Origin of the sequence: Aquibacillus saliphilus, from assembly GCF_020404745.1 — a bacterium.
Lineage (GTDB): Bacteria > Bacillota > Bacilli > Bacillales > Amphibacillaceae > Aquibacillus > Aquibacillus saliphilus.
The window spans coordinates 57,672-115,342 of sequence record NZ_JAIZAP010000014.1; the positions used below are offsets into that span (position 1 = coordinate 57,672).

Here is a 57,671-nt window from a genome sequence, read left to right on the forward strand (position 1 = left end):
TGGAGGGGTGGGGTTATTCTAATTTAAGAATTTAAAAATCATACGAAGAAGATAGAACAGACTAACTCTCCTAATCCTACCTCTATCATATCCCCACCAAACGCTAAATGGAGGGATTTGATGCGTTCTAACTATAAATGAAAAAGATCCCGCATTTTCATTTAAGAAGTTGCGGGATCTATGTATGAGTTAGTAATAGTTTAGTTTAATATTGGCGGGACTGTGTGGGAATCGAACCCACCGAACCTGGCACGCAGGTTCCTCAGGGTTTTGAAGACCCAGGGGGACACCAGTCACCCATCCAATCCCATTAAATACTTTAAGATAATTGCTCATATGTTTAAGACGTCTACTAGTTTATAACGAAATGTTGTCATGCGCAAGACAGAAGCATCTGGAAAAATCAGTAATAAATGATTTATTGTTTTTTCCGTCATACTAAATAGAGATTATGAAAAGAGGTGAAATAAATTGGGTAGAGATGAACACAGACATCCTAAAGGTAAGAATAAAACCAAACTGCAACAAACACCTGATTATGCAAAAGGTGCAGTCGGTGTCGATATGGAAATGGCTAAACACCCAGAAGTACAATTTGGAGTTGCAGACGAAGAAAATCGAAAACAAGAATAATATAAATGTTTGACGAAGCGATTTATCAGTAGTAGCTATTAGTGCTACTTATTGATGAATCGCTTGTTTTAATTTTATGTTTATAAACCATCATGCTTGAATCAGCAGCCAGCTAAGATTAAAGTGAAAGTATCAAGATATCATGAAGGCAGGTTAATGGTATGGAATCAACTTATTATACAATTGGTATGGCTGGACATATTGATCACGGCAAAACAACGTTAACAAAAGCACTAACGAACGTTGAAACAGATCGGTTAAAAGAAGAAATGGAACGAAATATTTCAATTGAAGTAGGTTATGCTCCTTTACATACAGAAGACGGGACGCATGTATCGATTGTCGATGTCCCAGGACACGAACGTTTTATTCGGCAAATGATTGCTGGTGTCGCCGGAATTGACTTAGTTGTACTAGTAGTTGCTGCTGATGAGGGTGTTATGCCGCAAACAGAGGAGCATTTGGAGATTCTCGAATTTCTAGGAGTTAAACGGTGTATTGTCGCAATTACCAAAGTGGATCGTGTAGATGAGGAAATGTTAGAAATCGTTACCCTTGATATTAGTGAGACACTTTCAAAGACATCGTTTGATAATTCATCCATGATTTATGTTGATAGTGTCTCGGGAAAAGGAGTCGATCAATTAAAAGAAACTATTTACCGAGAGTTGCAGTCTGTTGAGTATCGTGATCGTTACGGATCTTTTCGATTACCAATTGATCAGGTATTTACTGTTCAGGGTCAAGGGACGATTGTGAGAGGGACGGTTTATGAGGGTGTTGTTATGAGTGGAAGTCAGCTTTTTGTTCTTCCTTCAAATAAAAAAGTTAAGGCTAGAAACATTCAAGTACACCACCAGGACACTGAAGAGGCGCGAGCAGGACAACGGGCCGCGATTAACATAAGTGGAATTGAAAGAGATGAAATTAAACGGGGGGATGTACTCGTCGCCTCGGATCACTTTATTGTTACGGACACTGTTGATGTCGCTTTACGATTTGTTGGTGATCTAAGGACAGCAGTAAAACAACGTGCACCGGTAAAACTACATGTTGGAACGTCCGAAGTCATGGGCAGAATTGTCTTTTTTGACCGCAATTTGGTACTAGATACGGATGAAGAAGTGTTGTGCCAAATAAGGTTAAATAATCAGATTGTTGTCAGGCGTGGAGATCGTTTTATTTTGAGGAGGCCAACTCCAGTTGAAACAATAGGAGGGGGTTGGATAATCGATCCGAAAGGGAATAAATATCGTTTTGGTGAGGAAACGATTATAATGTTGGATAAAAAGAAAGAAGGAACGCCTGAAGACTTAGTTAAGGATGTTCTGAAAACAGATATGGTCGTTAACTTAGCTCAGATAATACAGGCGACATCACTAGACCCCGAACAAGTGCTTACACTCGTTAACAATGCAATAACAGAAAATGAAATGGTTCAACTTCCGAGTGAGAAATACGCACTTGCGTCAGAAGTAGCTAAAATTAAAGATAAAATAGTCAATCAATTATCTGATTATCATCAACAATTTCCGATGCGTCAGGGTATCGATAAAGCGGAATTGATTCAGTCGTTAAAATCTGATTTTCCTAAAAAATTGATTGAATTCACGGTTCAACAGCTTGTTGATAAGAGAATATTAAATCAGACTGGTAAGTATGTATCGGATATTCATTTTGATCCCCATCTTCCCAAACGCTGGAAAGTTCGAATGGAAGAAGTAATTACGAGGCTAAAAGAGGATGGGATTGCAGTTAAAAAGTGGGAAGATTATTTAACGAACACACCTTTCTCAAAGGATGAAGCGGTTGAATTAAGGACTTATTTACTTCAAATGAATCAGGCTTATCGATTAACGGATGACATGCTTGTACACAAACAAGCTTTTGATCATGCAATAAAACAATTGCGAAGTAAAACTGGAAAGTCGTTTGATTTAAAAGAAGCAAAGGATATTTGGGAGGTTTCACGTAAATATCTAATTCCATCGCTTGAATTACTGGATCAATTAAGCTTGACGGAAAGAATTGAGGGAGAAAGACGATGGGTCGAGGAGTAGAGACTCTAATCTGTAACTTTTAATGTTAGTCTAACTTTTTTGAATAATAGAGAGTGAAATGGAGGATGATTCTTATGAATTTTTCAGTGGCGATAGAATTTTGTATGCAGTGAAATTACGCACCAAAAGCCGCAAGTTTTGCGGAACAATTATTTACCCATTACCGAACTAGTATTACGTCGTTGGAGCTCATCCCAAGCTCTGGTGGCGCATTTGAAATCACTGTAAATGGTGAGAAGGTTTATTCTAAATTAGAGACAAGAAAATATCCGCTAGTTGAGGATATTATAGAGAAAATAGACAAACAAGCTTAATAATAGCAAAATATCGCTTAGGGAATTTCCTAATGGGGTCACCTGTAAGGTGCAAAACAGTAATTGGTAAGTTGAATCTCGCATAATTTCATTAATTTCACCATTAAATTCACAGTAAAAAGTGGCTTGGAGAAAAATTCAAGCCACTTTTCTTTCTGATTTCTGTTGTTAAACTAAAGTCCGTACTTTAATAAACCTGTAAAATGTTAAATTTAGAAAGAGCAATAGCAATTTCAGCCTAAATACGATTGTCCTTCCTGATCAGTTAGGTACGTCTTTTGAGACAACAAGAAAAGCTATAACCCTCTATTTTATGCTGTAAAGGTTAGGAAGACCGAAATAATTGCAAAACAAAGTAATCCCCACATTACAACTATTTTACCTATGTCACTTTTAAAATATAAGTAAACCAACCCCACATAAATAAATGTAGCTATAGAAAAAAATACGATGCCAGATAGTAACTTTTCGCTTGTGTAATTACCGAAGACAAAATGTAAAATCAGTATAGGATACGATATGATAGCAATCAGATAGTGCAGTTTTTTTATTTCCACCTAATTCCTCCCTGTAAAGGTTGTTGTTATTATCTACGATTAAAATAGGTTAAAGATACAAACAATATAGTTATTCTTACTCAACTAAAGGCAAATTACTCGAACTTAACTTTTTTAATTGAAATTCGCTCAAATACTCTGGACATACAAAACGTTCTTTTGTAAATAATGAGATTGTTTAATAAAGAAGGAGGGCTTGTAATGCAACAAGAAAAAAACGTTAAAAGGAATGTGGATTCTATTATGAAACCAGAATTCGCAGGAACTAATGCACGAAAAGTAAAAAAAGAAATTCAAAAAGATGTCAGCGAAGGACAAGGTGCAATGACTTCCCGAGAGGCAGGCGGAATGCAAGATTAAAAAACCACCCTGAGTGGTTTTTATTTTTTGATTCAATTGCAATTTGTGCTTAAGTACAGACAAAATAGAACCGCCTTTTAAAGCTAGTTCAATAAGGGTTTCTTTTTAAAGCCCAATTTTTTGCTTTTTCAACTAATTGATTAACAAACTCTTGTTTCTCAGATTGATACTTATGATGATCATCAGGAAACTGTTTTGCTAATTTTGTTTTTAAGTCCCCATACCTTTTTGCATCCTCAGGATGTTTAATTAAAAAGTCTTTAAAATCCAAGTGTGTTTTTATACTTTCATTACCTACTTGAAAGATATGTACATGATGGGTTCTATTTTCCTTCCCCTTTGGAAAGTACCTTCTTCCTATAATTCCATTCTCACCTTGTGGTTGATACCCATATTCACCTAATACTTGATTATATAAATCAACTTTTTCAATATCTTTAACAACAATCAAAATATCTATTATAGGTTTTGCGTAACCTATTGCTGGTATAGACGTACTTCCAATGTGAAAAATATCAACCAATTGTTCATTAAATATTTTTTTAAGTATTTCTTCTTCCCGACTATACGTTTTATCCCATTCTTCAGTCCAAGGAAGTATTTTGGTCTTTCTCATCGCGTTTATCCCCTTAGTTATTTAATTTTAATAATTCATTTCGGTTAATTCTCTGATTGAAGTAATCCGTTGTTTTAGCACACTGTTAGGTTTACAACGCCCAATATAAACGGTGAAATAATGAGTATTATAGAAGTGAAAATAAGTGTAAGGGAAACATTCTTCGACAATTTCTTTTTACCGTTTCCTTTATACCAACCGGAGAATTGTAATTTGTTTCTATATAATATAAAAAGTAAAACTAGTATTGCTAGTGCACCGAACCACGAATAAGATTCAGTTGTTTCATTGATTGTATAAATATTTCCTATAATAGCCCAACCTAAGCCGCCAAGAAGCCCAAAGATAATAATTATACGAAGCAATTCTAATAATGTTCGCATTCTTTTACACACCGCCCTTAACTGATTTATTGCACTTCTGAATTGAACGCATTAGGAATTTTCTTGAGTGGTTTTAATTAATTATGGATGGAGTGATTGGTATTTGTTGCTGTAGATTGGACTTAACATAAAGTGTTTTCCTTCTCTACTATCCAGATTTTGCATAGTAAAACCACTATTACCTATTTCTAAACGAACAGCATTTAGTGTGTTTATTTTTTGGTCTAATTCAACTGTAAATGTAACTTTCATTTCATTCATATCATCGGTCATATTAGACATTTCCATTTGTTGCACTTGATATTGTGAGCTGTTAATTGTGATTGTCATGGTGTCCATATCTAAATCGGATTGATCACCTGTGAAGGTTCCCGAATTAGTTATATTTGAGTTATCTTTGTTGTACGGGAATGAGAAAAAGTGATCTACTTTCCCTAATCTTAATTGCCAGTCAAAAGAAATCCAATTTGCTTCGAAATACCAAGGCATGTTCAATTCCACTGTTTCCCCAAAGCTATCTTTGTTTCGGAAAGGAAAATGTCCAATATCGGTAATTTGATAGGATGAATCATTTATCTCAATAGTTTTATTTACTGAATAGGTTTCAAATTTCAAAAAGTGATGATAACCGAATACCAATAAGATAGAGACGATAACTGCAAGACACACCAGTAAAGTCTTCTTTAACATCGTTAGCCTCCTTTTTTTTGAGGAAGTACTATGTTATCTAAGTCTAACACAAATATTAATCCGATTATCATGGAAACACCGAGTTTCATTGTTTGGTGTTACTAGCTCTAACACTTATAATAGAGGTGTATTTGTAGGGAGGTAAGATTATGAAGCATTTATTGAGGGAATTACCGCCAGTTCACGAATTGCAAAAAAGCGACCGATTTACTGATTTAGTTGAAAAATCATTGATTAATGAGTCTCAAGTGACTAAGGTCATTCAAGGGGAGCTGGACGATTTAAGGGACAAGTTGTTAGCTTGCAACCTTCCCATTGAAAATGGCAGCAAACAAACTTTCATCGAATACATATGGAATAACACCGAAGAGAAGGTGCGGAAATTCCAACAAGACCGACTCGTACGTGTGATTAATGCTACAGGTACGGTATTACATACAAACTTAGGACGGGCAAGATTGAGTGAACAGGCAATTAGTCATGTGGCAAGTGTTGCTGGTAGTTACTCTAATCTTGAGTATCGGATTTCTGAAGGAAAACGTGGGTCTAGACATGATATTCTGGAAGATTTATTGACGGAAATTACTGGTGCTGAGGCTGCGATGGTTGTCAACAACAATGCAGCTGCTGTTTATTTAGTATTACGCGCGCTCGCAAAAGACAAAGAAGTAATTGTTTCTCGTGGGCAACTTGTTGAAATTGGTGGCTCATTTCGTGTTTCTTCAATCATGGAGGAAAGCGATGCACAGCTGGTAGAGGTGGGCACGACTAACAAAACACACTTGTATGATTACCAAAATGCAATCTCTGACAATACAAGTATGATTCTCAAAGTACATACAAGTAATTTTAAAACAATAGGATTTACTGAATCAGTTTCAACTGATGATCTAGTGAATTTAAAAAATCAACACCCCGAACTTATTTTTTATGAGGATTTGGGAAGTGGTTCTTTGTATGATTTTAAAGAGAGTGGTATCGGTGATGAGCCAGTAGTTAGAGATGTAATCAAATCTGGTGTTGACCTAGTATCGTTTAGTGGGGATAAATTACTTGGTGGACCACAAGCAGGTATTATTGTTGGGAAAAAAGAGTATATTCAAAGTTTGAAAAAACATCAATTAGCAAGAGTGCTTCGTGTTGATAAAATGACGTTTGCCGGACTAGAGAAAACTTTACGTGCTTATCTATCTGAACAGGCTGCTGTTGATGAACTTCCAACAGTTCGAGACATTTTAAAGACTGAAGAACACATACTAGAGCAAGTGAACCTATTTAGTAGTCAGATGGGAGAGCTTAGCGAACCATATAATTTGGAGATAATAAAAGGCAGTTCACAAATTGGTGGAGGTACGATGCCTGGAGTTGAGCTTCCAACTTATCTAATTGCTGTTAAGCATAAAAATAGTTCAACAGAAGAACTAGCTAAAAACCTTAGAAATGGTAAGCCGTCAGTCGTTACAAGAATTAAGGATGATAAAGTATTACTGGATTTTCGAACAATAACAGAACAGGAAATGCCAGAACTACTAGAGAGATTCGGCAGTCTTGTTCGATGTTAGTTTATAAAATAGGAGGAATAGATATGACAAATAGAATTACGGTTTATTCAGACTTTTTATGACCCTTTTGCTTTATCGGGAAGATCCCGCTTGACCAGTTGGCCAAGGAGCATAATGTAGAAGTGGAATGGAAGGCATTTGAGCTAAAACCAGAGGGAGTGGAAACACCATCTCACCCGCCAGAGTATTATGAACAAGCCAAAGCGAATGTTAAACAAATGTCAGAGCATTATGGTGTGGAGATGAAGTGGAATGATAGGAGTAAGCATTCCCGTCACGCTTTAGAGGGTGCGAAATTCGCTGATGAACAAGGACTTGCCAATGAGTATCATGACGCTGTATTTAAAGCACACTTTCAACAAGAAAAGACAATCAATGAAATTGATACACTAGTGGAAATTGCAGAAAGTGTTGGTCTTGAACCCACTCGTTTTAAAGAGGCTCTAGAAACACGTGAGTATGAGCAACAAGTAATAAATGAAACAGAAGAAGCACACCAAATGGGTATAACTGGTATTCCTTGCTTTGTTTCTGGAACAAAAGGGGTTATGGGTGCTCAAACCTACGAGACACTTTTACAATTACTAGAGGAAGCATAAATACTGTAACCTTTATGACATTTTTAGGGCTTTCAACGAACTCAAAGATAGGACTTTACGTGGAGTAGTGGGCTTAATCGGATTGGCTTTCTGATGAAACAACGGCTTCAGTCTTTCATGACCAGTCAATGCCCACAGATGCTTCACGTCAAGTTCTTAAACACTTATCTTGTCTTGATGCATGATTCAAAGAGAAAAGGTGTATTACATTAGCAATATACTGTAGATAACTGCTAAATAGTTGAATAAGTCATTAAACCTTTTCTAAAAAGATTTGAACCTCTTTCGGGGATATTAAAATTATAACCTGTTTATCTTTAGACAATTGTTCAAGCCTATTTAAAATTTTTGGTCTTTTAGTTTTTGAATAATCCCATACCCATTTAAAAAAATCTAACTCAAATCTTTCCTCGCAACCTTCTCCCATATCTGGTCTTGTTTTATTTCTATACTTCATTATTCTTTTGAAAGCACGGTAGACGCAAATTACTCTGTGAATATCAAGAAAAACTATTGTATCAGCTGCATTTAGTCTTATGTCCATTGTCCCGCCATAGTTTCCATCAATAATCCATTTTTCTTTTTTCACTAAGTCATTTTGGACCTTTCTTTGTTCATCTTTTGGAATCCCTACCCAGTTAGGTTTCCAAAATAAAGCATCTAGATGGTAAGTATTTATTTTAAGCTTTTCTCCTAATTGTCTTGCAAGTGTGGATTTTCCTGAACCTCCTGAACCAATAAGTACAACCTTTTTCATAAATCTCCCTTATTAAACAATCCTACTTCATAGTTGAACAAGAAGTGCAATTCCTTATTCAAGGTAAGCTATCCGTCAGTCTAAGTGAAATTTTCACAAACTTGCTCATTATAAATATTAATTGGGTATTGGTTCTTTTTTAATAAATTATTAATTATTTGCTTTAATACCTGTGGTTCCCGTAAGTCTTCATTCTCAAATTTTACAAGGTCACTTACCTTAATCCACTTACTGTCAGTAATTTCATCTTCTTCGAGATTTATAGAACCTCCAGTAACCTTACCAATAAAATGAAATAGAATAACTTGATTGTTTGTACTACTGATAAAATTATATACACCAGTAGACCCACACAGTTTTACGTCCAATCCTGTTTCCTCTTTTACTTCCCTATGAGCTGAATAGAGAATGTCCTCACCATATTCAATACGTCCACTCGGAAAATTCCACTTTTCAATAGCAGTAGGTTTATTCTCCTTTATAATCAAGACTTCATCTTCATTAAAGATTGATACGCTTGCTACTAAAATAATTCCATCTTGATACATCCTTTTCTCCTCAATTCTTTTTGAAAATCACCTTTATCACTAGTTGAATAAATCCGTCACTTTAACGCACTCCGTTAGCGAAATATTGTTACCAATTAAAAACTACCATTAAACTAATTGAAACGAGAAAAACAACAAAAAAGAAAGGGAGGTAATATGATTTTTCTTCTTGTGGTTTATGTTTTCTTTCATAACTATTCCAACCAATAAATAGACCTAAAAACATTCCTATAATGCCTGAACGTAAGATTGAAACTATGTATTCCATTATAGGTTTATATGTAGTTTGATAAACACCATCGCCTACCTGTGTAACATCTTTATAATTAACCAACAAAATAGAGATTGCCAATCCAAAAACTAATCCATATATACTTGATTTTCTTAATCTTTTTTCCATAAACTGCTCTCCCTTTTCAAAATTTATCATTGTGCTTAGTACAATATCGGTCACTTTGACGAACACCTATTAGCTAGTTTTACTTAAAAAGTGGATACAACATTACCATCAGCATTAACTCCACGAAAAACAAAATTTCTAATCTCAGAATGTAGTATTGAGGTATAATGTGCCGTAACCCCGTCTTTAACATCCATCTCTACAAATAAAGTTGATTGCTCTTTTACTTCTTTTAATGATAAATCTTTCCCCTCTAAATTTGCTTCATTACTAACAATAACTTTCACAATGTCTTCATCAAGAACTTCTACCGCAAAGAGTGCATCGTAAACTTTATCTTTCTGCTGACTAGCCAACCAAGTAGTTTTCATCTTTTCATCTGCTGTTTCAGCAGCTAGACCATTTACCGAGGTAGAACGATATAGAAACCAAAAATTATTTTCTATAAGTTTGACATATTTATTTAGACCTGTATCCCAAACAACAACCTTTTTGTTTTTGAATTCCTTTTCGAAGACTACTTTTCCATTTTCATTTGGTAATGTATGTCTAATTGCAGAATACTCTGTCCAAGAATATCCTCCTAAGAAGGAAGGACCGAAATAAACTATTATCAATAGTAATACTAAGATAGTAAAATAGCGTTTCTTAAAAATACTTTTCCCCCTCATTCTGTATTCGCCTCCAAAATGCAAATGTAAGTTTAAGTGTAATCGTTCACAATATCTGTATTTATTTTAACATAACTATTAATAATAACTTGTAAAATAAGACAGGAATTAAATGATTTCAATGTATTGGTAAATTCATTATATCAATAAAAGATAACAATCAATTTACATTGCATTTTTAAAAGTTTGTGATAGGTAACGGAATCCGTTAGTAAATTTGCTCATTCTTTCTTTTAGATTCAGCTTTAATGGAAATTTTGAAGGATTCACTTTATTTATGTTGAATTCTTAAAAGTAGGCGGATATAAGGACTACCTATGATAAAAGAATAGAAGGAGCATGCAATTATGAAACCTAAAGTACTTATTACTGAGCAATTACCTAGTGAAATAATTGATTTTATTGGCGAACATTGTAACTACTCCCTGTGGGAACACGATGAAAAAATCCCGAGAGATGAACTGCTAAAAAGAATTGAGGATGTAGATGGCTTACTAACATCTAAAGATTCGGTTGATGAAGAATTACTTGCGAGAGGGAAAAATTTAAAAATTGTCTGTGATGTTGCTGTTGGTTACGATAACTTTGATATAGAAGCAATTAAGAAGCACGGAATTCTAGCAACACATACACCATTTGTCTTAGATGAAACTGTTGCAGACTTAGTGTTTGGGCTTGTACTCTCTACTGGTAGGAGACTAACTGAGCTTGATCATAATGTGAAAAATGGAAAGTGGGATAAGCCTGTTGGAGAGGACTGGTTTGGTACCGATGTGCACGGGGCTACGATGGGTATTATCGGAATGGGGAGAATAGGCGAGAAAGTAGCTAGAAGAGCAACTCTTGGTTTTAATATGAATGTTCTTTATTACAACAGGACACAAAAACCTGAAGTGGAAAAAAAGTTGAATGTTACGTATTCAAGTTTGGAAAATTTGTTAGCGAAATCTGATTATGTCGTTGTATTGACACCACATACAGATCAAACACACCAGTTAATTGGTGAAAGAGAATTCAATCTAATGAAGGAAAAAGCCTTCTTTATAAACTGCTCTCGTGGTCAAGTAATTAATGAACAGGCTTTAATTAATGCTTTGCACGATAACCAAATTGCCGGCGCTGGACTTGATGTCTTTGAGCAGGAACCTATTAATAAAGATAATCCCTTACTGGGAATGAATAATGTCGTAACACTACCTCACATTGGATCTGCGACAATGAAAACTAGATTTGATATGAAGATGTCAGCCGCTAAGAGTCTAGTAGCAGGTGTAACAGGAGAAACGCCAATGTCGATAATTAAAGAACTGGGTAATTAAGATTAATTTTATCAAGTATTAAATAAATATCATTTTCAGACAACCCATTCTTTTAATTTAGAATGGGTTTGTTAAATTTTCTATTGGAAAATTATATAGATTTACTATATTCTATTAAAGAGTTGTTCTATTTTTGTTGAGAAAATTGTTTTTATAAAAGATACTATTATTTGGTGTCATATCAATACATAAATTTGGATTTATTTTTCTAAGTGAGGTGGAACTATGGATTTTATGATTGAATCAATGCAGTTACCTGTAGATAATCTAGTGGGCATATTACTATACGCTATCATCTTTATGATAGTAGCAGGAATTATTCCAGTATTAGCACTTACATTCATCCCTAACCGATTACCATACACGCTGAAGAGTGCGATTGTAGGAACTATTGTAATTATTAGTCTACTATTATGGTGGAATATGATAGTAACGTAAAATGTTAACGGACGGTATTCAATTTAATGATAAAAAAAACAAAAGCAAAGGCTCTTAACTAGAACCTTTGCTTTTTCAAACTAAAGTATTCACTTTCTATTACAGTTACAAAGACTTTTATTTAATAATATGGTACATTGTGATAAATCCATTTTCAGGAGGCTTTTGATGCGGTTTAATTTCTTGCAAAGCAGAAAGAAAAAAAACAAAAATAAACCTGCAAATATAATAGAGGTAACCAATTATAATCAGCATGCATTCCAAGAACTTTATGATAATCATCCTGATGCCGTTTTTCGGATGGATACAAAAGGACAATTACTTAATTACAATAACTCTGTCAAAAGCATCTTTGGCTATTGTGATAAGGACTTAGTGCAGGACTTTACGATAAATTTTGCCGAAGAATTTCAGTCAAAGAGAAAAGAGTCTTTCGAACAAGCCTTAAAAGGAAAGGCACAAAATTATCAAGCAATTATTTTTGATAAAAATGGACAACCAGTTGATGTTGATATTACTTATGTCCCAAGTATTAATAAAGAAATGCAAGTGACAGCCGTGTACGGAATTACAAAGGATATCACAGCGCATGCTGACGTTCAAAAAGAGCTAACCAAAGTAAGAACTAACCTCGAAATAGCACAACAAATTGCCAAAATTGGAAGCTGGGACTATGATTTTTTCACTAAACAAGTGTATTGGTCTGATCAAACTTTTCATCTTTTCGGTATTGAGAAGAAAGAAAATTTTGTACCTAGATATCAAGATGTATTTTCCTTCATGCATCCTGATGATCATAGCAGGTTTCAAAAGATATTTGATCATGCTATTAACAATGTAATAGGATATGAAATTGAGTATCGCATTATACGGAATGGGACAATAGTGCACGTCTACGATCGGGCTGAAGTGATTGTTGATGAAGATCAAAAGCCAGTGCGCATTGTTGGAACACTTCAAGATATCACAAGAATAAAGGATATAGAGCAGAAATTGGTGGATAGTGAACAAAGATTTAAAAATATTTATGATAACTTGGAAGCAGGGATTTGGTCTTTTGATGTGGTGAATCAAACATTTAATTTAGTATCTCCTGGTGTTCAAGTTGTAACTGGATATACAACTGAAATGTTTAAAGACGTAACTTCCTATGCTGCCATAATCCATGAAGAAGACGTTACAAAATATTTGCAACCGCAACACAAGTTAGCAAATGGTGAATCATTATATCATCAATATCGAATCAATCACAAAGAAGGACATGTTGTTTGGGTACAAGATCAAACAATTCCGGTTTTGGATTCTGATGGCAAACTTATTCGATTAGATGGCATTATAACCAACATTACCGAATATAAAGAATCCGAGGAAACAATTAAACACTTGGCTTATCATGATTACTTAACGGATTTGCCAAATCGAAGACTCTTCGATCAAACAGTTGATACTCTTATTGAAGTATCTTCACATTCACCTAATGATCAGAGATTTTCTATTATGTATTTAGATTTAGATCGTTTTAAAACGATTAACGATACGTTAGGTCATGAAATTGCGGATAAATTTTTAAAACAATTTGGAATTCGAGTGAAAACCATACTTAAAGAGAACTCATTACTAGCTAGGGTAGGTGGCGACGAATTTGCCATAGTTGTATCAAATTTTGACGTTGATGACTATCCTGTAGAATTGGCTAAGAACCTAATCACTAGTTTAAAGGATCCTTTTATTATAGATGGTTATGAGCTCTATATTACTACCAGTATAGGTATTAGTAATTATCCAAGTGATGCGAATACTAGGGAAAAATTGATAAAAAATGCAGATGCAGCATTATACCGTGCTAAAGATAGTGGGAAAAATAATTACCAGATATATTCCTCTTCATTAGACATTGAATCGTATAAATTATACACAATCGAACGTGATCTTCGGAAATCTATAGTAAATGATGAATTACGCATTTATTTCCAGCCAAAAGTAGACCCAATTACTGAAAAAATAGTTAGCGCTGAAGCCTTGATTCGATGGGAACATCCAATTTGGGGATTAATTTCACCAGTAGAATTTATTCCAGTTGCAGAGGAAACAGGATTTATTTTAGAAATTGGAGACTTTGTGCTTGGTCAAGTATGCACTTTCATAAATCAGTGGAAACAAAAATCATTACCTATTGTTCCAATCTCTATAAATGTTTCAGCTCAACGATTTCTGAAAAACGACTTGATGGAAACTGTAACGAATACGCTTGATAATTCAAACGTTGATCCAAGTTTATTAGAAATTGAGATCACCGAGAGTACACTAATTCAAAATGATAAATCGGTCCGTGTAGTTATCCAATCTTTAAAAGAAAAAGGGATTAAAATAGCGTTGGATGATTTTGGTACAGGATATTCATCATTAACTTACTTAAAGGAATATCCAATCGACACAATTAAGATTGATCGAAGCTTTATTCATAATATCAATAAGAACCGCAGTGATGAAACTATTGTCAAGTCGATTATTTATTTAGCTGAAGGGCTAGATAAAAAAGTAGTCGCTGAGGGAGTAGAGACGCTTGAACAGCTTGAGTTTCTCAAACTACAACACTGTCATGAGATACAAGGCTATCTGTTTAGTAAACCAGTCCCTGAATCCGACTTTCAACTGTTATTGGAAAAAGGGTACTTAAAACCCTGTGAGAGCTTGAGCTTCGATAAACCTGTTCGTTCTTTGAAAGATGAATCAATTGATTTACCTTATCCAATTAGTACTACCATGTCTCTAGCTACAATAAGGGGCAGAACAATGAAATTAGGAAAAACCGAAGTATTAATAGAGAAGATAGACCATCAAGGTTTTATATTTTTGTCGACGATACATTTACCTGTGCGTAAAGATATTATTTTGAAATTCGAAACCAAAATTTTGAACCAAGATATCACAATGTTAGGCTATATTGTCTGGCAACAAGAGAAAGATGATTTATACCAATACGGAATTTCTTGTATTACCGATGAAACTGCACAAGTAAATCTAAAACACTTGCTAAATGAGTATAAAGTTAAACTAACAAATAACTTGAATTTACCTGATGATAATTTTGTCAAAGAGAATAAATTAGCTTATCTGTTGAATAAAAAGGTTCTGGAATAAAACGGGACAGATTAAAATTTATAAAAAAACAGCCTAAATTATTAAGAATGACTGCTTTTCCATTTAATTATTGAAATGGAAAAGCAGTTTTTTGTGGTCTAGGAAACATAAAATGGACCACGATAGAATTACTTCGAAATGGTTTTGCGACGAGTAACCGCAGGATCAGCTACCCCGACGGAGGTCTTAAGACAAGCCTTATCACGGGATAGAACACCTCGACGTGGCTTGTCTTACTTTTGTTAAAATTAAAACACAGGTATTCGGGCTCTAATATGATACAATTAATAATCTATAATTCTAGAAAAATATGGTGATAACTTATGAGATTAATATTAGCTGAGAAACCATCTGTTGCAAAGAACATTGCAGATGCTTTGAAAATCAAAAACAAAAAAGATGGTTATTATGAAGGAAATAATTACTTAATCACTTGGGCTTTTGGCCACTTACTTCAACTGTACGATGCTAAGGATTACGATAGTGGAATGGCTAGGTGGAAGATGGATAATTTTCCGTTTATTCCATCAAAGTTCAAATACAAAGTAAAAAGTAACCCAAGAACAAAAGGACAGGCTGACAGTGGCGCGTCTAAGCAGTTAAAAACGATCCAGTCTTTGATGAAAAGAAATGATGTAGATATGATTATTTCCGCGTGTGACTATGATCGCGAAGGACAATTAATTGGGGATAGTGTGATAAATCACCAAAAAACTGACAAGCCTGTTTATCGGTTGTTACTTAACGAATGGACAGAAGCTGAAGTACTGCAAGGAATAGAAAAGATGAAACCAAATAGTGACATGCAACCGCTACAAGATGCAGGAATTAGCAGGCAATGGGCTGACTGGGTGATTGGAATTAATTTAACCTCCGTTGCAACGTTAAAGTATCAAAAAGGTAAGGGTAAAGCACTTAATATTGGTAGAGTATTACTACCAACTTTAAAAATCATTTATGATCGTGATAAAGAAATTGAGCAGTTTAAACCGGACAATTATTATAAGCTAACAGCAACGTTTCAAACAAAAGACGGACAAGACTATCAAGGCTCATATATTGAAAATGATAAGGAAAAATTCGATAAAAAAGAAGTGCTAGAAGAAGTATCGAAAAAAATAGAAAATAAAAATGCTATTGTCCTCGATAAACAAGTAGAACGGAAAAAGGATTTTGCCCCGTTTTTATTTAATCTTTCCAATTTGCAAGGCTTCATTACGAGCAAGTATAAGGGATGGACATCTGATAAGGTGTTAAAAGTAGCGCAGTCTCTTTATGAGAAAAAGTTTATAACGTATCCAAGAACATCTAGTACCGCCTTAGATGAGAGCCTGGTTGGGAAAACTGCCAATGTGTTAAAGACACTTGTTGAAGATCTCCCGTATAAAGATGAAATTAAATTTACGAAAACAAGGCGTGTATTTAATAATGCAAAAGTGGAGAGCCATAGTGCAATTATCCCTACATATCTAAAGCCAAAGCGGTTAACTACCGATGAGGGGATTGTTTATAATGTGGTTAAAAACCGGTTCATTGCACAATTTATGCCTATTGCAGAATATGAGGAAACAAAACTTACTACCAAAATTGAAGAAGCGCCAATAACGGGCGTGTTTATATCAAAAGGTAAGGTCCAACTTGTAGAAGGATGGAAAAAGGTAGAAAGAATACAATCAAAGGATACCTTGTTGCCATACATACAGGTCGATGACAAGGTTAATTTACTCGATTATGACATTTCCTCTCATGTGACTAAGCCGCCGAAGCGCCATACAGAGAAGACATTGTTGCGTGTAATGGAAACTTGCGGCAAAGGGTATAAAGAAGAGGACGTAGAAGAAGTTTTAACTGGATTTAGTATCGGTACCCCTGCTACAAGAGCAGATACGATGAAAAAACTAAAAGATGTGGGCTATATTACAACAGAATCCAAAAACTTGTTGTGTACTGAATTAGGCAAGAAACTCGTGGATTCATTTCCAATTAAGGATTTATTTGACTTGGAATTCACTGGGCGTCTTGAAAAATCATTAGCCGATATCGAAAAACAACAGGTAAATAAAGACGATTTTCTTAACATAGTATTTACCTTCACAACGGAATCTGTTGAGAAGATAAAGAGTGAAAAAGATGTCACAATTAATCAACTACCATCAAATCAGGGTTCTAGTTCCAAAGAGGTATTAGGTAAGTGCCCTGCATGTGGCAATAATATTATTGAAGGTACAAAGGGATTTGGTTGTAGTAATTGGAGGCAAGGATGTAAATTTGTTGTCTGGAAAAATGATTTTTTCTTAGCAGCAATGAAGAAAAAAGTAACAAAAACAATGGTTAAAGCTCTCTTGAAAGATGAAGTAGCCTTTGTAAAAGGATTAATAAGTAAAAAAGGCAATAAGTTCGATGCTTACTTAAGGTATGAAAAAAATAAGGAAAACGATTTTTATAGCTGGAAAATGGAGTTTAAAAAGTAACAATATAAAGTGAGGAGTATGCTCTTACATACTCTTCACTTTATAAAATGATTAATTTTCACTAGGGTCATACTCATCATTGGTTAAACGATCGACAGTTGTTTGTTCATCTTTCTTCATGTCATCTTCTGTAGCGTTTTCTCCAGGAAGAATCCTCTGGATCGATACCGGGTGCGACCGTTTTATCATAGTGATTATTTTATCGATGAAAATACTCTTGATTTTGTATTCTGTTCACTCGTTTTGTACAATGTAAAATGTTAACTATTCACTGATGATTGCCTAGTGTATAGCTTAATTTTGTTTATAAGTGTGGATTTGTCATTTACAAATAACAAATAGAAAACAATGATAAACTTGAAAAATATGGAGGTATGACAATGTTTGATTCAATAAAGAAAATGGTGAATAAAGCAGGAATTGGTAAGCCAAATATTATGAAAAAGTATATTGATACATTTAAGAAAAATAAATTAGACAGTGATGAGGAGTTATTGGTGTATGCTGCTCCGCTTGCTAAACCGACTGAGCTTTTATTTATTACGGACAAGCGCGTCTTTTATTATAAAATGGGCACCAAAGATACGAGTATGGACCGCATGGTCGACTATAAAGACATTCAATCTTGTGAAATTTCAACAGAAGATAATCATGCTAGTATCATGATTGACACGACATCTACCACGATCACAATGAACAGAGTAGCCATTGATGTTGCGGAAAATGTAAAACAAACCGTTGATAATAAGTTGAATGAACAATAACGAATCAGATTCCTGCGAGTCTCAACAAAAGTTATATTGTTTCTAAAAATAGTATGATAATATAATATTCAAACATAGCAATGAATTCATCGAAAACGGTGAAGAAGTAATACCACGTGGTTAAAGCTCCTAATAAAAAAGGATAACCAAGCTATTTTGTTGTTAATGGCTACAACTTGTAGCGGTCTATCCTTTTAGAGGGCTAGTAATTATATTTGGGAAACGGGTGAAGTGCTTTGGTTTTCAAGAAAAATGTATTAATTGTTTTATTATTTATTACTATTTCCTATATGTTGGTTTTCTTATGGAAACATGATAGCGGTTTCACTAATTCCCTTGAAGGTATTATCTATTTTATTCTCCCACTTTTAAGCATCATTTCATTGCATCAATCGTGGTATCGTAGTAAAGATAACGTTAAATTAACTTTACTATCTAAGCAACAAGAACAGGAATTAGCGATTAGTGAACAAAGGTATCGTTCGTTGTTTCAATATCATACAGACGCTGTTTTTTCTTTGGGTTTAGACGGGAATATTATTGATGCCAATACTAAATTTTTATCTATGACAGAACTTAATGAAACAAAACTAAGGGATTTCAAGTTTTCAACTGTTATTCCACCTATGTCAATGGCGAAAGTATTAAGAAATTTTATTGCAGCTAAAAAGGGGAAATCACAGTACTATGAAATAGCTATTAAGGATTGGAATGGAAATCATAAATATTTAAGTGTTACCTACATACCAATTTTTGCAGAAGACAAAGTTAATGGCGTATTTGGTATAGCGAAAGATTTAACGCAGTTAAAAGAAACAGAGAAAAAAATTAATCATTTAGCATATCATGATCCATTAACTGGTTTACCGAATCGAAGATATTTTGAAAGTTTATTAGATCAAGCTATCGCTGAGGCAGAAGTTAATAACAAGATGCTGGCAGTTTTATTTCTTGATTTAGATCATTTTAAGATTATTAATGATACTTTAGGTCATTCAACTGGTGATGATTTACTCGTTGCTGTTGGACAACGATTAAGTCAATCGTTAGCAAATGACCATATTACAGCAAGACATGGTGGAGATGAATTTATACTGCTCTTAAAAAGCATTGATCACATCGAGCAAGTGATAAACAATGCTGAAAAGGTTTTGGGGAATTTACAACAGCCATTTTTAATTAATAATCATCGTGTTTCAGTTACTCCTAGTATCGGAATTTCTATTTATCCAGAGGATGCAAATAATAGTCAAACGTTAATGAAGCATGCAGATAAGGCGATGTATCGAGTAAAGTATCAAGGAAAGAATCACTATAGCATTTACAAACCATTGAGTGATGGTAAAGCCCTTAGAAAAGTAGCCATTAGCAAGGATATTCACACCGTTTTAGAAGACAATCAGCTAGAAGTACACTACCAGCCACAAATATGCACGACTACAGGTCTAATTTACGGAGTAGAAGCATTAGTGCGCTGGAATCATCCTGGACTTGGATTGATTTCACCTGCTGAATTCATCCCATTAGCGGAAGCAACCGGAGTCATATTTGCTCTTAATGACTGGGTCTTAGATAAAGCTTGTGCCGACCTAAAAAAATGGCATGAACAAGGTTATTTTATCTATATGGCCGTTAATGTATCACCACAGCAATTTTACTCGGAAGAAAGTTTGTCAGAAAAAGTCAACAAGACTCTAGATAAATATCAGGTGAGTTCAAATTACTTGGTAATTGAAATTACCGAGGCTATTGCGATTAACAATATGGATATAGCTATTAACAAATTAATTGAATTACAGGGGTTAGGAGTTCAAATTGCATTAGACGATTTTGGAACTGGTTACTCATCACTATCTTACTTAACCCAATTACCTATTGACACGATCAAGATCGCTCGGGAGGTTATTGATGATATTGGCAGCCGCTCAGCAAGTAAAGCCATACTGTCAGCAGTTGTGACTATGGCTAATGATTTAAACCTTAAGATTGTGCTTGAAGGCGTGGAAAAAGAAGAACAACTTAGGCAATTAATGCATTTTAGAAGTCACTATATGCAAGGGTATTACTTTAGTCGTCCCATCCCTAAATCGGAAATGGATCTACTACTAGATGAATGGAGTGGATCACGACTGTTAAAAGTACTTGCGCTTTAGTCAATTTCATAATATTGATTTTTTGTAATTCTCATCCGGGGATGAGAATTACTGCACAAGGTAATTATGAAATTGATTCACGTAAATAAAACTAGCATTCTATAAAAAGATAGAATGCTAGCATGTTCTGATGTTCTAATTAAAATTTAGTTTAACTAACTTACCTATTCCAAAGCATCCTGCACACCAAGGTTGTCAAGGAGTGTTTTAAGCTCCTCTGTCGCACGATCGGTAGCTTTGAAATATTCTTCTAAACTACAATCTTGAAGATGACGATATCTTTCAATTATTTCATCTAGTGGTTGCCTTTCATCAGATGTTGTATTTAAATAATATGGAGCTATTGCAGTGCACAAAACGGTGAAGGCTCCTTTATCTTTTTCAATAAAGTCCGCTGAAATAACGCCGGCCATTCCACCTTGTTTCTTAATATTTAGTGCCCTTCTTGCCGTAATCTCTAATTTAATAGCTATTTGTTGACCTAACAAGTAATCATCTCCCGATTAGTAAAATTAAAATAAATCAATATCTATCTCAATTTGAGGTTAGTAAACCCTTACCTGAACTAAGATTCACTTTATAGTTTACAAGAAGTTTCGTCTAACATCAAAATTTGTTTGAAGGAAAATAAGACACAGATGTCTAAATAGATGTATAGAGCTAATTTGCTTTGTTGCACAAAAACTATAGACTACGACGTAACTTTGGTTAGGATTTGCTTCCATTCTAATTGAATCGAGTGCCATACCATCGCTTCGTCAGAATACTTCGCTTTCCGTGGGCACGACCTAAAGCCTCAGAATCAAAGAACGATTCTTCCGGGGTCTTCGGCTCGTGGGACTGCGATTACTCGTCCCATCGAAAACCTTTCGCTGTTCCCACAGGACCAGAGATACTTCGAAAGCACCTGATCGCACGAAGAAAATCGATCTTAATTTTCGAGGAGTCTACGTATTATGCCTACGCTGGAAATTGGTGTTCTGATTAATGAGTACTCTATATGCCGTGAAATCAACGTTTCGCGGGTCTTCCTACTTGAACAGAAAGCTATTCTAAGCGAAGGAAATACACGAAGACTCCTGCGGGAGGAAAGGCATAGGTGAGACCCCGCAGCACGAAGCGCGAGGAGGCTCAACAGCCACCCGCGGAAAGCGAGTGTATTTCCGCAGCGACGATTTAGCACTCACCTTAGAAAGAATATGAAAGCAAATCCACATAGCAGATACGTCGCAGTTTCTATCGAATGCGAAGATTTAAAGTAAACAAAGAGAGTCTTAAAAAGAAAGCGCAAACATCATTAATCGTTTAACAAAAGGAGTACATAACATGGAATTAACATCGATTTCGGAGATAGCAGATAAGGTTAAAAAAAATATTCAGAAAGTAATCGTTGGAAAAGAAGAGACCGTGGACCAGTTACTAGTTGCATTAATTGCTTCAGGACATGTGTTACTAGAAGACGTTCCAGGTACCGGAAAAACTTTATTAGCTAAGTCACTAGCACAATCACTAGATTGCTCGTTCAAGAGAATTCAATTCACTCCAGATTTATTACCAACTGATATCACGGGGATAAATTTTTATAACCAGAAACAAGGAGAATTTGAATTCAGGCAAGGCCCAGTATTTGCTAATATTTTATTAGCTGATGAGATTAATCGGGCGACACCAAGAACACAATCTAGTTTACTAGAAAGTATGGAGGAGAGACAAACAACCATTGATGGAGATACGTATCGCTTAAGTAGACCCTTTATTGTTATTGCAACTCAAAATCCGGTAGAAAGTCAAGGGACTTTTCCTTTACCAGAAGCCCAACTGGACCGGTTTTTGTTGAAGGTGAGTCTAGGATATCCTTCTAAAACAGAGGGGATAGAAATTTTAAAACGGTTTAAGGAAAATAATCCTTTTGATCACATCCAAGCAGTAGTTAGTAGCAAGGATATTGTGGATGCTCAACAACTGTATTCCAGTGTTCATGTAAGCGAGGATTTGATTTCTTATTTAATCGATATTGTTGAAAAGACACGAGTACATCCAGAAATTGAGTTAGGAGTTAGTCCGCGTGGAAGCCAAGCACTGTTAAAAGCAATTCAGGTGTATGCAGTCTTGAAGGGAAGAGAATATGTCGTTCCGGACGATATAAAGGCAATGATTAAACCAGTAATGGGACACCGAATTGTACTTACTCCAACAATTGGAAGAAAATCTAATCAAGTTGAGAAGATATTAGATCAACTGATAGAAGAAATCCCTGTACCTACTGAAAACATGTTAGTAAGGGAATTTAGAAAATGAGTCTAGGATGGTTTATCACTCTACTTGTTTTATTCGTGTTGATTCAATCTTTTATTTATCAAAAATGGGGATTAACTAACATTCAATACACTCGCTCTTTTAGTGAACGAACTGTCTTTGAAGGAGAGCAAGTGGAAATGATTGATCAAATTACTAATATGAAAATACTCCCAGTCCCTTGGGTGCGCTTGGATTCTAAAATCAACCGACACTTACTGTTTCCACATCGAATTGAATCGCATGGTGAAGAAGAAAATGAACTTTTTCACCATACATTATTTAGTTTGATTCCTTATCAAAAAGTGACAAGACGGCACAAAGTAATTTGTGGAAAACGTGGTTACTATCGACTAAATACAGTTTCGATATCTACAGGAGATGCATTTGGATTTGGAGAGAATTTTCAACTTGTTCCAGCATTGACTGATATTACGGTATATCCGGCGTTTATTCCTATTGATCAAGTTCCCTTGCCCTCACATAGTTGGTTAGGAGAGATTGTGGTAAGAAGGTGGATAATTGAAGACCCATTTGTTCATGCAGGAGTCAGGGAATTTAGCCAGGGTGATTCAATCAACAGTATCAACTGGAAAGTGACAGCTCGGACTAATCATTTACAAGTGAACAAAAAGGATTATACTGCAGACCATCATTTAATGATCTATCTAAATTTCGATGAAACAGAGGACATATGGCTTCCGATTGAAGATGAAAAGCTTTTTGAACGTGGATTGTCCTATGCTGCTTCTATTTGTCAATATGCAATTTCACAAGGGATTAGCACTGGATTTGGCTGTAATTCCTATCTAGTGGAGCCATTTGGGGGGACCGAGAAAATTAAAGATTCGGTTAGAATCAATCCGAAAAGCAATGCATCTCAACTTACATTAATCCTGGATACGATGGCCAAATTAAAAATGGCAAGAAGTAGAAATTTTAACTATTTTTTAAAGGAAGATATCGATATGAAAATGGAAAACACCGATATTCTTTTAATCACTACTATTATGACGGAACAAATGCAAATCAATATTAGACAATTAGAAATGCTAGGTAATTCAGTAGAGATTTTATGGCTACAAAAAAATCAGTCTACTTATACAACATCAGGTGAACAAAATGTTATTTGATGTAAAAGCCGTGTTTGTAAAATGGATACAGGTCATGATTGAGTTCCTTGTTATTTTTCCGTTTGTTCTTACTATCTCTGTCTATACAATTCCTACTAATCTGCTATCGTATTGGTTGATAAGTTTAGTTGTTGTCCTATTAGTTAGCATTATTTTTCGTTTAATTTTCAAGAATAAAAAGCGCTGGTTTTATATTAGTATTCTAGTCTTATTTAGCTTCGTCCTACCAGTATTATTTGGTAGTGGACAGCTTTCTGTTGTAATTGTTTACATAGTAGCCTTTGTTTTTGGCTACCGGGGAATCGTGTATGCCGAGCAGCCAGGGGAAGATTTCACTGCACCTTCAGTCCTTTGGGCATATGGAATGCCAAGTTACTTTGTTAGTTACTTTGTTTATTTGTATATAGACTCGTTAACAGCATACTCTGAACTTATTTCATGGACTGGAGTAACGTTTGTGATATTAACTCTATTTATATCCAATCGCCAAAAGTTGTTGGATGCAACCTTATCTGTCCAAAAGAAACCTAAACTTAGTCGATCTATTCAAAATCATAATCGATTATTTATTCTTATCACGACTTTGCTCGTTCTAATTGTTGCAAATTTCACAACAATACAAACAGTATTGTATAATCTTATTTCCAAAACAATTCAATTCATTATTTGGTTCTTCTCGTTGTTCGGTACAGAACAATCAATTGAAAAAGAACAAGCTCCTTCAAACGATATGTATTTTTTACCAAATGAAGGCTCGGATCCATCTCTTTTTGCAATTTGGTTAGAAAGAATTTTTTTGACTGTTATGTTTATTTTTATAGCAGCGACAATTCTATTCTTAATCGTCAAATTCTATAAAAAATTTCACAGTAGACTGAAGATAATTTTTTCTTGGTTTGTTCAATTTTTAAATCAGATATTTGGAATAAGTAACCACAAAGAGACAAGTGAAGAGTATATTGATGAAAAGGAAGTAGTCTTTGACCTTAATGATTGGCGAGTTCGTACGAGAGATTGGACTAAAGAGCATGTAATTAATCGGTTTAAACGAAAACGGAACTGGGAGAACCTTACTAACAGTGAAAAAGTGAGGTATCTCTACCATCAATTTGTGTCAGAACAGGTGAAGAACGGTTTTGTGTTCCATTCCTATCAAACGCCTCATGAGACTTTAGAGAAAATAAAAGAACAAAATCAACTATCAACTGATTTGCTCACAAAATTAGAAGAATCCTATCAAGAAGCAAGATATGGAGATGAACAAATTAGTGATAAGACGATTAAATTATTGTCTAGTTTAATTGATCGAAAATAACTACTAATTTCTATACTATTATTCACCTAGAATGGAAATGATATATACCACCGTAATTTTAATGGATAAAAGAGCTTATGTCTGTGATATTCCAAAGGTTTGACACGTGGCAAGGCTAATCATTGTGACCGCAATGAGGCCTTGTCTTACTGTTGTCGAAGTGACCAAGGTGACTTTTAATCTTCAATTTCTTATGGTGAAAAAGGTGGTAATAATGAGTTCTGTCAAACTTAGGCTTAGTTTTTTATTTTTTGTTGGACTATTTTTATTGTTATTGTTCGCAAATTCAACTATTGAAAATCCATCCGCTAACACTACATTAGATCAAAAAGAACTCAGTAAGCAACTGGACCAACTACTAATGAATGAGCCTGACTTACAAGGAGCATTAGCTGGAGTGAGTGTTCGCTCCGCTTCATCTGGAGACATTCTTTATGACCATTTGGGTGATACAAGGTTGAGGCCTGCCTCTAATTTGAAATTGTTAACGGCTGCAACTTCTTTGTCCATTTTAGGAGAGGATTACTCCTTTGAGACAGAAGTGGCTACGGATGGATTTATAAATCAGGATAAATTGGACGGTAATTTGTATTTAATAGGAAGGGGAGACCCGACACTGTTAAAATCTGATTTTGATAACATGGCCAAAAATTTAAGGAATAATGGGTTGAAGGTTATTGAAGGTGACGTGATTGCAGACGACACCTGGTATGACGATGTTCGTTACTCGCAAGATTTAATTTGGAGTGATGAGCATCGTTATTATGGTGCCCAGGTCTCTGCATTAACAGCGTCTCCAAATAAAGATTACGATGCCGGTTCTGTTATCGTCGAAGTTTCACCAGGGGATGAAACGGCTAGTAATGCTATTGTAAGATTTACTCCTAAAACCGATTATCTTACCGTTGAAAACAATGTTGTCACCGTTTCCGTCGACAGTAAAAAAGAGATAACAATCAATCGTGAGCACGGAACAAATAAAATAATTGTTGATGGTACAATTCCGGAGGGCTCGACTAGCACAAAAGAGTGGATAGCTGTTTGGGAACCAACAGGTTATGCTTTAAACTTGTTCAAGCAATCATTAACTAAACACGGAATTATCTGGACTGGATCGCTCAAGACCGGCCGTGCCAAAGGACAAACAAGTACTTTAATTACACATAGTTCAGCTGATCTGCTTGAATTATTGGTACCTTATATGAAGTTGAGTAACAACGGCCATGCTGAGTTATTGGTAAAAGAAATGGGAAAAGTGATTCACGGAGAAGGAAGCTTTGAAAGTGGACTTGAAGTCATTCAAAACGAGCTGGTTAAATTCGGTTTGGACCCGGAAACAGTAGTCATTAGAGATGGATCAGGAATATCACATATTAATTTAATTCCAGTGAATCAACTTTCAAAGCTCTTATACACGATTCAAAAAGAGAAGTGGTTCCCTGCTTATTTGAATTCATTACCTGTTGCTGGTGAAAGTAATCGCATGGTTGGTGGATCATTAAGAAATCGGTTAATATCCACTACCGCCGAGTCAGAAGTCCGTGCAAAAACAGGAACAATATCGACGGTCAGTGGATTGTCTGGCTATGTTAAGACTGCGAGTGGTGAAGAACTCATTTTCTCAATTCTGCTAAATAATCTTATCGACTCTTCTGATGGCAAGAAAATTGAAGATAAAATTGTTTCCTTATTAGTTAGTCAATGAATATATTAGGGCTTGCTCTTTTATTTATTCCAATCAAAATCAATTGTATTTAGAAGGGCTCTTGTAAGAACCATATGACCAGCAGCGGTTGGATGAACTCGGTCCCATGCTAAAGTTGAAGAATAGAGTTCCTTCAATACGGCATTAAATGCAATTTGTGTATCAACAAATAGACAGTCATATTTTTGTGCAATTTGTTGTGCAACCTTACCATATTGATCCATTGTTTGGCGCATGTCGTCTTCTTGGTTACTCTCCAAATAGAAAGGTGTCATTACTATTAATCCTTTAACTAATGGTTTTGTTTCTTTAATTAACTTTTCAAGCGTTTCTTCGTATTCATTAATATAAACGTGGCGATCTTTAATAAAGGGTGTGTCAAATTGTCTCCAAACATCATTTGTACCAATCATAACAGTTAGCCAATCAGGCTTTTGATCTAAAACATCCGTTTGCCACCTTTGCTTTAAATTTCGGACATTATTCCCACTAATTCCTTTATTAACAACTCGAATTCCTATCTCTGGATAAACGGCCTGCAAAAGTGCATCTACAAAGGACACATATCCGTTTCCTAATGCACCAAATAATCCTTCTCCCTCTGGTTGCACTCGATCACAGTCGGTAATTGAATCACCGATAAATAATAATTTTTGACCTTGTTCAAGTTTCATTCTTTTTCTTCCTCTCCATTAACTTAATAGATAAACCGTTCCAAACTATATGTGGACGGATTGCTGTATTAGGTAATTATGAAATTGATTCAGCTAGTCAATAACAAGTGTTTGGAACAGCTTCGATTGTTTGCAATCTTATCTCCGTAGCCATCATGAAAAATAAGAATACTACCATTTCTAATATGGTTTCTGGATGTTGATAGAATATAATCAACACCTGGTAGTTCCCAATCTAGTGAATCCATATTAAGTGCTCCTATTGTGCTGTAGCCTAAATCCTTAGCAAGGGAAGCGATTTCATTATTGTAATCAAGATGCGGTTGTCGAAATGTAGCTGGTTTGTCCTCTATTAGCAGATTCGGCTTTGGACCATCAACAAATGTAATAGCTATGGCTTTATGAGTAGTTTCTACATCATTTAATTATCTTATTTGGGACAATATAACACCCTCTCTGACAAATTTCACCGTACCAAAGTTGGTACAGTGAAATTATCTCATTATTTAAAAAAACTTTCCATATAGTTGATTAAAATAGTAGAATTTTTTCTATCAAAAGAAAAAATTTTATAGAATTTCTTCAATGTTTAACTTTTTGTTTCGCCTTTTGGGAAGAAAAGTGTAAGAAGTAGGGTTAAAATCGCAATCCCAAACAACGCGATATAAACGACATGTAGCGAACTTGTTAAGGAGTCTTTTAATAACTGTTGTGCATGTTCAGATAGCTGATTCATTTGGTTACCATCAAGCAATGAATCCGTATTCTCAAGTGATATTTGTTCATTTAGGTCTGATCCATTTTCCGTTAAATTTTTCTCCATATTCATATTTAAAATACCACCTAGAAACGCCGCACCCAAAGCACTACCAATTATTCGCATGAACATGTTCAAAGAGGTTGCAACACCACGCCTTTTCCAATCAACACTATTCTGAATCGAAACAATAAAGGTTGTACTAGTGAGTCCCATGCCTACCCCAACAACAAATGATCCTACACCAGCATAGATTGGACCTTTTCCTTGATCAAGAAAGACAAATAATAACGCCCCAATAAATAAGGCGATTCCACCTAGGATAGCAGTTGGACGAAAACCTATTCTAAGGACTAGATGTCCAGCAATGGTAGCTGAGATTGGCCAGCCAATTGACATCGCTGAAAGAGTAAATCCTGCAACGATCGCAGAATTACCCATCACACCTTGTACATACGTTGGTAAGAAACTTGCTATGCCAATCATAATCATTCCAGATGTAAGGGTGGCCAAGTTTGCAATGGTTATTAATCGGCTGTTCCAAATTTGAAGTGGCATCATTGGTGACTTGGCACGATTTTCTTGCCACAAAAATAAAAGGCTACTGACGAGAAATAAACCTAATAGCAATAATACTGGGGTAGAGTTCCATGTCCAATTTGTTCCTGCTTGTACTAAAACAACAATAAGAGTGGAAATTGATAGAAAGAATAACCCAGATCCTAAGTAATCAATGGATTGTTTTTTTCTTTCTATATTCTCGTGGAAAAAGAAGACTATTCCAAACATACCAATAATTCCAAGAGGAACATTCATCCAAAAAATCCAAGCCCAATCTGAATAATTGACGATAAACCCTCCAAATAAAGGTCCAATCACAGAGGATATACCCCAAACACTAGCTAAATACCCTTGTACTTTTGCTCGTTCTTGGGTAGTGTACATATCCCCGACAATTGTAGTTACTATTGGATGGATTGCGCCTGCTCCAATACCTTGAATAATACGAAAAACGACCAGCATTGACATTGTCGTTGCAAGACCGCATAAAATGGAGCCAATTAAAAAAATAACAACACCAATAAGAAAAATCGGCTTTCTACCAAACAAATCAGCCAGTTTTCCATAAATAAGAGTTGTTACCGCCTGCATAAGTAAAAAAGAAGAAAAAACCCAACTATAGACAGAAAAGCCGCCCAGATCTCCAACGATATTTGGCATAGCAGTCGCTACAATAGTTCCTTCAATGGCAGCCATAAACATAGAAATCACAAGTGACGCTAAAACTAAAGGACGATGTGTTTTCTTGGCTTTATTTAGTTGAACGGATTGTTCCATAGACTATCCTTCTCCTCCAAGAAAACTGATTATTTAATTAATATAACCTAGATATCTGAAACGTTCAAACAAAGTAATTTGTAAAATAAAAAACATCCCTATTAACGTCAAAATAGTACAAACAAAAATTAACATCCTCTAATTGACGTTAGTAAGGTGCATAATTTAATATGTTATTTTTGATGTTAATTGGAAGTCTAATAACTATCTAGGTAGCTATGTGGAATAAATATCCAAAAACGACCTTCATGAAGTAGATGAAAGTCAAAATGAGCGAGAAATGAAAGGAAAAGATCTTCATGAAGCAGATGAAAGTCAAAATGAGCGAGAAATGAAAGGAAAAGACCTTCATAGGGCTTGTCAGGGCTTGTCAAATAAAGTGTGTAAGTTAAAAACTTATTAAACGTATTTTAAAGCCCTCTCTTTTAAATTTTCATGGAGAAGTAGTTGGTTCATAAAGGATTTTACTTTATCATATAAGCTACCTTTAGTTACATAATCAAAATTTATATACTCAAAAAACACTTGGATAAAACCTCATTTTTATCCAAGTGTTTTTGTATGTTAAACCTATATTTGGTGATAAAAAAATAATGCAAAAAGTTACACTAATAGTTATGTGCTTTGTTGTTTCTCCACGGATAGTGAACTACTTAAGATGCACGTCGCATCCGCTTTTTATTCTTTTGTTTACTCTTTACATATTTATTGTTCACAACACAAATGGTTGCAGTAATAAGTCCAGTAATGATAGCGATTGGTATAGTGGCAAACTTAAGTAATAGAAGTGTTAAGCCTATCGATAACAGTACATACATCAATCTTCTCATTTTTGTCGAAATGCTTAGCCCAAATAAGAGGATGGTTAAAATGGAAGCTACTAGTGCTTCAGTGTAATAGAAGGCAAGTGCCGACAAAAAAGTTAGTAAACCCCAATACCAAAAAGACGCTTTTTGTAAGATTCGGTAATTGTCTTGTTTTTCCTCATGTTCATAGTCAAACTCTCTTTGTTTATCCATGTTTATCCTCTCCATACTTAAGTATCTCATTATATTATAAATGAAGTTTAAGATAAAAGGGAGGATTGACTTGTTATTTACAAATAATCCCAGGGGGGAATAAAACACTAATATCAAATAAGAAAATAGATAAGTCCATAGATCGTTCCACCAATTAGTAGATAAAATAAAAATATCAATAGTAACAGTTTCATTGCTTTTCTCCTTTAATTACTAATTAGCTGTAGTTTGCGCATACTGACTTATAATCAAACATAAATAATGTAAAAAATACCATTGCATTCTATTATTCAACCGTGCTATATTATATAAGCGATGAGCTATTTTGTGTAAGACGAAGAATTTGCTTAACAGCTAAACGTCGAATGTGGTCGACGGTTCTTTGCCACAAAACGTACATGACACTTGATTTTAAAATCAAGTGTCTTTTTCTTTCTTTTACATAAAATTGGTTACCATGTCATGTCGAACAACCGTTGATCAATTAGATTTGTGTCAATTGGGCATGATGATGCATCCTGACCATATTGCCAGCCCCATACGTTAGCGTTACAACGTGGAGTGGATGGATTAAAGTTAGGTGCGTTTCTTTTCTTACTAATTCCTGGTTTTGGTTCAGCACTCCAGAGGACAGCTTGGTTAGCTACTTGCTGATTTTCAGTTACTGCTTGGCAGTAAGCAGCTCTAAAACCACCTTCGTCCGAATTATTATAAAAACCTGGTTTGTATCCAGTAGGGAACATTGCTTCTACATAACCGCGAATCCAAGCAGAGTCAATCTCAAAAAAGTTTTCTACGTACGCAAATAAGATTTTACCTTCTGGAATACCTAATCTTTTAGCATGAAAAGAAGCATTTTGCGCTGTAACTCGACCTTGTCTATTACCGGTAGCACTGGTGAAATTATTGTGAATTGATAAGACTTTCGTACCGCTATTGTGAAGTAACTCGATTTCTTTTTGGGTCATTCCTTCGGCAGCACCCTCAACCGTTGTTAAATATCTACCCCAATAGTTTGGTTTTCCGTAGTTCTTTAATACACAGTCATATAGTTGTTTCGTAACCGTCGACGCAGATTTGACGCCCCATAAATAACTCAAGGTAACAAAATCCTTTCTACTATCTATAATTTAAGTCCTTATATCTATATGGAAATGGTTTATGAATGGACACTTATTAAGAAAAATCTGTACAATGGATAAAGAAGGGGAGATTAATGAGGCAATCAACTAGAAAGACTTTATGCGTCGTTATTCTGGAATGATAGCTGTTTTTACTATTTAGGGCCTTCCACGTATGCTAAATTAGACACTGCAACAGAAATCTTTACAAAAGAACATGAAGAATAGCCTCCCAATAATTAGCTGTATGATAAAAACTGCAGTGTACATAGTAAAACTGTATGTCAGGACGCGATTATTCTTTTCATGAAAACAAAAGGAGATACATTTTTAATGGCAAAGTCACTTCCATTTACAATTTCTAAAACAGAAAATTTCTTTAATCGCCTTGGTGATTATGTTGGAGATGTATTCTACGATATTTTACCAGAGCAAGGCTACGAGCTTCGTGATGAACAAATTTACATGGCATTTCAGATTGAACAGGCCTTTAAAAATAAATCGACAATATTTGCTGAGGCTGGTGTGGGAACTGGTAAGACATTTGTCTATCTACTATATGCCATCTGTTATGCTCGTTACAAAAGAAAACCAGCAATTATCTCATGTGCAGATGAAACTTTAATCGAGCAACTTGTCAAAGAAGGCGGCGATATCGAAAAGCTTGAAAAGGCTCTTGGTATTACGATTGATGTTCGATTGGCAAAAGCGCGTGAACAATATGTTTGTATTAAGAAATTAGATCCATTAGCAGATAAAACAGACGATGAAGATATTCTTCGTGTACACGATCAAATTCCTGATTTTGTTTTTGAACAAGGTTCTTCGATGCAATCGTTTGAACGATATGGTGATCGTAAGGAATATCCATGGGTACCAAATGATAAGTGGGAAAAGGTTGCATGGGATCCGCTTCAACAATGCTCTACTTGTGAATGGCGTCATCGAAGTGGTCAAACGTTAAATCGTGAGTATTACCGTCATGCAACAGACTTAATCATTTGTTCACATGACTTTTATATGGAACACGTATGGACAAAGGATTCCCGTAAACGTGAGGGGCAAATGCCATTATTACCAGAGGCAAGCAGTGTCGTCTTTGATGAAGGGCATCTGTTGGAATTCGCTGCACAAAAAGCACTAACGTATCGATTTCATTCAGAAACACTATCTAGTGTCCTGACAGGATATATGAGCCAAGATGTGCGCGAAGAATCATTATATTTAATTGAAGACATATTAATGCTTCATGATGAGTGGTTTGATCTCTTGACAGAAACAGCAACATTAGTAGAAGGTTCGAATCGAAGAGAAGTACCGCGGTCAAAACAGATGATGGAACTTGCAACTAAAATGAATGAAAAAGTTCAATTACTTTTGGAACAGCTTGTATTTGATTCTGAACTGTTTACCATTGATGATTATCACGTCAAAATAATTGAAGAATACTTGGAATTCTTTTCTTATGGACTCGGCATTTTGTTAAAAGGAGATCAGGGCATTTTTTGGCTTGAGGAAAATGAATCTCAGACATCATTTGTAATCATGCCAAGGCTAGTCGAAGATGTTCTAAGAGAACAAGTTTTTTCACAAGCGACACCGTTTGTTTTTTCATCAGCAACATTAGCACAAGGAGGAGATTTTAGCTATATTGCTGGAAGTTTGGGTATTAATAGATATGATTCATTCGCAGTTCAATCTCCATTTGATTATCAAAAACAAATGCAAGGCATTGGACATGTTCAGTTAAATGAAGAAGAGAAGTGGCAGCAAATAACTGAAGACTTAAATAGGCACGGCGGGAAATCACTAGTACTGTTTTCATCGAAGCAAGAGATGGATCGATTTCGAAATTGGTCAGGTCAAAACTTGTGGGACTTTACAATGATTTATGAAGGCGACCGAGAAATAAGTGAGTCAATTAAAAATTTCCAGCTAAACCAATCTTCTGTTCTATGTTCTTATAATTTATGGGAAGGACTAGATGTACCTGGTGAAGCATTGTCACAAGTGATTATTTCTTCGTTACCTTTTCCGCCACAAGACCCTGTCTTTCAAGCAAAACGAAACCATGCAAAAAATCCTGTTGATGAAGTTGATACTCCTTATATGATACTTCGTCTTAGACAAGGTATTGGTCGTCTAATTCGAACTAGTTCGGATAAGGGTATAATTCATATTTGGTTGGATGAAAGCCAAAAGCATTTGTATAATAAAGAGATTGAACAGATTTTACCAGTCGATTTGAATTGGATTTAGACTTCTTAATTATCCACTGATTGCATGTCTTGATCGATTACGTTTATTCACGTTAAATCGTTTTAATCACTCCCAATTTATAACGGGCATTCTTTTAAATTTACAGGACAAATTATAAAGGATTGATAATTAGGGGGTGAAAAAAACATGGCAAATCAACAACGTGGAAGAATGATGCCAATCGTAGCATCAGTTGGCATCGGTGCAGCTGCGTACTATAGCATGACAAGAGGTAAGGGTGTTGGAAATATGGCCCAACAATTTATGCCAGGTATGTCTGGAATGGGCGGACAAGGTCAAGGACAACAACAAAACCAACAAAAATAATACAGTAACTTTAACTTTTTATAAGGAGCAGACTTTTCGGAGTCTGCTTTTACATATTCACTTTATTGGTCCCTAGAAATTCTTTTGTTAATCTATTGGCCAAACATTACAATTAGTTTAAGCACACATCAATTTAGCTCTCTACAACAGTTGGTCCTTTCACAGGACGAACGGTAAATTGGTTTGGAATTTATTCATTTAGTTGAAAGTATTATGAACGATTTCGATGGAAGAACTTCCAAAAGTATTATTAAAGGTAAGGTACGTAATTGGAACAATCAAATCGTCAAAATATAATAAATGTAGAGTGAAATCAAAGCCAATCTAACTTTAACTAACTTAGATTGTATCCATTAATAGAAATCGGTTTATTGTTTTGATATAATAAATTTTAGATTACCGATAAGAAGGAGTTTACATTCATGTCAAATAATAGTAAATATATGGGTTATGTTGGTACATACACGAAAGTTGAAAGTAAAGGGGTATATTCATTTACGCTGGATGCAGAAAAAGGTGAAATCAATGATGTAAAGCTTGCTGCTGAACTAGACAATCCTACCTATGTTACAGTTAGTGACAATAACAGCAATTTGTATGCTGTCGCTAAAGAAGGCGAACTTGGAGGAGTTACTGCTTTTTCGGTAGGTCAATCAGGAGAACTGACCAAATTAAACAGTCAAGCATCTGCTGGCTCGCCACCATGCCATCTGAGTGTTAGTAGTGACAATAGTAATGTCGTTACAGCTAATTACCATACAACAAAAATTGAATCTTATTTAACAAATGAAGATGGATCAATAAATCCTGCTACTTCTGTTGTTGAGCATGAAGGAACTGGACCTCATGATAGACAAGATAAGCCACATTTACATTTTGCTGGATATACACCAGACGAGAAATATGTAATTGCTATTGATTTGGGAAGTGATCGAATTATTACGTATGCAGTTGATAATGGCGCTTTAACAGAAGCTGAAACGTTTATGACAGAACCTGGAAGTGGCCCGAGACATATCGTGTTTCACCCAAACGGAAAGTACGCTTACGTAATGACTGAACTAAGTTCAGAAGTAGTTGTGTTAAATTACCATGCAGATGGAAGTTTTTCTGAGCTACCTTCAATTTCAACGATTCCTGAGGATTTTAATGAAACAAATGATGGAAGTGCCATTCATATTACTTCTGATGGGAAATTTGTTTATGCTGGTAATCGAGGCCATAATAGCATTGCTGTTTTTAGTGTCGACCAAAGTACCGGAGAACTTAGCTTTGTTGAAAGGACATCCACTGAAGGAGATTGGCCGAGAGATTTTGTTTTAGATCCATCAGAAAAATTTATTGTCGCTTCGAATCAAAAATCGAATACACTTGTATTATTTGGAAGAGATGAATCTACAGGTAAATTAAACCTACTACAGTCTGGCATAAAAGTACCTGAACCGGTATGTGTGAAATTCTTGAACTTTTAGCACATCCTGAAATATATCCCCTTTTTGTTTTGCGCATAAGGATAAATCTTATGTTATAAATCTAAAGGGGATATTTTTATTTTAAATAAAGCGTAACAATCATCAAGGTGCATCAATTAGATATTCTCTGGGGGTGCCATAAAATAACAGGTTATCAAATTGAGGGTAGATGGATTGAAATGATATATAGATAGGTGAGTCTAAAAGTGTCCTATAATTCATATAAAACTGTCTGTCACCATTGATAATTGCTTTTAGTGCAAGCTCCATTTCTCTTTGGAAAGTAATATATCTTATTTTTGAAGTTTTTATATCAAACTCTCCACTGCTAACGTAAACTTGACAAAATAATGTATACTCTTCATTGCTTTTTTTTCTCCAAATCCCAATTACTTCATCCCTCATTTTAAGATTTATCTTGGCATTGTTATATTGATAGCCAATACTTAAAAATAATTGTCCTGTATTATCTGAATGAGTTAATGTGTACTTCCTCTCATCAGTTGGATGTAATTCATTTGCTGGTGAAATAAATTGAACAGATAATTTTTCAGGGTTAAATTCAGACAACTTAATCATCTCCATAAAAGTAGTTATAGTAAACTATGATTTAGATTTTATTAAGTGAAGATGAATTTGTACCTATTTATTTATATCGTCGTTGCACTAATGATTGGTTTATCTTTTCAGGAAGGTAATCAGCATTTAAACATTGTTATAATCTCGCTACTTTCTGCTCGGAAGAAAGGTGACAATTTATTCCTTGATTTTGTGGGAATGACGATTGGAGTGATATTCTTTTTTTTGTAGAGCCTCCTATATATTGTATTTTTGATCTTTGCTCGTTCTATTATTAGTGATTACACAAAGTCTGAAGTAGCGTCACTTATTCAAGACAACTTGTTAGAGATGATTATTTCGGACAATGGGATGGGGAAGAGGTTATCGAAATATCCCAAAACGAAAAAAGCAAGAAGCGGTTAATCTTGCAGAAGAATAAAGAACAAAAGTTGAAAAACATCAATTTAACAACATTGATTACGTTACTTCAAGTTTGGTGTAGTAATTTCACAAGAAAATGATTCAACAGAAACATTGTTAAATAGAGTTTATGAGTTATGATATAAGGCAAAACTAAAAGGAAGAAATCAAGTTCGGTTTTAAACAGAATCTTAGTGAAAATACAGAATAAATTAAAACTTTAGCTTACGCAAATTTATTTTTATTTTAGTGTCACAAGTAGAAATTCTTTCGGCTCTTTTCCTTAGGCTACCATTTCGCGCCTGTTGGAAAAGGGCATTTTTTATATGCTAGCTTTGCTCTAAACTTTACAAAGCAACCACAATGACTACATGTTGTGTTGTATAATAACGAGGGACAACTCCTACATAACTCCAATCTCTCTTTATATAATACATCGTTAGCTAAATCTTCCTCAAATTGTAATTGTTCTTCTACAAGAGTATCAATTTCTTCTTCTGAGACAATTACTGAAGTCGAACAACCTTTACAAGTCATGCTTAGATCCCCTTTTAAAAATATTTTTAACTAAATTATAACACTTATACCATATTCAGTTAGTTATTAGTTTTGACCGATTAAATCATACTAAATAGAATAAACAAAATCTTTATAGGAAGACTAATTGTAAATTTAAGGGGAAAATTTTATTAGGGGACTATAAATGAACAACTACATAAATGATAACACAGCAAGACGTTACACCGCGCATGTCAGTATTCTCGGTACAACACAGATTCATTTAAGGAATCCTTATATTGTTGGTTGGTGGAGTGCTGCTTTTCCTGGGTTTGGTCATTTACTTTTATCTAAATATATTCGAGGATTTGTACTATTTATTTGGGAAGTGATTGTAAATGTTAATGCTAATGTTAATATGGCAATGGTTTATTCGTTTCAAGGAGAAATTGATTTGGCTAAAGATGTATTAGATACGAGGTGGTTATTAATTTATATACCAGTATATCTCTTTGGAATTTGGGATAGTTATAGAACTACGGTAGATTTGAATAAAATTTACCTTTTAGCTGAACACGAACAACATCGTTTTAATTCCTTTAGTATGGGTGCGTTAGAAATAAATTATCTTGATAAAAGAAATCCTTTAATGGCTGTTATGTGGTCGGCATTCGTTCCGGGCCTAGGACAGCTTTATATACATAGAATTGTTACTGCATTTTTTGTGATTATTTGGTCAGTAATTTTCTTTTATTTTTCTCATGCTCTTGAAGCCATTGCGCTTCTATTTCTAGGAGAGATACAGGAAGCCACATCCGTATTAAAAGCTCAATGGCTGTTATTTCTACCGTCTTCCTATGGTTTTGCGGTTTTTGACTCTTATATGAACACTGTTGAAAACAATAAGCTTTATGAAAAAGAACAGAATGATTACTTGGTAAAAAACTATCAGTCCCCTGACTTTAGAATAGATACTAAACAAGAATTGAAGTGATACTATGCATCTTTTTTCGACATTTGAAAATAATGCTTTTTTAGAGATTGCTCTTTCTGTGCTAGAAAAAGAGGGAATTACTAAAGAAAAAATATTTGCAATTCCATTAGATAATCGCGCGGAAGAACGTAGAGTTTTTGATAGCCTTCATCGATCCGATGGAACATCACTTATAGATATAGGGATGGCACTTGCAACAGCATTTGCTGTAATTGGAGCTAGTATCGGTTTTAAGTTGGCATGGGGACCCATATACTGGGGGTTAATTGGTGCGTTTATTGGGTTTGTCGTAGGATTTTCTATTCGACTTTTCGCCGAATTAGTTCTCAAAAAGAAAAAGAGAAGATTAAGAGGTAGACATTCAGAAGTAATTTTAATTGTTGATTGTGAGGAATTACAAATAGAGCTAGTGGAAACAATTCTCTGGGAGCATTTTGCATTAGGTGTTGCGAAAGTGAAATGAACATGAGAAGCATATTAATTAGGCGTGAAAATAATTTAAGTATGCAGGAGAGCATTTAAGAGCCAAACAAAAAATATGTACTTTCACAATAAGTAGTGAATAAAATGTGAAACATTAAACAAACTACTTTACATTTTCTGTCTATGTTATATAATACCCCTATAGGTATAAAAATGTTTCTTAAACACCTATATAAAAGAGACATACAATATTATGGAGGGGTAAACATGACAAATAAAGTAATTATCGTAGGTGGAGTTGCCGGGGGAGCTACTGCTGCAGCTAGATTAAGAAGAATAAGTGAAGATGTGGAAATAATCCTAGTAGAACGTGGAGAGCATATTTCTTTTGCAAACTGTGGATTACCTTACTATATTGGAGAAACGATTAAAGATAGAAGTAAATTATTAGTGCAAACCGTTAAAGGGATGTCTGACCGTTTTAAGCTGGATATTCGCAATTTAAGTGAAGTGTTGAGCATAAACGATGAACAAAATACAGTTACAATTAAGAACTTACAAACTGGTAAAGTATATGATGAAACATACGACAAGTTATTGCTATCACCTGGTGCACAACCAATTGTACCACCAATTCCAGGATTAAAAGAAAACGAGCGTCTTTTCACACTTAGGAACATTCCTGATACTGATAAAATAAAAAATTACGTTGATAATAACAAGCCAAACAAAGCTGTCGTTGTTGGTGGTGGATTTATTGGAATTGAGATGGCTGAAAATTTGGCTGACAGAGGAATTGAAGTAACAATTATTGAGATGGCTAATCAAATCATGGCACCAATTGATTTCGAAATGGCAAGTATCCTCCATACACACTTATTAGAAAAAGGGGTACGTTTAGTATTAGAAAATGGTGTGGATTCTTTTACTAATCAGGGGGAAAAAGTAATCTTGTCAGATGGAACAGAGATCGAAACAGATATGACTATTCTCTCCATCGGTGTTAGACCTGAAAATGAATTAGCTAAAACGTCAGGATTAGAGTTAGGAGAGCGCGGTGGTATTATTGTCAATGAATACCTTCAAACTTCCAATGAAGATATTTTTGCAGTTGGCGATGCGATAGAGGTTGTTGATTATATTAGTGGAACAAAAGCGATGATTCCACTTGCAGGTCCTGCTAACAGACAAGGGCGAATTGCAGCTAACAACATGATGGGTAAAACAGATAAATACCAAGGTTCACTTGGAACTTCAATTGCAAAAGTGTTTGATTTAACTGTTGCAGCAACTGGTAACAACGAAAAAGTCTTAAAACGTTTGGGTGTAGACTATGAAGTTGTTCATATTCACCCAAGCTCTCACGCTGGTTACTATCCAGGCGCTGCACCAATTGCATTTAAACTGATTTTTGATAAAGAGACTGGGAAAATTTTTGGAGCGCAAGCGGTAGGTTCAGATGGTGCTGACAAGCGAATGGACGTTATTGCAACAGCAATTAAAGGCGGTCTAACTGTTGAAGATTTGACTAACTTAGAACTATCTTACGCACCTCCATATTCTTCAGCAAAAGATCCAGTTAACATGGCAGGTTATGTAGCTTCAAACCTGATAGACGGTGAATTGGAGCACGTTCAGTGGCATCAAGTTGATCAAATTGTTGCAGATGGAGGATTTCTAATAGATGTACGTGAACCAATGGAACGAGAATTTGGATTCATTGAAGGTTCTATCAATATAGCCTTAAATGAACTTAGAAATAGATTAGATGAACTACCTAAGAATCAAACCATTTATATAAACTGCCAAGTAGGTTTAAGAGGCTATTTAGCAAGCCGTATCCTCAAAAATAACGGATACCGTGTTAAAAATGTTGATGGTGGTTGGAAAACCTATTCATCTGTATTTGGTAGCAATATAAAGAAGAAAGACACACCAGTTAAAGCTGTAGCTGAAACAGTTACAGAAACTATTGATGAAATAAAAGTTGATTCGGTTATAGACGTAAGTGGATTGACTTGTCCAATGCCAATTATAAAACTAAAAAAAGGCATGGAGTCAATAGAAAGCAACCAAGTGTTAGAGCTTCAAGTCACAGATAAAGGTGCGCTTAATGATCTGCCAGCCTGGACAACAAATGTTGGACACACCATTCTAAAAACAGAACAAGACGAAAATCTCATTAAGTTTTGGATTAAAAAGAAGTAAAAATAGTCATTAATACAGTAGACTAACTTGGATACTTGAGCGCTCTAACGTGTAAGGATTATAAATACACGATAGGGTGCTTATCTTTTAGATACGATCAATCTGCTATTTTTATTTTATAAGTTAATCTGTTAATTCCAAGATACGTTTATACACTTCTTTTTAAAAAGTGTATAAACGTATCGTGTCTTGTTTGCCAAAAATAAAAGAATGAAGTGACACCTCACTAGTAACTATAAAAGATTAGCCATATATTAATAAGTTAGGATTTGATAAGATAGAGGTAGTGCAACATTTTTTGCGGGAAATTAGATGTTGCTAATCGATTAATGGTAAGATATAGAGACGTTTAAGTTCGCTTTTAAGAAATCGATGGATTACGCCTATTATTATGGGCATATTTAGAAATGTAGGGTATTTTACTTATTTTATTAAACACGTTTCTATGGACAAGACTAACCGAACGAGAAGCGAAGAATTGTTACCGCTAAATCAATTTTGACTAATTGAAATTACATATTTTATGAAAAGGAAGATACAAAATGACTTTAGATAAAATAATTTCGTCAGATACAAAACCCTTCTTGCAAAAAGCATGGGATCAATCCGGATTTCAGAATCCTACTAGTGTTCAAACAAAGGTAGGGTCTATTATTATGGAGGGGAAAGATCTGTTGGTGGAAGCTCCAACGGGTAGTGGTAAGACATTAGCTTATCTTGTTCCATTACTACAAAAAATAGATAGTGACAAGAAAAAAACGCAAATTGTAATTATGACTGCTTCACATGAATTGGCAATGCAAGTCCACACAGTCGTTCAGGAGTGGACAAAAGGAAGCGATATAAATAGTGCAAGTTTTATTGGTGGTGCAAATATTAAGCGTCAGCTTGAAAAATTAAAAAAACACCCTCAAGTTGTCGTAGGAACTCCTGGCCGCCTACTAGAGTTAGTAAAACGAAAAAAACTAAAAATGCATGAAGTAAATACTATTGTACTTGATGAAGGTGACCAACTGTTAGTACCTGAACATTTCCAAACAATTAAAGACATTGTAACTAGTGCATTAAATGAACGACAATTACTGTTATTCTCGGCAACACTTCCAAAAGAAGCTGAGACAAAGGCTCAAATTATGATGAAGGATCCTGACATTATTAGAATAGATGAGCTAGAAGTTAACCAACCGGTAGTTGATCATATTTATTTTGTAGGGGAACAACGTGAGAAGACTGACTTGCTCAGAAAAATTATTAGAAGTAGTAACATTCATGCCCTAGTTTTTGTGAAAGACATAGGCTCGTTGACGGTTGTTGCTGAAAAACTGGAATACAAAGGTGTTTCGTTAGGTGTTCTTCATAGTGATGCTAATAAACAAGAAAGAGCAAAAGTAATAAAAAGTTTTCGAGAAGAAAAACTCGACTTATTACTAGCAACAGATGTGGCAGCTAGAGGATTAGATATACATGATTTGCCATATGTTATTAATTTAGATCTTCCGAAAGAATCCAATCAATATATCCATCGTGCAGGCCGTACAGGTAGATTAGGAGGATCTTCTGAAGGGACAGTAATTTCTATTTTGACCGAATTTGAAGAAGGTTCATTACGAAAATTTAGTCGAAAACTTAATATACCGATCACAAGGAAGGTTCTTTACAAAGGTCAAATCATAGATGATAAAAAGTAATGTGTAATAGAATTAAATAATATGTATTAAAAAGTAACCAGTTATCAATGGGGTGTCGGTGGGGTTGTTCCGAGTTAAGTGGATCAAGTTAATATCCAATAATCGTTGATATATAGGGGGAAATAAGAGACCAAATCATATGCGATTTGGTCTCTTATTTGGTGTGTTAATTTAAATTTCCTCCACCGAAACGGAACTACTTATCTTTTATCTTTTCATAGCTATTTAGCGCTTCATCTAGAAGCTGGGAAATACTAATTATTTCTTCTTTATTTGAGCTTTGTTGGAACACTTCATATAATTTTAAGCGTAGCTTTTCTATTTGTTTTTCTAATTCAACTTTATTATTCAAAGATATCCCCGCTCATCTCTAATTTATAATTAGTCAGCTATTCTGCGTGAAAGAACATTTGTTCGTGATATTATTATTATAATACATTAAATTTCACAAATCAAATAATAGTTACCAATTTTTAGAAAAAATAAAAAAGAGAATAGCCATAGTATATCAGGCTTTCTCTAAAGTTATAAATTACAATATTTGAGATAGAAAGAGTTTTGTTCGATCGTGCTGCGGATTATCAAATAATTCTGTAGGTGTACCTGTTTCTATAATTTCTCCTTCATCAAATAGGACGATCCGATCTGCTACTTCTCTGGCGAATCCCATTTCGTGTGTTACAACTAACATAGTAATTCCAGATCTTGCAAGTTCTTTCATAACATCTAATACTTCTTTAATCATTTCTGGGTCTAGTGCGGAGGTTGGCTCGTCAAATAACATTATTTCCGGTTGCATCGCCAGTGCTCTAGCAATGGCGACACGCTGCTGCTGACCGCCTGACAATTGACCTGGGTATTTATGTGCTTGCTCTGGTATTCCTACACGTTCTAGAAGTTCAAACGCTTCCTTTTCGGCTTCTGCTTTTGGTTTCTTTCTCACCCAAATCGGTGCTAGTGTAATATTTTTTAATATTGTCATGTGAGGGAAGAGGTTAAACTGTTGAAAGACCATCCCAGTTTCTTTTCTGATTGCTTCAATATTCTTTACATCATGCGATAAATTAATTCCATCGATATGAATAGTTCCTTTTTGAATTTCTTCTAATGCATTAATAGTTCGAATGAAGGTTGATTTGCCTGAACCAGATGGGCCTAAGATAACTACAACTTCTCCCTTACTGACGGAGAGTGATACATCTTTTAATACATGGAGAGCACCAAACCATTTATTTATTCTATCGCAAGCAATAATCTCTTCTCCATCTTTGGCTTTATTTACTTGTAGTTTTGTTTGCCCCATTTGTAATTCCTCCTCAGAAATAAGATTAACGTTCACCAACACCAAGAGACTTTTCTAATCGACGACTTGAATAAGACATTGAGTAGGCGATAATCCAGTACACAAGTGCAATGAATACGTAGACTTCCATATGTCTACCTAGAAATTCAGGGTTTGATTTTACCGTTTGGGCAATGCCTAGCAAATCAATTAATCCAACAATAGCTACTAAAGTTGTATCTTTAAACATGGATATACTCTGGCCTACCATTGCTGGTATAACTGCTCGCAAAGCTTGTGGCATGATGATAAAAGCCATTGAGTGAACAGGATTTAACCCCATTGCTTTGGCTGCTTCAAATTGACCTTGAGGTATCGATTGTAAGCCACCACGTACATTTTCAGCCATATATGCTGCTGTGAATAAAGTTGCGCCAATCATTACACGAATTACGTTATTAATTTCGAATCCCTCGGGTAGGAATAAAGGAATCATAATTTGTGCCATAAAGAACACAGTGATAAGAGGGATACCCCTGATGATTTCAATGTATAGAATACAAAAGTATTTAATTATTGGTAGTTTGCTCGTTCTGCCAAGAGCTAATAATATGCCAATTGGGAATGAAACAAGAATTGCAACAATCGAGATGAGTAGGGTTAATAATAATCCACCCCAAATATTTGTTTTAACTGTAGGAAAAACGCCAAATCCGTTTAATAAGAAAATAATTAATGGAAAAGATAAACTCCATCCGACTAGCGTAATAGCCTTGTTCTTTGGTATTTTAGGCCCGGTAAGGTATCCAATTATTACAATTCCAATGTTAATGATGATCCACATTTTTCCTGTCGATGATACAAAAGGTACTAGTGTGTGAACTAGATATAGAATGATTAACACGATTGAAAGATTTCTAATTGTTCCTTTCCAAATACCGGCAGATAGCCCAAACAATAGAGAGACAAGTCCTAAGCACGTCCATACTCGCCAAAGTTGCTCACTAGAGTACTGTCCTACCATAAATAGTCGGTAGTTTTCAGTTATTACAGCCCACTGCGCAGTTGTGAAAACCCAAGTTATCGATCCTTTTAGTATATAATAGATAACTAAAATTGAAATAATTGTCAGCAATGTATTAAAAAAACTATTAAATAGATTTTTCCTTAACCATCCGTACACTCCCAATGTTGACTTAGGAGGGTCAAGTGTTTGTAGTGCAGTTTGTTCCGGTTTTAAATTAGAGCTCATATAAAATCACCTCTCTACAATTTGAGTCTTTTTGTTGAAGAAGTTCATAAACCATGAGGTTAATATACTCAAAGATAAATATACAAGAATCATGATTAGGATCATTTCAACTGCATGACCAGCCTGATTTAGTGTTGTGTTGCCAACAAAGACTAAGTCTGCATAACCGACAGCAATTGCCAAACTTGAATTTTTGGTTAAGTTTAAGTACTGACTCGTAACAGGGGGAATAATAATTCGAATCGCCTGCGGAAAAATAACTAGACGCATGGTTGTCGATCCTTTTACTCCTAACGCTTTAGCTGCTTCCACTTGTCCCTTTGAAACGGATAATATACCCGCACGAACAATTTCAGCAATGTATGTGGCTGTATAAACGGTTAAACCAATAAGAATTGCCAAAAATTCAGGTGTTAGGGTGTGGCCGCCCTCAAAGTTAAAGTTTCCGAGAATAGGAACTGTCACATTTGCTGGTCCCTGTTGTGTAATGATATAGGCGATTACTAAAGCAGCTATTATTGATCCAAGTGCATAGACGAACGGATATTTTCTTTTACCAGACTGTACTTGAGACTTTAGTTTTGTTCTCCAAAGTACAATGGCGGCAACAATACCAAGTATTAATAGGATTGTCCAAACGAATGTTCCTGAGTTCGCTTCGAACCAAGGGATAGAGGCGCCACGATTACTTAAATGAAATGATCCAATCGTGATACTCTCTTTTACTTGAGGAAGTTGAAGGAAAACAGCGAAATACCAAATGAAAATTTGAACTAGTAATGGAGTATTTCGGAAAATCTCAATGTATAATCCAGCTAATTTTTGCACTAACCAATTTGTCGAAAGTCGCGAGATTCCGACAAAGACTCCAATAAATGTTGCAAGAATAATACCAATCACTGATACTTTAATTGTATTTAGAATACCTACTAATAATGCGCGTTTATAGGTATCTGTAGGTTGATAATCAATTAGCGTTTCCGTGATATTAAAAGATGCGGTACCGTTTAGAAAACCAAAACCAACCTCCATTCCTTGTCGCGCTAAACCGTTCAATGCGTTATTTATAAAAAAAACACCGATAATTAATACAAAAATTACAAATAGAATTTGAAGTATGATTGGTATAACTCGATTGTCTCGCCAGAAGGGGGTGGATACGTTATTTTGTTTTGGCACTTTTTTCACCTCTCACTAATTAAAATGAAAGGACCTGAGGCCTGCACTAAGCAGGAAAATCAGGTCCTTTTTAATTCTAAGGCTCAACTTATTAACGGAAAGGAGGTGAGTATAAAATTCCACCATTTGTCCAATTTTCATTTAAATCTCTGCCTAAATTAAATACGGTATCTGGACCTAAATGTCGATTATAAATTTCTCCATAGTTACCAACATGTTTTATAACTCGATAAGCAAAATCGTTAGGAATACCCATCATGTCTCCAAGTTCACCTTCATCTCCTAAGAAACGACGGACAACCGGATCTTCGCTATCCAAGAAATCATCAACATTTTCAGAGTTAATTCCAAGTTCTTCTGCTTCAATCGTAGCAAATGTTACCCATTTAACAATATTGAACCATTGATCATCACCTTGTCTCACGGTTGGGCCAAGTGGTTCTTTTGAAAGAGCTTCATCAAGAATTTTGTGAGCCTCAGGTTCAGTTAAAGTTGCTTGTCTAGACACTAAACCAGATTTATCTGTTGTCCATGCATCAACACTTCCACTTTCGTAAGCTTCAACCAATGAATCACTATCATCGAATACGACCTGTTCATAGGTAATTCCTAATTTTCGGAATTGGTCAGCGAGGTTAAGCTCTGTAGTAGTACCAGTTTCAACACCGATACGTGCGCCTTCAAGCTCTGCTAAAGTGTTAATTCCACTCTCTTTTGTTACCATGATACCTTGACCATCATAGAAGGTAGTTGGTCCAAAGTGTGTGCCTAATTCCGTATCACGAGTAGTCGTCCATGTTGTATTACGAATTAAGACGTCGATTTCTCCTGTTTGGAGTGCGGTGAAACGTTCTTGTGCTGATAATGGTCTAACTTCAATTGCTTCTGGATCATCAAAAATAGCAGCAGCGATTGCTTTACCAAAGTCAATGTCAAAACCTACGTTTTCTCCGTCAGAATCAACATATCCAAATCCAGGTAATTGGCCGTTACCACCAACAACTACGTAACCTCTGTCTTCAATAGTAGATAGTGTTGATCCATCATCAGATGGATTAGCTTCTCCGTCATCTCCAGAAGAAGTGTCAACATCCGATCCGCTTTCCTCGGTTGAATCTGACTCATCTGAGCTTGCATCGTCATCTGATGTACACCCTGCCATAAATAGTGTAAAGACTAGAAAGAGACTGGCAAAAAGAATTGATAATGAACTTTTGTTTTTCTTCAAAATAATTCCCCCTTTTTAGATATGTTACATAAATTGCGTCTAGATGTTAGAAAAGTTAACATCTAGATATATTATAGTGGAAATTACGAGAGAATATCAAGTAGTTTTCTTAATTTTTAGAATATTTAATATTTATGCTAAGGTATTAGTGTAGTAGAACCATTAAAATAGAGATAGATAAATATATGGACATTAATAGTCAATTTTATAATACTGATTATGTGAAAAGTTATCATCCGCATATAGTTGGGATAGATCATTCCCGAACTTTATGCAGATGACAATTGCTGCATAAGGTAATTGTAAAATTAAATCAGGTGGTTTAGAACAAGTGCAGTGTCAGGGACAAGTAAATAAAAATAAGAATTATTAATTGCCAGTCACATAATATGACAAACTGGTGGAATAATAGGATTGAATTGACTAAACTAGGGGTGAAGATAATTGAAAATACAACTCGTATTATTTCTGTTTTTTCTATTTCTTATGATTCCAATTGGAAATACACCAGCTTTAAGTATGGAGATAGCGAAACAGAATCAGGTTAAAGATATTGCTTTTGAGGAAAAGATAAGTCCCAATGTTAATCATCAGTGGAAAAAAACGAGCTCTGAATTTGAAATGATCCATGCAGATACTCACGAATATACAGTCTGGCACAATTTCATTAAGAAAACCCGGAAATGTGATATTACTCATAGAATGAAAACGGATGTTTGGTATTGTGATCTTCATAAACATACAAGGTCAGAGGTTTCTTTAGAAGAAACGATTCATAGTAATAGGCATTCTTAGAAGTTTAATAAAATAGGGGAGGGAAGAAACTAATAAAAAAATTCCCGATTCACTGAAGAATTGGGAATTTAATTATCATATTGACTATCTTTTTATTAGAATGACCTTTAAGCATTCAGAATGGAGATAGAAGGGTGGATACTAACTCATTCTGTTGTTGAACTAATCTTTAGAAGTAGAGATTAAAATCAGATTCTATATTTTATGCTAAACAGGCTAAGTGATTGTTACTTGCTAATTTCTGTATTTGTGGCATTTTTGATAGGTCCATATTACCGCCGCTAACAACGATACCACAATGATTTGAATGGATAGTTTCACCATGTGTCAGCAATGCGGCGAATGCTGCTGCTCCAGCGCCTTCAATAAGTGACTTTTTTCTTTCTAACATATAGACCATAGCAGTAGCGATCTCTTCTTCTGTTACAGTAACTATGTCATCCACATATTTTTGGATTACCGGGAAGGTTTGTAAGCCAGTTTTTTTTACAGCAATCCCGTCTGCAATCGTAGAAACTGAAGAGAGTGTAGATGGTCCAGTTTTGTGAAACCGATTATAGACAGCGCTAGCACCGTGTGATTGAACACCAATAATCTTTATTTTTGGGTTAAGATATTTTGCTGCTACCGCGATCCCTGATATTAATCCGCCGCCACCAATAGGTACGATAATGGTATCAAGTTTTGACTCTTGTTCTAACATCTCTAAACCAATCGTACCTTGTCCGGCCATCACATCGGTATCATCGAATGGATGAACAAAAACACTTTTATTTCTTTGTTGTTCATCAACAGCTGCTTCATATGCTTCTTGAAAAGAATCTCCTGTTAAGACAACTGTAGCGCCATAATTTCTAGTAGCTTCAATTTTTGTTTCTGGGGTTTTTTCAGGCATGAATATTTTTGCTTCAATACCTCGCTTTGCTGCTGCCAGAGCAACGCCTTGAGCGTGGTTTCCGGCTGAAGCGGCTATCACCCCATTTTGGGCTTCTTTATTTGTTAGCTGCGCTATTTTATAACTAGCACCTCTTACTTTAAATGCACCAGTTTTTTGTTGATTTTCCATTTTAAAGTAAACATTTTTCCCTGTCATATCATTGATTGTCGATGATGTAGTAAGGGGTGTGCGATGGACGATGTTTTTTAAATGGTCCATCGCATTGATGATTTTTTGCCCTGTTACGAAATTCCCAATGGTATCACACTCCTAATATAATGTTTGCCTTTGTATTTCAAATTGATCGATCTTTTTTTCGTGTGTAAGTGTAACTGCAATTTCATCCCAGCCATTGAGTAACATTTCTCTTTGGTAATCTGGGATTTCGAACTTCGCGCTAAAATCATTTGGTCCGTAAACAAGTTTATTCTCTAAATCCACATTAATAGTATAGGATTCTGATTCGGAATGGTCAATGAGCTCTTGCGTTTGCTGTTCTGTTAGCTGAATGGGAACAATACCATTTTTTGTGCAATTGTTATAAAAAATATCAGCAAAACTAGAAGCAATGATCACTTTAAACCCAAAATCTTGAAGTGCCCAAGGCGCATGTTCACGTGAGGAACCACAACCAAAGTTTTCACCAGCAACAAGGATGGACGCATCTTTATATTTCGGGTCGTTTAGACTGAAATCTTTCTTTGGAGCACCGTCGCTGTCAAATCTCCAGTTAAAAAATAGGAATTGACCAAACCCTTGTCTAGAAATTCGTTTTAAAAATTGTTTTGGGATTATTTGGTCGGTATCGATATTTGATCTATTTAATGGATAGACAAGTCCAGTGTGTTTACGAATTGGTTCCATTTTTATATACCCTCCCTAAGAGTAACATAATCATATGTTATTTTAAGTTAGCTAGGTGTTGGTGCTGTTAGTTTTCTGACGTCGACGAAATGTCCTTCAATAGCAGCGGCAGCTGCCATTTCCGGGCTAACTAAGTGTGTTCTAGCACCTGTACCTTGGCGACCTTCAAAGTTACGATTAGAGGTTGATGCACAACGTTCGCCTGCTGGTACAACGTCGTCATTCATCGCAAGGCACATACTGCAACCTGCATCGCGCCATTCAAATCCCGCTTGTTTAAATATGATATCGAGGCCTTCTTTTTCGGCAGATAGTTTGACGCTATGAGAGCCTGGAACAACAATGGCTGTCACAGATGGATTTACTTTTTTTCCTTTGATAATTTCTGCAGCTTTTTGCAAATCACTTAGTCTAGAATTCGTACAGGAACCAATAAATACATGTTCAATTTTAACTGAAGAAATGGGTTGGTTTGCCTCAAGTCCCATGTATTCAAGTGCTCGCTCGATTTCATCTTTAGCATTCGCAGAATCTGCTTGATCAGGACTAGGAATAGATGCACTTACCGGAATACACATACCTGGATTTGTTCCCCATGTCACTTGTGGTTCAACTTCATCGGCATTTATTTCAACTGTGGCATCGTAAGTTGCTCCGTCATCTGTCGCTAGCGCTTTCCAATCAGCAGCAGCTTTTTCGAAGTCATTTCCCTTAGGTGCATGACGCTTTCCTCTAATATACTCGATAGTTGTCTCATCTGGACTTATAAGTCCAGCACGAGCACCTGCCTCAATCGACATATTACAAATTGTCATCCGAGCTTCCATTGATAAAGACTGAATGGCATCACCGGTATATTCAATCACGAAACCTGTTCCAAAACGGACACCGTATTTGCCGATAATCGCAAGGATTAAATCTTTTGCAGTTACGCCTTGGCCTAATTGACCATTCACTTTAACATTTAATGTTTTTGGTGTTGCTTGCCACAATGTTTGTGTAGCAAGTACGTGTTCCACTTCACTTGTTCCAATACCGAACGCTAATGCACCAAAAGCACCGTGAGTTGATGTGTGGCTATCCCCGCAGACAATTGTTTTTCCGGGTTGGGTTAGACCTAATTCTGGACCAATAACGTGAACAATACCTTGATCAGGATGATCAATATCTGCTAAAGGTATATTAAATTCATCACAGTTTTGTTTTAATGTATCCATTTGTGTTTTAGATACTTGGTCCTTAATAATATGACGATGTATAGTAGGAACGTTATGATCCATCGTTGCATAAGTTCGGTCGGGACAACGGACGCCTCTAGATTTAAGTCTCAATCCCTCAAATGCTTGAGGGGAGGTTACTTCGTGGACTAAATGTAAATCAATATAAAGTAAATCAGGCTTATCTTCCTCCTGATGAACAATGTGTTGGTCCCAAATTTTTTCAACAATTGTTTTTGGTTTATCCATTCTTTAGTCACTCCTCACTTTATAAGAATTAACTTTATTTATCCTATGATTTAATAAAGTCTACAACGAGTTTAGTCATCTCCGCGGTATTCACTTTCTTACCGTTAGTAATCTGTAAATCCGCTGTATGGTACCCTTCATCGATTACTGCTTCAACAGCTGTTTCAATCATTTTTGCTTCTTCTTCCAACTGAAACGAATGACGAAGCATTAAGGCTGCTGATAGAATCATAGCTAAGGGATTTGCAATTCCTAGACCCGCGATATCAGGAGCAGATCCATGAGCGGGTTCATATAAGCCAACCCCGTTTTCTGCTAGGCTAGCAGAAGGTAACATCCCGAGTGATCCTGTTAAAACAGAAGCTTCATCGCTCAATATATCACCAAACATATTTTCCGTAACGATTACATCAAATTGACTAGGATTTGTGATAAGCTTCATAGCGGCAGCGTCGACTAAGACGTGATTAACGGTAACATCTGGATACTCATTACTTTTTTCTTCAACGATTTCTCGCCATAATTTGCTAGATTCTAATACATTAGCCTTATCGACAGAAGTTAAAATTTTACGTCTTAACCTGGCACTTTGAAAGCCTTTATCAACAATTCGTTCAATTTCATCTCTCGTGTAGGAAAGTGTGTCTATTACAGACTTCCCATCCTCACTTCGTTCACTAGGTCTGCCGAAGTACAGGCCTCCCGTAAGCTCTCGAACAATTAGGAGGTCACTACCGTTTATCACTTCCTCTTTAAGAGGGGATGAATGAAGTAATTTTGCAAATCCTTTTACAGGTCTAAGATTTGCGAATAAATCTAATGATTTGCGAATCCCAAGTAATCCTCTTTCTGGACGTAAGTGAGAGGGGAGTTGATCCCATTTTGGTCCGCCTACCGCTCCAAGTAGTACAGCGTCCGCTTTTTTGCAAGCATCTACTGTTTGGGTGGGAAGGGGGGAGCCATGGTTATCAACGGCAATCCCGCCGATATCATGAGATTCAAAGGTGAACGAATGATTATATCGTTCAGAAAGGGCGCTTAGTACCGCTTTTGCTGATGCAATAACTTCAACGCCGATTCCATCACCAGGAAGTAGTACGATATTTTTTTGCATGATTGACCTCCTAATACTACTATATTTTAGCTTCAATTTTATTTTTAGAAATATTATTTAAAAACACACGATTAACAGCGTTTAAAAAGGCTTGTGCGGATGCTTCCAAAACGTCCTGTGCCGAGCCGCGTCCACTAACTGTAGTATCATTAACAGTCATACTAACATGCACCTCAGCAAGGGCATCGCGACCTTTACCGATCGAATTTAAGTTAAAGTCGGTCAAATGAATTTCTTCTTCAACTAGTTTTTCAATAGTATTATACAATGCCTCAACACTACCTTGACCAGTACAAGCTGTTTCTACTCGAGTACCTTCAGGTGTAGTTAAAGCAACGGTTGCTGTAGGTAAGTTATGTGTTCCGTATTGAACTTGAAACGATTGTAATTCGTATCTTTTTACACCGGAAACATCTGTCTGAATATCGGTTAAAATAACGAATAAATCATCATCCGTAACTTCTTTCTTACGATCAGTCAGTAGTTTAAATGCTTTAAATGCTTCAATTGATTTTTCTTCTGTTAGGTTAAACCCTAAATGTTCTATTTTGTCATTGAATGCATGGCGACCGGAATGTTTACCTAACACTAAATTGTTAGATTGGATACCAACTAACTCTGGAGTAATAATTTCATAAGTTAATGCGTTTTTTAGTACCCCGTCCTGATGGATGCCGGATTCGTGCGCAAAGGCATTTCTTCCAACCACTGCTTTATTGCCAGGTACGGACATACCAGTAAATTTACTGACTAAATCGCTAGTACGCTTAATTTCTTTTAAAATAAGATTAGTAGTATAAGGATAAAAATCATTGCGTATATTCAAGGCGACAGCGAATTCTTCAAGCGCAGCATTACCAGCACGTTCTCCAATACCGTTAATTGTACCTTCAATTTGTGTTGCTCCATTTTCCATTGCTGCAAGGGAGTTGGCGACTGCCATTCCAAGATCATCATGGCAATGGCAAGAAAGATCAACTTTATCTATATTTGGTACATTTTCTTTGATATAACGGAACATCTCGCCGTATTCTTTTGGCGTAGTATAGCCAACTGTATCAGGTAAATTAATAACAGTTGCTCCAGCATCGATAACTTTTTCAATGATTTTCACCAAAAAATTTAAATCAGAACGAGAAGCATCTTCTGCAGACCATTCGACATGTGTGAATTTTTGTTTAGCATAAGATACCATTTCAACTGAAGTATCAATTACTTGATCAGGTGTTTTTTTAAGTTTGTATTCCATATGAATAGGGGAGGTAGCGATAAATACATGCAAGCGTGGTTCGTTTGCTGCCTTTAAAGCTTCCCAAGCAATATCAATATCTGATTTTGTTGCTCGAGCTAGACCTGTAACAGATACATCTTTGATAGTTTCAGCGATTTTTTTAACAGCTTCAAATTCACCTTTGGAGGAAGCAGGGAAGCCTGCCTCCATGATATCCACTCCAAAGCGTTCTAGCTGTTTAGCAATTTCAAGTTTTTCTAATTGGTTAAGATTAACTCCGGGTGATTGTTCACCATCCCGGAGTGTTGTATCAAAAATTTTAATTTGTTTCACTTGAGACCACTTCCTTCTTAGAGTTTACCCTTTTTTTAACAAATGGCATTAACTCACGAAGCTCTCTACCTACTTTTTCGATTTGATGTTCATTTTCTTTAGCATTAGTTGCATTAAATTGAGGACGATTTGCTTGGTTTTCTAGGATCCAGCCTTTAGCAAATACACCAGTTTGAATGTCCGTTAGTACATCTTTCATGCGAGCTTTTGTATCTTCATTGACAACTCGTGGTCCTGATACGAAATCACCCCATTGAGCTGTGTCTGAGATAGAGTAACGCATTCCTTCCAGACCGCCTTCATACATTAAGTCAACAATTAACTTAAGTTCATGCATACACTCAAAGTAAGCAACTTCTGGTTGATATCCAGCTTCTGTTAGTGTTTCAAATCCAGCTTTTACAAGACTTGTTAGACCACCGCATAGGACAGCTTGCTCACCGAATAGGTCGGTTTCTGTTTCTTCTTGGAAAGATGTTTCAAGAATACCTGCACGACCTGCTCCGATTCCTTTCGCATAAGCAAGTGCAACATCTGTAGAATTACCAGTGAAATCTTGATAGATGCCGTAAAGTGCAGGAACACCAGCGCCTTCTTCAAACGTTCTACGTACAAGGTGACCAGGACCCTTTGGTGCAACTAAGAATACATCAACATCCTCTGGAGGGACAACTTGATTAAAATGAATATTAAAACCATGAGCAAACGCTAGTGCGTTTCCGGCTTGTAGGTTCGGTTTTATGCTTTCTTCGTAAATTTTCGGTTGGTATTCATCCGGTAGTAGTACCATAATCACGTCGGCTTCTGCTGAAGCATCAGCAACAGATTTTACGTTAACACCATCTTCAACAGCTTTATCCCAAGACTTTCCTTTTCTTAGGCCAACAACTACATCAAAACCACTTTCTTTTAAGTTTAACGCATGTGCGTGCCCCTGGGAGCCATAACCGATGATTGCGATTTTCTTGGATTGTAAAACCTCTTCTTGAATATCGTTGTGATAAAGTACTTTTGTCATAATGATTACATCCTCTCAAATTGTTTGTTTTATATAAATTTAGTGGTACATAATTCCAAGATTCTGAAAAATTAATTCAGAGTACAAGCACCAGTGGGGCGCTTGTGAATTATACTATCCCAGGGTAAGTTAGGTTAGGCGTATAGCCTATACCGTTCCTGAGGATAGCAGGGTCTTACTTAAGCAAGGAGTAAGAAGTCAATTCGGTAACTTGTGGTTGTTGACCTCGTAAAAATGCGGTCATTCCAGTTCTAGCTAATTCCTTAATTCCATATGGTCGAAGTAGGTCGATTAAAGCTTCAATCTTGTCAGTTTTACCTGTAACTTGAACAGATAAACTATCCTTACTAACATCAATAATGGACGCACGAAACGGTTCAATAATACCTTGTATTTCGCTGCGCAACTGACTACTGCTCACTACTTTTATTAAGGCTAACTCTCTAGCGACAATCGCTTTATCTGTAATATCCGATACCTTTAGGATATCAATTTGCTTATTTAACTGTTTGGTTACTTGCTCTAACTTTTGATTATCTTCAACTTCAACAACAAAGGTCATCTTTGAAATACCATCAACTTCAGTGCGACCGACTGATATGCTGTCAATGTTAAATTGTCTTTTTTGAAGCAATCCAGTAATTCGATTCAGTACACCACTTCTGTTTTGGACGGTAGCAGTTATAATTCGTTTCATGGTTTCACCCCGATCATTTCATTTAGCCCTTTGCCAGGTGCGATCATCGGATAGACATTTTCTTGCTGTAGGACACGACAATCAACAACTACTGGACCTTGGTAAGCGAACAATTCAGGTAATGCTTGAATTAATTGTTCTTGTGTATCAATTTTCATTCCTTTAATTTGGTATGCTTCTGCTAATTTCACAAAATCAGGTTGAACATCAAGTAATGATTCGGAATAACGTTTCTCGTAAAATGTTTCCTGCCACTGACGGACCATTCCTAGTGCACCATTGTTGACGATGATTACTTTTACAGGAAGTCCGCGTTCTTGTAATACTGAAAGCTCCTGAAGGGTCATTTGAAAACCACCGTCACCGACAATAGCAACAACAGTATCTTCTGGTGCGGCTAATTGTGCTCCAATCGCAGCTGGAAAGCCAAAGCCCATTGTGCCTAACCCACCAGATGTTACCCATCTATTTGGTCGATTAAATGTGTAATACTGTGCTGCCCACATTTGATGTTGGCCTACGTCTGTTGTGACAATCGCATTGCCAGCAGTTTCCTTATGAATAGCTTCGATTAGCCATTGTGGAATCATTTCTTCACTTGGATTGTTATACCAAAGTGGGTAATTCTCTTTATTTTTGTTTATTTCAGCCATCCATTCCTCATGATCTGGTGATACTTTGGCATGAGTTTGTAGCAGTTTAATAGCTGCTTTTGAGTCAGCAACGATAGGTATGTGAGTTGCCACATTTTTTCCAATCTCTGCAGGATCAATATCAATATGCGCGACAGATGCGTTGGGTGCAAAATGCTTAAGATTACCAGTTAAGCGGTCATCAAATCGTGCACCAATATTAATTAATAAATCACACTCATACAATGCCGTGTTCGCAGCGTATGTTCCGTGCATTCCCGCCATTCCTAGTGCAAGGTCATGATTACCAGGAAATCCCCCTAAGCCCAGCAACGTCGTCGTTACAGGTAGTGAATGCTTTTCAGCAAATACTTGTAGTTCTTCTGAGGCTTTACCTATAATGATTCCGGCACCTGCAAGAATTACCGGCTTTTTAGCCTTGGCTAATGAGTCTGCAAGTTTTTTAATTTGTAATGGGTTCGGTTTTGTAGTTGGTTGATATCCAGGAAGATGGAAATCAGTATCGTAATTTCCTTCAGCTGGATTTGCTGAAATATCTTTTGGAATGTCAACGACTACAGGACCAGGTCTTCCAGTAGAAGCAATATGGAATGCTTCTCTGACGATTCTTGGTAAATCACTGATTGAACGGACTTGGTAATTGTGTTTTGTGATTGGAGTAGTAATCCCCATCACGTCAGCTTCTTGGAATGCATCAGTGCCAATTACACCACGAGCAACTTGACCAGTGAAAACAACTAAAGGTAGTGAGTCCATCATTGCATCTGCTATACCAGTAATTAAATTAGTTGCTCCAGGACCTGAAGTGGCAATAACTACTCCTGGTCTCCCTGATACACGTGCATAACCTTCTGCGGCGTGTATCGCCCCTTGTTCGTGCCGAGTAAGGATGTGCTCGAAAGAATCCTTTGCCCGGTAAAGCGCGTCATAAATTGGAAGTACGGCACCACCAGGGTATCCAAATATTGTTTTAACCTCT

The 57,671-nt window shown here is 35.8% G+C and carries 52 protein-coding genes, 1 tRNA gene and 1 pseudogene (1 of these 54 only partly in view); 24 read left to right on the top strand and 30 right to left on the bottom strand.

Annotated elements, in window-relative coordinates; all coding sequences use genetic code 11:
• Positions 1 to 212 precede the first annotated feature (212 nt).
• Positions 213 to 309: transfer RNA gene (locus LD272_RS14465), tRNA-Sec, on the bottom strand.
• 162 nt (positions 310 to 471) lie between these two features.
• Here LD272_RS14465 and LD272_RS14470 point away from each other — a divergent pair.
• The 4 genes and pseudogenes from LD272_RS14470 (at position 472) to LD272_RS14485 (ending at position 3,924) form a co-directional block, all read left to right on the top strand.
• Positions 472 to 633 (top strand): YfhD family protein, encoded by a 162-nt coding sequence (locus tag LD272_RS14470; RefSeq protein ID WP_226037327.1) that lies wholly within the window; start codon positions 472 to 474, stop codon positions 631 to 633.
• Between the two features lie 161 nt (positions 634 to 794).
• A complete protein-coding gene (gene selB, locus LD272_RS14475) occupies positions 795 to 2,693 on the top strand; it encodes a selenocysteine-specific translation elongation factor (protein ID WP_226037328.1) in 1,899 nt (632 codons plus the stop codon).
• A 125-nt stretch (positions 2,694 to 2,818) separates the two neighbouring features.
• Positions 2,819 to 3,007 (top strand): annotated as a pseudogene (locus LD272_RS21655) (Rdx family protein); the annotation flags it as partial.
• A gap of 758 nt (positions 3,008 to 3,765) precedes the next feature.
• The gene (locus LD272_RS14485) at positions 3,766 to 3,924 is read left to right on the top strand and encodes a hypothetical protein (RefSeq protein ID WP_226037329.1); all 159 of its coding nucleotides are present in this window, start codon (positions 3,766 to 3,768) and stop codon (positions 3,922 to 3,924) included.
• An 88-nt stretch (positions 3,925 to 4,012) separates the two neighbouring features.
• On the opposite strand, the gene LD272_RS14490 is transcribed toward LD272_RS14485, so the two are convergent.
• The 3 genes from LD272_RS14490 to LD272_RS14500 form a co-directional block, all read right to left on the bottom strand.
• Positions 4,013 to 4,540: a GrpB family protein gene (locus tag LD272_RS14490; protein WP_226037330.1), complete on the bottom strand. Its 528-nt coding sequence runs from the start codon at positions 4,538 to 4,540 to the stop codon at positions 4,013 to 4,015.
• 74 nt (positions 4,541 to 4,614) lie between these two features.
• A complete protein-coding gene (locus LD272_RS14495; protein ID WP_226037331.1) occupies positions 4,615 to 4,923 on the bottom strand; it encodes a hypothetical protein in 309 nt (102 codons plus the stop codon).
• 81 nt (positions 4,924 to 5,004) lie between these two features.
• Entirely contained in the window at positions 5,005 to 5,613 is a 609-nt protein-coding gene (locus LD272_RS14500) for a hypothetical protein (RefSeq protein ID WP_226037332.1), read from the bottom strand.
• Positions 5,614 to 5,762: 149 nt separating this feature from the next.
• On the opposite strand from LD272_RS14500, the gene selA reads away from it, so the two are divergent.
• Positions 5,763 to 7,175: an L-seryl-tRNA(Sec) selenium transferase gene (gene selA / locus LD272_RS14505; RefSeq protein WP_226037333.1), complete on the top strand. Its 1,413-nt coding sequence runs from the start codon at positions 5,763 to 5,765 to the stop codon at positions 7,173 to 7,175.
• Positions 7,176 to 7,249: 74 nt separating this feature from the next.
• The gene (locus tag LD272_RS14510) at positions 7,250 to 7,774 is read left to right on the top strand and encodes a DsbA family oxidoreductase (RefSeq protein WP_226037393.1); all 525 of its coding nucleotides are present in this window, start codon (positions 7,250 to 7,252) and stop codon (positions 7,772 to 7,774) included.
• 253 nt (positions 7,775 to 8,027) lie between these two features.
• Here the strand turns inward: LD272_RS14510 and LD272_RS14515 are convergent, their stop codons facing one another.
• The 4 genes from LD272_RS14515 to LD272_RS14530 form a co-directional block, all read right to left on the bottom strand.
• Complete coding sequence (locus tag LD272_RS14515) at positions 8,028 to 8,531, bottom strand: DNA topology modulation protein (protein ID WP_226037334.1); 504 nt, start codon at positions 8,529 to 8,531, stop codon at positions 8,028 to 8,030.
• Between the two features lie 80 nt (positions 8,532 to 8,611).
• A complete protein-coding gene (locus LD272_RS14520) occupies positions 8,612 to 9,079 on the bottom strand; it encodes an NUDIX hydrolase (protein ID WP_226037335.1) in 468 nt (155 codons plus the stop codon).
• 88 nt (positions 9,080 to 9,167) lie between these two features.
• Positions 9,168 to 9,479 carry a hypothetical protein gene (locus LD272_RS14525; protein WP_226037336.1) on the bottom strand — a complete coding sequence of 104 codons (312 nt, stop codon included), beginning with the start codon at positions 9,477 to 9,479 and terminating at the stop codon, positions 9,168 to 9,170.
• An 83-nt stretch (positions 9,480 to 9,562) separates the two neighbouring features.
• Complete coding sequence (locus LD272_RS14530) at positions 9,563 to 10,150, bottom strand: hypothetical protein (RefSeq protein ID WP_226037337.1); 588 nt, start codon at positions 10,148 to 10,150, stop codon at positions 9,563 to 9,565.
• A gap of 347 nt (positions 10,151 to 10,497) precedes the next feature.
• On the opposite strand from LD272_RS14530, the gene LD272_RS14535 reads away from it, so the two are divergent.
• The 4 genes from LD272_RS14535 (at position 10,498) to LD272_RS14550 (ending at position 17,519) form a co-directional block, all read left to right on the top strand.
• A complete protein-coding gene (locus LD272_RS14535; RefSeq protein ID WP_226037338.1) occupies positions 10,498 to 11,469 on the top strand; it encodes a 2-hydroxyacid dehydrogenase in 972 nt (323 codons plus the stop codon).
• Positions 11,470 to 11,694: 225 nt separating this feature from the next.
• Positions 11,695 to 11,907 carry a hypothetical protein gene (locus LD272_RS14540; protein WP_226037339.1) on the top strand — a complete coding sequence of 71 codons (213 nt, stop codon included), beginning with the start codon at positions 11,695 to 11,697 and terminating at the stop codon, positions 11,905 to 11,907.
• Between the two features lie 168 nt (positions 11,908 to 12,075).
• Entirely contained in the window at positions 12,076 to 15,048 is a 2,973-nt protein-coding gene (locus tag LD272_RS14545) for a sensor domain-containing protein (RefSeq protein WP_226037340.1), read from the top strand.
• A 323-nt stretch (positions 15,049 to 15,371) separates the two neighbouring features.
• Complete coding sequence (locus LD272_RS14550; protein ID WP_226037341.1) at positions 15,372 to 17,519, top strand: DNA topoisomerase; 2,148 nt, start codon at positions 15,372 to 15,374, stop codon at positions 17,517 to 17,519.
• Positions 17,520 to 17,570: 51 nt separating this feature from the next.
• Here the strand turns inward: LD272_RS14550 and LD272_RS14555 are convergent, their stop codons facing one another.
• Positions 17,571 to 17,708: a hypothetical protein gene (locus tag LD272_RS14555; RefSeq protein WP_226037342.1), complete on the bottom strand. Its 138-nt coding sequence runs from the start codon at positions 17,706 to 17,708 to the stop codon at positions 17,571 to 17,573.
• A 191-nt stretch (positions 17,709 to 17,899) separates the two neighbouring features.
• On the opposite strand from LD272_RS14555, the gene LD272_RS14560 reads away from it, so the two are divergent.
• Together LD272_RS14560 and LD272_RS14565 are read left to right on the top strand one after the other, a co-directional pair.
• Positions 17,900 to 18,283 carry a PH domain-containing protein gene (locus tag LD272_RS14560; protein ID WP_226037343.1) on the top strand — a complete coding sequence of 128 codons (384 nt, stop codon included), beginning with the start codon at positions 17,900 to 17,902 and terminating at the stop codon, positions 18,281 to 18,283.
• A gap of 236 nt (positions 18,284 to 18,519) precedes the next feature.
• Positions 18,520 to 20,436, top strand: a complete 1,917-nt coding sequence (locus LD272_RS14565; RefSeq protein WP_226037344.1) for a putative bifunctional diguanylate cyclase/phosphodiesterase — start codon at positions 18,520 to 18,522, stop codon at positions 20,434 to 20,436.
• 164 nt (positions 20,437 to 20,600) lie between these two features.
• Here LD272_RS14565 and LD272_RS14570 read toward each other — a convergent pair whose 3' ends face one another.
• The gene (locus LD272_RS14570; RefSeq protein WP_226037345.1) at positions 20,601 to 20,924 is read right to left on the bottom strand and encodes a hypothetical protein; all 324 of its coding nucleotides are present in this window, start codon (positions 20,922 to 20,924) and stop codon (positions 20,601 to 20,603) included.
• Positions 20,925 to 21,762: 838 nt separating this feature from the next.
• On the opposite strand from LD272_RS14570, the gene LD272_RS14575 reads away from it, so the two are divergent.
• The 4 genes from LD272_RS14575 to dacB all read left to right on the top strand — a co-directional run bounded on the left by LD272_RS14575 (position 21,763) and on the right by dacB (position 26,884).
• A complete protein-coding gene (locus LD272_RS14575) occupies positions 21,763 to 22,734 on the top strand; it encodes an AAA family ATPase (RefSeq protein ID WP_226037346.1) in 972 nt (323 codons plus the stop codon).
• Positions 22,731 to 23,864, top strand: coding sequence for a DUF58 domain-containing protein (locus LD272_RS14580; RefSeq protein WP_226037347.1), 1,134 nt, complete (start codon positions 22,731 to 22,733; stop codon positions 23,862 to 23,864). The genes LD272_RS14575 and LD272_RS14580 overlap by 4 nt, the downstream gene beginning before the upstream one ends.
• Entirely contained in the window at positions 23,854 to 25,179 is a 1,326-nt protein-coding gene (locus LD272_RS14585; protein ID WP_226037348.1) for a DUF4129 domain-containing protein, read from the top strand. Before LD272_RS14580 ends, LD272_RS14585 begins: the two co-directional genes overlap by 11 nt.
• A gap of 214 nt (positions 25,180 to 25,393) precedes the next feature.
• Positions 25,394 to 26,884 carry a D-alanyl-D-alanine carboxypeptidase/D-alanyl-D-alanine endopeptidase gene (gene dacB / locus LD272_RS14590; protein ID WP_226037349.1) on the top strand — a complete coding sequence of 497 codons (1,491 nt, stop codon included), beginning with the start codon at positions 25,394 to 25,396 and terminating at the stop codon, positions 26,882 to 26,884.
• Positions 26,885 to 26,904: 20 nt separating this feature from the next.
• Here dacB and LD272_RS14595 read toward each other — a convergent pair whose 3' ends face one another.
• The 5 genes from LD272_RS14595 to LD272_RS14615 all read right to left on the bottom strand — a co-directional run bounded on the left by LD272_RS14595 (position 26,905) and on the right by LD272_RS14615 (position 31,772).
• Complete coding sequence (locus LD272_RS14595; RefSeq protein ID WP_226037350.1) at positions 26,905 to 27,558, bottom strand: SGNH/GDSL hydrolase family protein; 654 nt, start codon at positions 27,556 to 27,558, stop codon at positions 26,905 to 26,907.
• Between the two features lie 89 nt (positions 27,559 to 27,647).
• Positions 27,648 to 27,806: a polysaccharide deacetylase family protein gene (locus LD272_RS14600; protein WP_226037351.1), complete on the bottom strand. Its 159-nt coding sequence runs from the start codon at positions 27,804 to 27,806 to the stop codon at positions 27,648 to 27,650.
• 341 nt (positions 27,807 to 28,147) lie between these two features.
• The gene (locus tag LD272_RS14605) at positions 28,148 to 29,653 is read right to left on the bottom strand and encodes an MDR family MFS transporter (RefSeq protein WP_226037352.1); all 1,506 of its coding nucleotides are present in this window, start codon (positions 29,651 to 29,653) and stop codon (positions 28,148 to 28,150) included.
• A 653-nt stretch (positions 29,654 to 30,306) separates the two neighbouring features.
• Positions 30,307 to 30,672: a hypothetical protein gene (locus LD272_RS14610; protein WP_226037353.1), complete on the bottom strand. Its 366-nt coding sequence runs from the start codon at positions 30,670 to 30,672 to the stop codon at positions 30,307 to 30,309.
• A gap of 452 nt (positions 30,673 to 31,124) precedes the next feature.
• Positions 31,125 to 31,772 (bottom strand): glycoside hydrolase domain-containing protein, encoded by a 648-nt coding sequence (locus LD272_RS14615; protein WP_226037354.1) that lies wholly within the window; start codon positions 31,770 to 31,772, stop codon positions 31,125 to 31,127.
• Positions 31,773 to 32,126: 354 nt separating this feature from the next.
• Here LD272_RS14615 and LD272_RS14620 point away from each other — a divergent pair, with 354 nt between their 5' ends.
• The 3 genes from LD272_RS14620 (at position 32,127) to LD272_RS14630 (ending at position 35,851) form a co-directional block, all read left to right on the top strand.
• Positions 32,127 to 34,052, top strand: coding sequence for an ATP-dependent DNA helicase (locus LD272_RS14620; RefSeq protein ID WP_226037355.1), 1,926 nt, complete (start codon positions 32,127 to 32,129; stop codon positions 34,050 to 34,052).
• Positions 34,053 to 34,199: 147 nt separating this feature from the next.
• On the top strand, positions 34,200 to 34,379 hold the full coding sequence (locus LD272_RS14625; protein WP_226037356.1) for a hypothetical protein: 180 nt from the start codon (positions 34,200 to 34,202) through the stop codon (positions 34,377 to 34,379).
• A gap of 422 nt (positions 34,380 to 34,801) precedes the next feature.
• Positions 34,802 to 35,851: a lactonase family protein gene (locus tag LD272_RS14630; protein WP_226037357.1), complete on the top strand. Its 1,050-nt coding sequence runs from the start codon at positions 34,802 to 34,804 to the stop codon at positions 35,849 to 35,851.
• Between the two features lie 102 nt (positions 35,852 to 35,953).
• Here the strand turns inward: LD272_RS14630 and LD272_RS14635 are convergent, their stop codons facing one another.
• The gene (locus tag LD272_RS14635) at positions 35,954 to 36,421 is read right to left on the bottom strand and encodes a staygreen family protein (protein WP_226037358.1); all 468 of its coding nucleotides are present in this window, start codon (positions 36,419 to 36,421) and stop codon (positions 35,954 to 35,956) included.
• 699 nt (positions 36,422 to 37,120) lie between these two features.
• Positions 37,121 to 37,369, bottom strand: coding sequence for a DUF6171 family protein (locus tag LD272_RS14640; RefSeq protein WP_226037359.1), 249 nt, complete (start codon positions 37,367 to 37,369; stop codon positions 37,121 to 37,123).
• A gap of 166 nt (positions 37,370 to 37,535) precedes the next feature.
• Between LD272_RS14640 and LD272_RS14645 the strand changes: the two genes are divergently transcribed.
• The 4 genes from LD272_RS14645 (at position 37,536) to LD272_RS14660 (ending at position 42,643) form a co-directional block, all read left to right on the top strand.
• Positions 37,536 to 38,324, top strand: coding sequence for a hypothetical protein (locus LD272_RS14645; RefSeq protein WP_226037360.1), 789 nt, complete (start codon positions 37,536 to 37,538; stop codon positions 38,322 to 38,324).
• Between the two features lie 4 nt (positions 38,325 to 38,328).
• Positions 38,329 to 38,787, top strand: a complete 459-nt coding sequence (locus LD272_RS14650; protein ID WP_226037361.1) for a hypothetical protein — start codon at positions 38,329 to 38,331, stop codon at positions 38,785 to 38,787.
• A 227-nt stretch (positions 38,788 to 39,014) separates the two neighbouring features.
• Positions 39,015 to 40,955, top strand: coding sequence for a CoA-disulfide reductase (locus LD272_RS14655; protein ID WP_226037362.1), 1,941 nt, complete (start codon positions 39,015 to 39,017; stop codon positions 40,953 to 40,955).
• 542 nt (positions 40,956 to 41,497) lie between these two features.
• The gene (locus LD272_RS14660) at positions 41,498 to 42,643 is read left to right on the top strand and encodes a DEAD/DEAH box helicase (protein WP_226037363.1); all 1,146 of its coding nucleotides are present in this window, start codon (positions 41,498 to 41,500) and stop codon (positions 42,641 to 42,643) included.
• Between the two features lie 196 nt (positions 42,644 to 42,839).
• Here LD272_RS14660 and LD272_RS14665 read toward each other — a convergent pair whose 3' ends face one another.
• From LD272_RS14665 to LD272_RS14685, 5 genes are all read right to left on the bottom strand, one after another.
• Positions 42,840 to 42,995: an aspartyl-phosphate phosphatase Spo0E family protein gene (locus LD272_RS14665; protein ID WP_226037364.1), complete on the bottom strand. Its 156-nt coding sequence runs from the start codon at positions 42,993 to 42,995 to the stop codon at positions 42,840 to 42,842.
• Positions 42,996 to 43,175: 180 nt separating this feature from the next.
• On the bottom strand, positions 43,176 to 43,898 hold the full coding sequence (locus LD272_RS14670) for an amino acid ABC transporter ATP-binding protein (protein WP_226037394.1): 723 nt from the start codon (positions 43,896 to 43,898) through the stop codon (positions 43,176 to 43,178).
• A 73-nt stretch (positions 43,899 to 43,971) separates the two neighbouring features.
• A complete protein-coding gene (locus LD272_RS14675; RefSeq protein ID WP_226037365.1) occupies positions 43,972 to 45,177 on the bottom strand; it encodes an amino acid ABC transporter permease in 1,206 nt (401 codons plus the stop codon).
• 6 nt (positions 45,178 to 45,183) lie between these two features.
• Positions 45,184 to 46,356, bottom strand: a complete 1,173-nt coding sequence (locus tag LD272_RS14680) for an amino acid ABC transporter permease (protein ID WP_226037366.1) — start codon at positions 46,354 to 46,356, stop codon at positions 45,184 to 45,186.
• A 91-nt stretch (positions 46,357 to 46,447) separates the two neighbouring features.
• Positions 46,448 to 47,584, bottom strand: coding sequence for an amino acid ABC transporter substrate-binding protein (locus LD272_RS14685; protein WP_226037367.1), 1,137 nt, complete (start codon positions 47,582 to 47,584; stop codon positions 46,448 to 46,450).
• A 444-nt stretch (positions 47,585 to 48,028) separates the two neighbouring features.
• Between LD272_RS14685 and LD272_RS14690 the strand changes: the two genes are divergently transcribed.
• Positions 48,029 to 48,379: a hypothetical protein gene (locus LD272_RS14690; RefSeq protein ID WP_226037368.1), complete on the top strand. Its 351-nt coding sequence runs from the start codon at positions 48,029 to 48,031 to the stop codon at positions 48,377 to 48,379.
• Positions 48,380 to 48,581: 202 nt separating this feature from the next.
• Here LD272_RS14690 and ilvA read toward each other — a convergent pair whose 3' ends face one another.
• The 8 genes from ilvA to ilvB form a co-directional block, all read right to left on the bottom strand.
• The gene (gene ilvA, locus LD272_RS14695; RefSeq protein ID WP_226037369.1) at positions 48,582 to 49,535 is read right to left on the bottom strand and encodes a threonine ammonia-lyase; all 954 of its coding nucleotides are present in this window, start codon (positions 49,533 to 49,535) and stop codon (positions 48,582 to 48,584) included.
• 51 nt (positions 49,536 to 49,586) lie between these two features.
• Positions 49,587 to 50,180 (bottom strand): 3-isopropylmalate dehydratase small subunit, encoded by a 594-nt coding sequence (leuD, locus tag LD272_RS14700; protein ID WP_226037370.1) that lies wholly within the window; start codon positions 50,178 to 50,180, stop codon positions 49,587 to 49,589.
• 47 nt (positions 50,181 to 50,227) lie between these two features.
• On the bottom strand, positions 50,228 to 51,646 hold the full coding sequence (gene leuC / locus LD272_RS14705; protein ID WP_226037371.1) for a 3-isopropylmalate dehydratase large subunit: 1,419 nt from the start codon (positions 51,644 to 51,646) through the stop codon (positions 50,228 to 50,230).
• 43 nt (positions 51,647 to 51,689) lie between these two features.
• Complete coding sequence (gene leuB / locus LD272_RS14710; RefSeq protein ID WP_226037372.1) at positions 51,690 to 52,760, bottom strand: 3-isopropylmalate dehydrogenase; 1,071 nt, start codon at positions 52,758 to 52,760, stop codon at positions 51,690 to 51,692.
• A 19-nt stretch (positions 52,761 to 52,779) separates the two neighbouring features.
• The gene (locus LD272_RS14715; protein WP_226037373.1) at positions 52,780 to 54,324 is read right to left on the bottom strand and encodes a 2-isopropylmalate synthase; all 1,545 of its coding nucleotides are present in this window, start codon (positions 54,322 to 54,324) and stop codon (positions 52,780 to 52,782) included.
• The gene (ilvC, locus tag LD272_RS14720) at positions 54,311 to 55,342 is read right to left on the bottom strand and encodes a ketol-acid reductoisomerase (protein ID WP_226037374.1); all 1,032 of its coding nucleotides are present in this window, start codon (positions 55,340 to 55,342) and stop codon (positions 54,311 to 54,313) included. The genes LD272_RS14715 and ilvC overlap by 14 nt, the downstream gene beginning before the upstream one ends.
• 175 nt (positions 55,343 to 55,517) lie before the next feature.
• Positions 55,518 to 56,039, bottom strand: coding sequence for an acetolactate synthase small subunit (gene ilvN / locus LD272_RS14725; RefSeq protein WP_226037375.1), 522 nt, complete (start codon positions 56,037 to 56,039; stop codon positions 55,518 to 55,520).
• Positions 56,036 to 57,671: the 3' portion of an acetolactate synthase large subunit gene (gene ilvB / locus LD272_RS14730; RefSeq protein ID WP_226037376.1), read on the bottom strand. The gene runs 86 nt beyond the window's last position; only the last 1,636 of its 1,722 coding nucleotides appear in the window; its start codon lies beyond the right edge, outside the window — the gene reads right to left on this strand; the stop codon is at positions 56,036 to 56,038. Before ilvB ends, ilvN begins: the two co-directional genes overlap by 4 nt.

Coding starts and splice junctions, on each gene's coding strand:
- LD272_RS14575 (WP_226037346.1), top strand. CDS start 21,763: ATGGAATTAACATCGATTTCGGAGATAGCAGATAAGGTTAAAAAAAAT.
- LD272_RS14560 (WP_226037343.1), top strand. CDS start 17,900: ATGTTTGATTCAATAAAGAAAATGGTGAATAAAGCAGGAATTGGTAAG.
- LD272_RS14490 (WP_226037330.1), bottom strand. CDS start 4,540: ATGAGAAAGACCAAAATACTTCCTTGGACTGAAGAATGGGATAAAACG.
- leuB (WP_226037372.1), bottom strand. CDS start 52,760: ATGCAAAAAAATATCGTACTACTTCCTGGTGATGGAATCGGCGTTGAA.
- LD272_RS14660 (WP_226037363.1), top strand. CDS start 41,498: ATGACTTTAGATAAAATAATTTCGTCAGATACAAAACCCTTCTTGCAA.
- LD272_RS14555 (WP_226037342.1), bottom strand. CDS start 17,708: ATGATAAAACGGTCGCACCCGGTATCGATCCAGAGGATTCTTCCTGGA.
- LD272_RS14500 (WP_226037332.1), bottom strand. CDS start 5,613: ATGTTAAAGAAGACTTTACTGGTGTGTCTTGCAGTTATCGTCTCTATC.
- LD272_RS14485 (WP_226037329.1), top strand. CDS start 3,766: ATGCAACAAGAAAAAAACGTTAAAAGGAATGTGGATTCTATTATGAAA.
- LD272_RS14585 (WP_226037348.1), top strand. CDS start 23,854: ATGTTATTTGATGTAAAAGCCGTGTTTGTAAAATGGATACAGGTCATG.
- LD272_RS14515 (WP_226037334.1), bottom strand. CDS start 8,531: ATGAAAAAGGTTGTACTTATTGGTTCAGGAGGTTCAGGAAAATCCACA.
- LD272_RS14620 (WP_226037355.1), top strand. CDS start 32,127: ATGGCAAAGTCACTTCCATTTACAATTTCTAAAACAGAAAATTTCTTT.
- LD272_RS14625 (WP_226037356.1), top strand. CDS start 34,200: ATGGCAAATCAACAACGTGGAAGAATGATGCCAATCGTAGCATCAGTT.
- LD272_RS14535 (WP_226037338.1), top strand. CDS start 10,498: ATGAAACCTAAAGTACTTATTACTGAGCAATTACCTAGTGAAATAATT.
- LD272_RS14605 (WP_226037352.1), bottom strand. CDS start 29,653: ATGGAACAATCCGTTCAACTAAATAAAGCCAAGAAAACACATCGTCCT.
- LD272_RS14675 (WP_226037365.1), bottom strand. CDS start 45,177: ATGAGCTCTAATTTAAAACCGGAACAAACTGCACTACAAACACTTGAC.
- LD272_RS14630 (WP_226037357.1), top strand. CDS start 34,802: ATGTCAAATAATAGTAAATATATGGGTTATGTTGGTACATACACGAAA.
- LD272_RS14550 (WP_226037341.1), top strand. CDS start 15,372: ATGAGATTAATATTAGCTGAGAAACCATCTGTTGCAAAGAACATTGCA.
- LD272_RS14520 (WP_226037335.1), bottom strand. CDS start 9,079: ATGTATCAAGATGGAATTATTTTAGTAGCAAGCGTATCAATCTTTAAT.
- LD272_RS14530 (WP_226037337.1), bottom strand. CDS start 10,150: ATGAGGGGGAAAAGTATTTTTAAGAAACGCTATTTTACTATCTTAGTA.
- LD272_RS14650 (WP_226037361.1), top strand. CDS start 38,329: ATGCATCTTTTTTCGACATTTGAAAATAATGCTTTTTTAGAGATTGCT.
- LD272_RS14545 (WP_226037340.1), top strand. CDS start 12,076: ATGCGGTTTAATTTCTTGCAAAGCAGAAAGAAAAAAAACAAAAATAAA.
- LD272_RS14640 (WP_226037359.1), bottom strand. CDS start 37,369: ATGACTTGTAAAGGTTGTTCGACTTCAGTAATTGTCTCAGAAGAAGAA.
- LD272_RS14495 (WP_226037331.1), bottom strand. CDS start 4,923: ATGCGAACATTATTAGAATTGCTTCGTATAATTATTATCTTTGGGCTT.
- LD272_RS14595 (WP_226037350.1), bottom strand. CDS start 27,558: ATGAAACTTGAACAAGGTCAAAAATTATTATTTATCGGTGATTCAATT.
- LD272_RS14610 (WP_226037353.1), bottom strand. CDS start 30,672: ATGGATAAACAAAGAGAGTTTGACTATGAACATGAGGAAAAACAAGAC.
- selA (WP_226037333.1), top strand. CDS start 5,763: ATGAAGCATTTATTGAGGGAATTACCGCCAGTTCACGAATTGCAAAAA.
- LD272_RS14645 (WP_226037360.1), top strand. CDS start 37,536: ATGAACAACTACATAAATGATAACACAGCAAGACGTTACACCGCGCAT.
- LD272_RS14580 (WP_226037347.1), top strand. CDS start 22,731: ATGAGTCTAGGATGGTTTATCACTCTACTTGTTTTATTCGTGTTGATT.
- ilvA (WP_226037369.1), bottom strand. CDS start 49,535: ATGGACCATTTAAAAAACATCGTCCATCGCACACCCCTTACTACATCA.
- leuD (WP_226037370.1), bottom strand. CDS start 50,180: ATGGAACCAATTCGTAAACACACTGGACTTGTCTATCCATTAAATAGA.
- LD272_RS14655 (WP_226037362.1), top strand. CDS start 39,015: ATGACAAATAAAGTAATTATCGTAGGTGGAGTTGCCGGGGGAGCTACT.
- selB (WP_226037328.1), top strand. CDS start 795: ATGGAATCAACTTATTATACAATTGGTATGGCTGGACATATTGATCAC.
- LD272_RS14525 (WP_226037336.1), bottom strand. CDS start 9,479: ATGGAAAAAAGATTAAGAAAATCAAGTATATATGGATTAGTTTTTGGA.
- ilvC (WP_226037374.1), bottom strand. CDS start 55,342: ATGACAAAAGTACTTTATCACAACGATATTCAAGAAGAGGTTTTACAA.
- leuC (WP_226037371.1), bottom strand. CDS start 51,646: ATGGATAAACCAAAAACAATTGTTGAAAAAATTTGGGACCAACACATT.
- ilvN (WP_226037375.1), bottom strand. CDS start 56,039: ATGAAACGAATTATAACTGCTACCGTCCAAAACAGAAGTGGTGTACTG.
- LD272_RS14540 (WP_226037339.1), top strand. CDS start 11,695: ATGGATTTTATGATTGAATCAATGCAGTTACCTGTAGATAATCTAGTG.
- LD272_RS14600 (WP_226037351.1), bottom strand. CDS start 27,806: ATGGATTCACTAGATTGGGAACTACCAGGTGTTGATTATATTCTATCA.
- dacB (WP_226037349.1), top strand. CDS start 25,394: ATGAGTTCTGTCAAACTTAGGCTTAGTTTTTTATTTTTTGTTGGACTA.